The organism is Listeria immobilis (assembly GCF_014322765.1).
Classification (GTDB): Bacteria; Bacillota; Bacilli; order Lactobacillales; family Listeriaceae; genus Listeria; species Listeria immobilis.
Genome location: NZ_JAASTZ010000001.1, coordinates 115,343 through 173,013, shown reverse-complemented (window position 1 = coordinate 173,013; position 57,671 = coordinate 115,343). Strand labels below are relative to the sequence as shown.

Below are 57,671 nucleotides of genomic sequence, written 5' to 3'. Positions count from 1 at the left end.
TTTTCCTAGTAATAGGAAAAATCCCCTCCGTAATTAACGAAGAGGATTTCTTTCTAAAATAAAGTTTTTACAAAAAAATTAATCATAAAACTCATTTCCTAATAATATATAAACTTGCTTTTTCAACTAATTAATAACTTTTCAAAAAAGCTATCTATTAAAAAAAAACAGATAGCTTCGTTCTTTAACTTTCTTCAATTGGCTGATGTACTTCTTCTTTTACTTTTTTGGGAGCGTTTTTCTTATATGCTAGGAAATAAAACAAACTAACAAATATTGCTCCACCAACTACATTTCCTAAATAAACTGGGATTACGTTCCAAATGAAATCTGCCCATGAATAGTACCCTGCAAAAATTGCGGCTGGGATAATAAACATATTGGCAACAACGTGTTGAAATCCAATAGCAACAAAAGCCATCACTGGGAACCAAATCCCGAGAATTTTTCCAGCGAAATCTTTAGCTGCATAACATAACCATACAGCTATACCAACAAACCAGTTACAGCCTATTCCTGATACAAATGCTACCCAAAATGGGTCATTAACTTTAGCTCCAGCAGTCGCTATTGTTTTTGGTAAAAAGTCTCCTTCTGTTAGTCCAACAAAATGTCCAAAGAAATAAGCCACAAAGAAGGCTCCTACTAAGTTCATTGCTGATACAATTGCCCAGTTTCTAAGTAATTGTTGAAAAGATATTTTTTTGTCATACCATGCAATCGCTACCGCCATCATATTTCCGGTAATTAGCTCTCCTCCACCGAGTAAGATGCATACTAACCCTACTGGAAAAAGGCTTGCTCCTATTAGCGTAGCAAAACTTCCCCATTCGTGAGGCATCGTTCCAACTGCACGTATGTATAATAAGTAACCGAGTGAGATAAATGCACCGCCCAAAAATCCGAGTAAAACAAGCGTTAATGTACTAGAATTCGCTTTTTGGGTTCCTTTCTCAATAGTAATCTCTGTTACTTCCTGCGGGCTATAATATCCCACATGAATCCCTTCTTTCTTGTTAAAATAATCACAAAATAGCGTTATTATTATAGCACAATCAAAAAAAGCTTGCTAGTATAAAAAAGCCCAGAACAAATGTCCTAGGCATCATTTTGCGTATCAAGCTCTTTTATTACAGGGATTCTAATTTCAATATTGGTGATTTGTCCCACCTCTTTAGAATAGACTTCTAATTTGAAAGGTAGTGGATCAAAAATCGGATTATTTGCTGTGATATAAGGTTTATATTTTTTCTCTTTAATCGCATTAGCAATTTGTTGATAGCTTTCGTTTAAATCTGTTTCTGGAATGTGTTCGGCAACAAAGTAAGTATGCGCTGGAACTTCAATCCACTCTAACGGATCTTTTAATTCAGTGTATTTTTGCTCTACAGGAAGAACAGCATAGTGCGTTAAGCCATCTTCTATATTATGCACTGAAATCCCGTAAACTATTTTTTGCTCGGAGAAATCATCTAACTCCTCAGCTAAATGGAGCATTTGTCGAAATGCTAATTTTACTTCTGCTCGAAAAGCTTCCGTTTCCAGCCCTTGACGAACAAGTGCTATACCGGTAAATCCTTCCCATTCTTCTAGTCGTTTTGATTTAATCGCCATGATTATCTACTCCTTTTTTAAAAGAATATGACGCCAGAAGATGTTTGTTTTTTTAAATATAACATATAGTAAATACCCCAATCTGCTTAACTTAAAACAACAGACTGATTAAAACTATAGCTACGATAATAAAAAGGAAAGATAACCAAGCAACTGGACGAGCTGCATTTATGGTCCAACCAATACCAAAGCGTTTTTCAACAAATAAGGCTGGATCGTTGCGATTGAAATAAAAAACGCCTGCTTTCCAGAATGAGTCATCATCACGAATTGGCTTATTCACTCCGTCTGGTTCAGTTGAAAATTTCAATCTACTGCCGCCTTGCCCAACTTTAACAGCAAGCAAAATCACTCCTAAAATAATAACTATGAGCGAAATAATCATCGTAGTAATCATCATTTCAATTGGTAAAGACAATAAAAAGACGAGTTGGATCACAAGGAAATCAATAATTAAAATTGTGCACATAATTAACATAAACTTACTAGATATTTGTCTAAAAAGCATATTTCTTTTTAAAGAGTCTGCTGGATTTTCATTTTCAACGATTTGCTTGCTTCTCGCAATAACAAAATTGATAAATAGAAATACAGCAATCATCACTAATTGTAGCATTGGGAAAAATAAGACACTTCTCGGCGACTTCTCTGTTGTACTCGTTATATTTCCTTGTAAATCCATATGTGTTGGAAACTCCATAGGTGCTTGCGGATAAAATACGACTGTAATAGCTAGTGTAATAATAAAAATAAGCAGTGGCACAATGAACCAAGTATAGGAGATTACCATTTTCCTGCGATGGAAACTCGTATCTACTGTTACGATAGAATTTGTCGAGATTTCTCCAGACATGATTTTTTCTCGTTTCCATTGGAGCGTCGTTTTATGGAACCGATAGTAAATAATAAATGATACAATCAGTTGTAAAAACATGGACCCAATAAAAATTGCAGCTTGGGCAGCTTCATTCATATGAAATCCTTGCAATAGAGCAATTCCGATGATAGCTACAAAGCTTGTCCATAAAGAAACTTGCCCGACATATTGTTTTTTTAGTTGTTTTAAGTCAGCTTTTCGATTTGACCGTTCTCCTACATTGACACCAAAACATTCTGATTTTCGAATTATATATGGTGTAATTGCTTGTAATGAAATGATAGTTATACTAACAAAAATATATATGATAATTTCCATTTTTAGTTCAATCCTTTCAAGTCCTCAAAAATCGCCTTACTTATTTTTATCCATTCTTCTTCTGTTACACTTCTAACAACCGATTCTGCAATAAGTGGCTTTAATTTACTTTGTAGCTTAGCTAAAAATTGCTCATCCGCCTTCTGGACACCATCTGGATGGATAACTACCCCTTTTTGCCGATGAATTTGAATAAACCCGCCTTGTTTTAATATTTGATAAGCTTTATTTACTGTATGAAAATTAATACCAATATCCGCGCCGAGGCTTCTTACTGATGGAAGTTTATCCCCTGGCAAAAGTTCTCGCTTGGCCATTCCTTCAATAATTTGGTCACATATTTGGGTATAAATTGGCTCATCTGATTGAAGATCCACTGCAAGTAACATAGAAACACCTCTCTCTAAACTGTTATATATATTGTATAACAAATATAACTACTAGTCAATCATAGTAAATTCAGTGGCTATTTAAAGCAGATAATGGTACTATAAAAAATAACAAAAAGGTTTTAGAAAGAAGGGAAAAATTTGAAGTTTTCACGTTTTAGGGATAGTAAACTGTTCTTTTGGACAATTGAGATTTTAGCTGTTGTCGCAGTTGTATTTATCCTGCTCCAAATGAAATACATATTTTCACCAATAGGCATTATCGTCTCTACTTTATTTATGCCAATTTTAGTTGCAGGCTTTCTGTTCTATTTATTTAACCCATTAGTACTATTTCTAGAAAAAAGAAAAGTACCTCGAATTCTTAGTGTTATTATTATTTTCATTGCATTTATTACACTTGTCGTTCTTGCGGTTATGCAACTTGGACCAACACTTGCTAATCAAGTAACCGAGCTTGCTAAAGCAATTCCTGCATATTGGCAAGATTTTGAAAAATGGTTGCAGAGTGTTTCAAATAATCCATCCATCCAGGGAATTGACTTAAAAGCTGAATTAGATAAATTAAATATCTCCCTGCCGAAAATTATGTCAGCTGTAGTAGATGGTGTAGCTTCTAGCTTTGGTGCCATTATTTCATTCGTCTCTAGTTTTGTAATGATTCTTGTTACCGTACCGTTTATCGTATTTTACATGTTTAAAGATGGTCATAAGTTTGTAGAGTCTTCTGGTAATTTCTTCCCAGCGGCAATTCGTGAGGAAGCTAAACAAATCATTAAAGAAATGAACAAAACTATTTCAACTTATATTAGTTCCCAAGCAATTGACTGTTTAGTAGTTGGTTTGTTTACGTTTGTTGGTTATTTAATTATCGGACAGCCTTATGCATTATTATTTGGTTTAATTGCCGGTGCAACAAACATTATCCCTTATCTCGGACCTTTTATTGGAGCAGCTCCTGCAGTCATCGTGGCGCTTTTCACTTCGCCACTTCAAGCATTACTTGTTATTGTTGTTGTAACGATTGTGCAACAACTTGATTCTAATTTACTCTCTCCTTATATTGTGGGTAAATCATTATCCATTCATCCATTAACCATTATTATCATTTTAATCGTAGCTGGTAATTTGGCTGGTATTTTTGGAATGATTTTAGGTGTACCAGTATATGCAGTTGTTAAAACTGTTATCCTCAATGTTAACCGTTTAATTAAATTAAGGCGAGACGAACTGGCCTTAGAAAATAATCCACCTGATCCACCTGCACCAAAAGCATAAAAATAGCGCTTTAGGATTAATTCCTAAAGCGCTATTTTTATGCTTTCGTAAAATGAGAAGTATCATTTAATCGTTCTAATTTAAATAAACCATTTTCATATGCTAGCACCGTTACACTTGCATTATCCAGTATTACTGCCTCATCAAGCGACGGTTCAAGTTCATGAACAATATTACGAATAGTATTACCATGTGCAACAATTAGAACATTTCCACCTGTTTCGCGGTGACGATTAATCACATGTAAAAATCCTTGTTCCACACGCGTCCAAAAAGTCATAAAGTCTTCTGCATCACCTGTTGGATCAGCTGCTTTTGTCCCATTCATTGTTTCGCGAACATCTGCTTTTTGAAATAGTTCTTCTTGGCTTGCATACCCCATATGTTTCGCAATTTCATTCCATGCAACATCGCCTTTTTCGCCTTCATAAGACCCAAAGAAAGTTTCTCGAAATTCACTTAGCGGTTCTAATGTTAGACCAAACGCATGCTTGTTTTCTTTTAAAAGGTAGCCGGCTGTAGCTATTGTTCGGTGTAAATCACTGGAATAAGCGGCTACAAATTCTGTTTCAGCAAGTCCACGACCACTTTCCTTCACCACTTCAATTCCTTCTGGTGTAAGTGGTGTATCGGCCCAGCCTTGCATCCGTAAGTTTTTATTTAAAAAAGTTTGTCCATGTCTTACAAAATAAAGTGATAATTTTTTCCCCATTTAAGTAATCCTCCTCCATAAGCTATTTCTTATTTCATTGTAACAAATTCTTCTGATCCGGTTGGGTGAATAGCGACCGTATTATCGAAATCTGCTTTGGTTGCTCCCATATTAATTGCAACAGCAAAGCCTTGAATCATTTCGTCCACGCCATATCCAATACCATGTAAACCGATTATCCGTTCTGTTTTTCCCTCACAAATTAATTTCATTCGACAAGGTTCACGGTGATCTGTTATCGCTGTATACATAGAAGTAAATTTAGATGTATATACTTTGATATTTTCTTTGCCATACTTACTGATGGCTTCTGGTTCAGTTAAACCTACTGTACCTATTGCTGGATGGCTAAATACGACTGTTGGAATATTTTCATAGGAAAGATGCGCATTTTCTTTATTGTTAAAAAGCCGTTCTGATAGACGTCTACCAGCTGCAATTGCAACAGGGGTTAATTCATATTGACCAGTAACATCACCAACTGCATAAATACCAGGAACATTCGTGTTTTGAAATTTATCTACAGCTATATGTCCACTTTTTAGCAGTTCTACACCAGCTTTTTCAATTTGTAAACCATGTATTACAGGTTTTCGTCCAATTGCCCAAATAAGTACATCGACTGTTTCTGTTCGTCCGTCTTCTAAAAATAAAGTCTTCGTTCCATCCGCGTTTTCTTCAACTTTTTGAGGAGTAGCGTGTTTATGTAATGTCATTTCTGATTCTTCGATTATCTCTGTTAATGTATCTGTTAAAATAGGATCAAACTTTCTAAGTGGTGCATGTTTACGTACAAATAAATGCGTTTCTGATCCAAGTTGTTGTAAAACGCCAGCAAGCTCAACTGCGATATAACCAGCACCAACAATCGCTACTTTTTTTGGTAGTTGTTTTAGGGCGAAAAAGCCATCTGAAGTAATTCCATATTCAGCGCCTGGAATAGAAGGAAATACTGGTTCTCCTCCAGTTGCAATTAAAATATGATCTGCGGTAATTATTTCTCCATTAACTTTTAATGTATTTTTATCTACAAACTCTGCGTAACCTTTGATCCAATCAACTTTATTATTATCTAAACCATTCTTATAAGAGCCACGAATTCGCTCAATATATGCGGCACGATTTTCCACTAATTTTTGGAAGTTAAAAGTTGCATCTACTTTGTAACCATAAGCATCTGCATATAAATCCATTGCTTCTTTTATTTGCGCACCATACCACATTACTTTTTTAGGAACACAGCCTACATTTACACATGTTCCTCCTAAAAATTTCGGTTCAATTAATGCACATTTTGCTCCATGCATCGCAGCTCGGTTAATGGAAGCAATTCCGCCACTTCCCCCACCGATTGCAATATAATCATAATGACTTTCCATACGAATCTCTCCTAACTTTTCTTCATTTCTATAAATACGCCTCGCCTCGCATTATTGTGAGAACCCGCGGATTTGGTAAATAACGTTTGATTTCTTGGAGTTTAGTAAACGTATCATTGTCACCAAGATGCTCAGCAATACCCATGGCAACAGCACTACTTCTACTTACTCCAGCATGACAATGGACAATGATTTGAGTGAAATCTGGATGTGCGTCAATAAACTTATAAATCATTTCCCGATGCGCTTCATTAAAGAGTTTCATCTCTGCTTCTTCTTTCTCACTTAATCCCCAGTAATCATCTTGTTCGTTTATATCGTTAAAGTGAACTGGCAAAATAGCTTCGAAAAGTGATTCATTTTTTAATGGCTGATAGGTTGCGCCGACATCCGCAATACGAATAAGCAATGTGTGCTCGTTTCGTGGTTTAAAAGTAACCGCTACTACTTCTGGCACAGCAACTATTCGTAAATCAAATGGATCAAAGTCAATTTGGCGCCTTGCTTTATTAATATAATTCGCCATCCTGCACGTCCCCTTTTTTCGGTTCACCAAGATTTTTTCTACAATTCATTTCCTCTCTATTCTAACATGCTTATGTTTTTTTACATAAGGAAGCTGTTTCAAACGCAAAAAATAACCAAAAAAATATTTGGTTACTTTTTCCCTTGTCTAAAATGTTCTTTGGTCTTATAACCTTGACTTAATATATCTACCATTTCCAGTCGCCTTTTTTCTTGTGTAGCTGCTTGTTTGGCAGAATAAATATACCTCGCCCAGACTCGTTGATAACCAGTCGCTAAATTACTATAAAAAGTTGCTAAATCTCCTTTATCCGCTAAAAAAGCTACCACTTGCGGAACATAATCGGCATATTCATCGGCGGAAGGATTATTTTTCTTAACACCTTTTATTTTTAACTTTGTTGCCTCTTTCATTCCAACAACTGTATAAGTTTCATCAAGCGCGACCATTCGAGCAAATTTCAAGTTACTTTGTCCAATGTATCCTTCCTCGTCTGTTTTAAGCGCTGGCATCAGCTCATCACGGTGAACATATGTATCCCATTTTTTATTTCCTTTTTTAGGATAGGCAATAAACACATACCCATCCGCTAAAAGTTGATTATCTGTAATCACTTGGTTAATAAATACAACTAATTCATCTAACGTTTTTACAAATTTAAAAATTAAATCATATTGCTTATTAGCCAATTGTTTGTCATAACTTGGTAAATGCTGAAAATAGTCCATATCCGTTGGTGCATCCAGAATCACTGCTTCTTTAAATTTTGTTAGTCGGAGTTTCTCTACTATTGTCTTTTCTTCCATTTCAAGCCACCTCGTTTGCTAGTTTGCTTTCAGTATAAATGCTTCTCTTGAAGTAAGCAAGCCACACTAGATACAAAAAAAAGACTGAGCTTTTTTTGCTCAGTCCTTTCAGAGATTATTTAAAGACAACTATTTCGTTAATTTCAATGGATGGATCCAAACTTTTAGCAACTGGGCAAGCATCTTTCACTAAATGAACGGCTTTTGCTGCCTTTGCTTCATTGTTTTTATCTACTAAGTCAACAGTAAAAGTAACATTTATTTTTGTTATAACATGCACAGCACTTTCTTGATCTTGCTCATATTCTGTATGAAGGCTAAGATCATTTACCTCTATTCGTTTCTTTTCTAGCAAAGTTTGATATACATAGCCACTACAAGCTGCAACTGCCGCAACGGTTATTTGAACTGGCGAAAAACCCTCTTCTTTAATTAAAGGCCAATTGCCATTTGGATGCACGAGTTCTAATACTTTTCCGTTTTTCACTAAATCCATTGTTTATTCCTCCAATTTATATCTTACAATTCTTATCCGATTAATAAGATTATAGCTCAAATAAAAATAGTTGTCCAATTTTGACTATAAAAAAGAATCCAAGTTAAACTTGAATTCTTTTAAGAGCGGTCCCGACGGGATTTGAACCCGCGATCTCCTGCGTGACAGGCAGGCATGTTAACCCCTACACCACGGAACCATATGTATATAAAATGAATAAAAAGTGACCCGTACGGGAATCGAACCCGTGTTACCGCCGTGAAAGGGCGGTGTCTTAACCGCTTGACCAACGGGCCAGAGAAAAATTAAAAAATGAATATATATTCAATAAAAATTCATTTCTCTTACACCAGCTTTTTTATTATAACATAATTTGAGACACTGTCAACGCATTTCCTTAATTTTATTTCATATTTTTAAATTTATTTGCAGAGGATTTTTTATACATTTTTCCTATAAAAATAAAGTCAGAGGAGCGTATTCTCTCTGACTTTATTTTACTTTTCGCGATGATCAACCATAATAAAACTTCTTGTATCATAGCGATGTCTAGATCTTGAATATTCAACAGGTCTTCCATCTTTTAAATAAACGACTTGTTCCACCTCAAGCACTGGATCATGTTCTCCGCAAGCCAAATATTCTTTATCATACTTAGACGGCTTATCCGCATTAATTTTTCGAAATGCGCCGCTAAGAACAAGCTTAAGTGACTCTTGTAAATACGCATAAATTGAATGATGTAAAATTTCTTTTGTTAAACCTGGGACAAGATCTGCGGGCATAGTCGTATGTTCTAATACATAAGGTTTTCCATCCAAAAGGCGTAAACGAATCAATTTATAAACAGGCTGATCCGCTTTAATTAAAAGTTGTTCTTGCGTTTTTTCATCAGGGAAGGTGATGTCGAATGCAATAATTTTACTTGTAATGCGATTATCACCCATCATTTTGGTAAGTCCATCATACTCTCGTAAACTAGCATCTTGTTTGTTCGCAAGCGCATTTTTCATAACAAAAGTTCCCGCTCCTCGTTGCCTGTAAACGAGACCTTCGAGCGCTAACACATCAAATGCTTTTTTTATTGTCATTCTACTACAATCATACGTTTCACATAAACTAACTTGATCAGGAAGAATAGATTCCGGTGGATAAGTACCGTCGTTTATTTTATCGCGAATATCAGCTGCTATCATTTCATACTTAACCAATTCGACCGCTCCTTCATTCGAAATTAAAAATGTCTAGCCATGTCAAATCAAATTATAGCATATCGAATAACAAAACATAACTTATTTTTCAACTGCTTCTGATTCTCTTGCAATATTAGCACGATCAATCAGTTTTAAGAATGGGTACCAAATGACTAAGACAATAAAGAAATCTACTACTTGAAGTGCACCTCCTAGCCATGAGTTAGTTGCAAGAATACCATTAATTACAATTGGTACAGTCCAAGGAACAGCAACCCCTGTTGGAGTTGGAACAATCCCAGCAGCCATTACAAAATAATTCAGTGCTGTTACGATAAGTGGTGCAATAATCCATGGAATTAATATTGTCGCATTTAATACAATCGGCATCCCAAAAAGTACCGGTTCATTTACGTTAAAAAGTCCTGGTCCAAGTGCTAATCGACCAATTTCTTTACTTTGCTTACTTTTCATTAGAAATGCTAGCGCAATTACAACTGCTAGAGTCATCCCAGAGCCACCCATACCTACCGTAAATACTTCCATAAATGGTTTGGTAACTATGTGCGGTAATGGTAACCCAGCCTTATATGCATCTAAGTTTTCCAGCATTAAAGTATTCCAAATTGGATCCATCACCGAGTTGACAATAATTTGCCCGTGTAGCCCGAAAAACCACAATACTTGAATAAAAAATAGCGCAATTAAAGTTGGAACAATTCCAGAACCTAGCCCTACTAATGGCTTTTGAATAACTGTATAAACAACATCATGTAAGTTTGTATTAAAGAAGAATTGTACAATAACATTAATTATTAAAAAGATACTTAATGTTAAAATTGCCGGAATTAGTGCTGCAAATGATTTAGCTACTGCTGGTGGAACTCCTGCTGGCATTTTAATTGTCCAATCGCGTTGAACAAAAAAACGATATAATTCTGCAGCAATAAAACCGCTAATCATCCCGATAAACATTCCTTTTGCTCCGAGGCGATCAAGTGAAAGAGCTCCAGTAATAAGTTCTCCATCTGGACTATTAAAGAAAAATGGCGTTAAAATCAAGAAACTAGCAAGGGCAACAGCACCCCCGTAAATCGCTTCCACTTTATAATATTTAGACAAAGAATACCCGATTCCAAAAACAACAAAAACAGTCATAATACTCATCGTGGCGCTTTGTGCATTTCCAAGGTATAACTGCAATACCGCTTTTGTCTCATCGCTCCAAAATGGTAAATTCATTAAAACAACAGCAATCGAACCAAACATAGTTAGTGGGAATGCCAACATAAATGCATCTCGTAATGTTGTTAAATACCTATTCTCTCCCAGTTTTGCAGCAAAAGGCATTAATTTCTCCCCAAGTAACTCCATAAACTTATTCAATTTACTTCCCCCAAACATGATATATTTCTAAAAAGAAAACGTTTTCTATTTATTATTATACTCATTTTAAATTAAATGTCTAGTCTTTTATATATAAATGACCAAACAAAAAGCTTCCTCCCTTTAAGGAGAAAGCTTTTTTACTATTTTTTCTTTTTTTTTGCTAACTTTTCTGCTGCTTTTTGTTTGTTCTCAGCTAGTCGAAAAGTAACCATTTTTGTTATTAAATCGTATGGAACTGGTTGATTAATCGGAAATTGAACGGCTCCTTTAGAATGTTTATATTCACTTATTTCAGACTCAAAAGCAACAATACCACTGGGCGCTGGATAAAAACCAAAATGATTTTTTGCAACCGCAAAATGAACAAGATTTCCTTCAAAATAGAACGTTGGCATCTGATAACTAATTTTTTCGGTTGCCTCAGGAGCGACGGCTTGGATAGTTTCTCTAATTCGCTGTAGAGTTGCTTGTGTTTCTGGCGGCATCCCTTCGATATATTCATCAATCGTTGAAAATGCTAATTTATTATCCATATCTATTCCTTTCTTGAAACCTTTTTATTATTATAACAACTTTATTTATGAAACCCAACTTTAAATAAAAATGGATCTCTACTAATAATATTTTCCAAATAAAAAAACACCTTAAAACTATAGCTATGCCATCTAGTTTTAAGATATCTTTTAAAAAAATACCTATAATATTGACTTTGTGTATATTTAGGTTAACTATATCATGTTATTTTAAGAAGGATTTGTGGCAATCCAAGTCCAATCGTTCTCTATATAAATTGTACCCCAGTCACAAAGAGCTTTTAATATTGGCGTTAAACTCCGCCCAAAATCTGTCAAAGCGTATTCTGTCTTTGGAGGAACGACCGGATATACCTTCCGACTAATTAACCCATCTCTTTCAAGTTCTCGTAATTGCTGTGTAAGCATTTTAGGAGTAGCTTTTGAAACAAGTTTTTGTAATTCATTAAAACGTAAAGTATAGTTTGTTAAGTAATGAAGAATAATAGCTTTAAATTTCCACCAATGAAAGAAATAGGTGCTTCAACCGGGCAATTAAAATTTTTTTCTCGATTCATAATTTTCTCCTTACTATCATTTTAGGTAGTACCTTACAAAAAAGTGCATTTTTGTGCAAATGAAAATAACTGTTAAAATGATAACATCAGTTGATGCAACAAGCAAGTAAGCCGGCAAACAACATCACATTAAAAATCGGAGGCTATTAGCAAATGGCAAAAATATTATATATCGCAGCAAATGTAAAAACCGTCAATGATTCATTTAGTTTATCTGTTGGACAAGAATTCATTCAAGAATATAAAAGATTAAATCCCAATGACGAAATTGAAGAGCTAGACTTATTTAAAACAGAAATTCCTTTTCTGGATCAAGCAATTTTAGGGAGCGTTTTTGGAACAGTCAAATACGATGAACTTTATGAAGAACATCAACGAAAAGTTCAATTGATGACGGCAAACTTGGATCAATTTATCCATGCAGACAAATATGTTTTTGCAACTCCTCTTTGGAATCTTGGTGTCCCTCCAGTGCTTAAGGCTTATTTTGACAATATTTCTATCGCAGGAAAAACATTTAAATTTACAAAAGAGGGGCCACAAGGACTTTTATTAGAAAAAAAGCATTATGCATTCAATCTTCGGGAGGAAATTATCATACCGGTATATCGCAAGGCGAAGAGCACGGCTTTTCTTATATTAAAACAATATTAGCCTTCTTTGGTGTAAAGGATGTTCAAGCTATTTTTATTGAAGGTGTTACGAAATCGTCAAATGACACTAATAAAATAAAGAAAAATGCTATCAAGGAAGCGAAAATTATTGCAAGTAATTTTTAATTTTTCATAGAGAAACTTGCCTCCTCCCATTCGCTTGGAAAGCTTAACCAATTCCTAACGCTACTGTAAAGTTTGCATAGTTGCTACAATCAGGCATAATTTTAATTTAAGTGTGCCAAATTTATTTTGCATGAACAGCAAATCCTTTTAGAAAAAAATTGCATTGAAATTCCTTATAATTTCGGGCAATCATAAAACCAGTTAATTGGGCAAATTGAAAAGTAAGAGAGATTCGTTTTTTAGTTCCATATAAAAAAGCCAGTAATTCTAGATTACTGACTTTTGTTTCAACGGAGAAGGAGGGATTTGAACCCTCGCGCCGCGCGAGCGACCTACACCCTTAGCAGGGGCGCCTCTTCAGCCACTTGAGTACTTCCCCAAACTCCACAGGCAGGACTCGAACCTGCGACCGATCGGTTAACAGCCGATTGCTCTACCAACTGAGCTACTGTGGAATTATCTGACTTCCATAAGTATACGCAGAAAACGCTTAAAAAGCAAGACTTTTAAGCATTTTCTGTATAAATTTTTTGGGAGCCAGTTTCTCTTAATCTACCTTGGCAAGCCCCACAGCGATAACGATTTACATTAAAACGTCGTTGTCTTAAAAAGGATTTCTTGCAATGCTCGCATGTATATTCATGCATAGTTATTTCTCGTGGTATTGTTGCACAAAATCGTGGTGCACCTACTTTTTTTAGTAATTCCCGGAAATCCTTATCTCGATGTTGGTACCCTTTTTTCTCTAGGTGTAGATGATAATGACATAATTCATGTTTCATAATATCTATAAAATATGCTAATCCAAAATTTTCAAGATATTTGGGATTCATTTCGATATTGTGGCTTTGAAGTAAATATCTACCTCCAGTTGTGCGCAGTCTATTATTAAAGCTTGCCTGGTGGCGAAATTCTTTGTGGAAAAATTGCAGCGACACTTCTTCCATGTGTTGCTGCAATTCTGCTTGTTTCATTATTTAACACTTCCGTTTGGATTCCGCATTGTTAGTGCAATACGATTTTTCTTCATATCTACTTCATCCACCCAAACAGTGACAACATCTCCAACTGAAACAATGTCCATTGGATTTTTAACAAAGGAATTGCTAAGTTTTGAAATATGCACAAGTCCATCTTGTTTGACACCAATATCAACGAAGGCTCCAAAATCAACCACATTACGAACAGTACCTTGTAATTCCATTCCTTGTTTTAAATCTTCCATCGAAATAACATCTTGTTTTAAAAGTGGTGCCGGAAGCTCATCACGAAGATCGCGTCCTGGTGCAATTAAATTATCAATAATATCACGCATCGTTTCCTTACCAATTGCTAGTTTCTCTGCTTCTTCCGGTACACTTAAAGCTTGAAGCGCCTCTTTTAACTCTGCGCTACCAATATCTTTTAAATTAAAACCAGCAGCTTTAACGATTTGTTCTGCTGCTTTATAGCTTTCCGGGTGAATTGCAGTACGATCAAGCGGATTTTCACCTTCTAAAATTCGTAAAAAACCAATACTTTGTTCATATGATTTTGCTCCAAGACGAGGTACTTTTTTCAACTCTTTTCGAGATGTAAAAGAGCCATTTTCTTCCCGGAATTTGCGAATATTATTGGCTACCGTTTTATTTAATCCAGCAACATATTGTAGAAGTGAAGCAGAGGCAGTATTTACATTTACGCCTACTTGGTTAACCGCTGTTTCTACAACAAATGTGAGTGTTTCATTTAAGCGTTTTTGGGCCACATCATGTTGATATTGACCTACACCAACAGATTTAGGGTCGATTTTCACAAGTTCAGCAAGTGGATCTTGTAAACGTCTACCAATAGAAACAGCGCTACGTTCTTCTACCTGATAATCCGGAAATTCTTCACGTGCTGTTTCACTTGCCGAATAAACACTTGCTCCTGCTTCATTAACGATACAATAATAAGCATTTGAATGAGACTCACGGATTACTTCGACGATAAACTGCTCTGTTTCACGAGAAGCAGTACCATTTCCAATAGCAATAACTTCTACTTGATAGGTGGACAAAATTTCTGCAATTTTTTGCTTAGCTTCTGGTCGGCGCGCTTTAGCTGTATGTGGATAAACCACACCGATTTCTAACACTTTTCCAGTTTTATCTAGTACAGAAAATTTACAACCAGTTCGAAAAGCTGGATCGACTCCAAGAATTATTTTTCCTTTTAGAGGTGGTTGTAAGAGTAATTTACGCAAATTCTCCGAAAAAATATGAATTGCTTGTTCTTCTGCTTTTTCTGTTAGTTCTCCGCGAATTTCGCGCTCGATTGCTGGACCTATAAAACGTTTATACGCATCTAAAATTGCTTCTTCTACGTATGGGCGTGTATTGGAATTTCGGTTCTGAATCACTTTTTCAAATAAATAAGCAAAGATTTTAGTCGTATCTACTTGTACTTGTACACGTAAAATATCTTCTTTTTCTCCACGGTTAAATGCTAAAACGCGGTGACTTGCTACTTTGCCAATCATTTCATTGAATTCATAATACATTTCATAAACGCCTTTTTCATCGGCTTCAATATTTTTCCCTCTTGCTTCTACCATTCCAAATTTACGTGTAAAATTACGAATCCATTCACGGAAAGTTGGTTCATCACTGATTTGTTCTGCGATAATTTCATGCGCGCCAAGTAAGGCTGCTTCAGCTGACTCAACTTCTTTTTCTTCGGAAATATAGTTCGCCGCTTCTGCTAATGGATCAGCGTTAGTTGGAAAACTCATCAACCAGTTCGCTAAAGGCTCTAAACCTTTTTCTTTGGCGATAGTTGCTTTCGTACGTTTTTTCTGTTTATATGGGCGATATAAGTCTTCTAACGCTTGGTGTTTTTCGGCTTTAATAATGGCATTTCTAAGTTCATCAGTTAATTTTCCTTGCTCATCAATCAAACGAATTATTTCTTCTTTACGATTTTCTAATTTGGTAACATATTCAAATGTTTCTTCAATATCACGAATTTCAACTTCATCCAAGCTACCAGTCATTTCTTTTCGGTAACGAGCAATAAATGGAACAGTATTGCCTTCTTCCATTAATTTTATGACTGCATTAATTTGATTTGGTTTATACTGTAGTGATTTATGTACTAATTTTATTATTTTATCTTGCATTTGTTCCATAACTTGGTTGCCTCCAATATTCATTATTTATTAAGTGTACCATAACTAGGATTCAACTGACAAAAGCTATCTATTCTCTTGATTTAAAGCAATTTCGGCATAATGAATGTTTATAAAAAGATATGCGCTTCATCAATTTGATTATATTGTCCGCTATTTCCAAGCCTCTCTTTGGCTTTTTCATTTAGTCCAGTAATGAAAATTTGTTCGCAGTGCTTGAGAAATCCTGTTTTAATTTGGTGAAAATAATCTATTCAAACCCACCAAAAATTGACACAATCATATCGGCTAGCATGTCTTTTCTATATCTTGCCCCTATATCATCTTTCAAACTACTCCATAAAACTTTTTTAATTTACGCTCTCCTCCTTACATATATATTTTAATCCGCGCAAAAAACGCAAAGCAACTTTGCTCTGCGAATATAAAACGACATTTTCCACATAATTAGATTTTAAAAATTGCTGGTTTTTGTAAGATAATATTATTATTGTCTTTTTCTCATCCTTAAAAACAAAAAACATCTTTCAAGCCTTTTCAAGCTCAAAAGATGTTTTTCTTAATCTGGAAACTGACCTAACAAAAAAGTAACATCATCGGAAGGTATATCTAAAATAGCTTGCTCGATTAGATGTCCTAGTTTTGTCACACACATTTGAGACTCGAGATTATTTCTAACCCGAGAAAGAACAAGCCCATCTGAATGAAGAATAAACTTACTTCCAGGTTTATATTTATAAGTCTGCAAGCGGTACTTCTGCTTTCTTCCTGATAAAAAACCAGATCCCGAAAGCGGAAAAACAAGCTTATCCTCTGAACCAATCATATAAAACCGAATATTTCCCATACCAGTATAATAAATAGTTTTAGTTAAGTAGTCTGCTTTGATAATCGCAATAGCAGCACCACGAAGCCCTGAGACTGCCTGATTAGCCTTTTCAAGCATCAAAGTCAAGTCAATATGGATATCTTCTTTTATAGCATCAATAGTGGCTCTCGCCGCTCTATTAGCTTCTATCCCACTACCAAGACCATCAGAGAGCACATAAAGAAATCCAGTTTCGTCTTCATGGGTAAAATAAACATCCCCGCAATATTGTTGTAAGGCTTTAGAACGTTGAAATGCAAATAAATTATTTGATTCAACTGTGTTGTGCATTTACTCCACTTCCTCATTTTGCAAAGCCTCTCGAAGTTTTTTTATCGCTTGACGCTGAATTCTAGAGACATGCATTTGTGATATATCAAGTAGCTCACCAGTTTCTTTTTGACTGCGATTTTCAATAAAAGTATATTGCAATATTTTTTGTTCTCGCTCATCTAAAACAGGGAGAACTTTCTCTAAAAGCATGCGTTGATTCACACGTTCAAAACCATCATCAGTACCACCAACAACATCTAGCAATGTAATTGTACTTCCATCCGAATCTGCTTCTATCGAATGATCCACAGAAAGCGCTTGATAACTTTTGCCCATCTCCATTGCCTCTAAGACTTCTTCTTCAGTCACACCGATAAAATCAGCAATATCACTGATCTGAGGTGAATTTTGGAGTTCTCGTGTTAACTCTTCGACGGCATTCTTAATTTTGGGTCCAAGTTCTTTGATACGACGCGGTACGTGCACACTCCATGTTTTATCACGTAAAAAGCGTTTAATTTCACCCACAATTGTAGGCACAGCAAATGCTTCAAAACTTTTTCCAAATGTTGCATCATAGCGTCTAATCGCACCGAGTAAACCAATATTTCCAACTTGAACTAAATCTTCGTGAAAAGACTTACCTTGAGAATATTTTCGTGCAATAGATTCTACTAGATTTTTATAATGTACTACTAAATTATATTGAGCATCTTGATCACCGTTTTCTTGATAGGCGGCAATCCAAATATACACTTTTTCTTTTGCTTCTTTATCAGGTTGAGATACTTTTGGCATTCTCCTCCACCTGCTTTTCATTAATATATTTGGTCATAACGACAGAAACCCCTTCATCATAATAAAGTTTCACATCGTCCATTAATGTTTCAATTAAAAATAAGCCTAACCCGCCAATGCGCAACATTTCCGCATCTTCCCCTACATCATAGGGACCAATTTCTTGTTTACGACTTTCTAAATCAAAGCTGGTTCCACTATCGGAAACTCGAACTTCGAGTCTATCTTCATATACAAGATATTCTACTGTGACTTCACCGTCTTCTTGTTCTTTAAATGCATGTTTCACAGAATTAGTAATCGCTTCACTAACAGCTATTTTCAAATCTTCAATTGCTTCATAGGAAAATCCTGCACGGCTTGCTATACCTGATAATGAAAGCCTCCCTAAGCTGACATATTCAGGCTTGGCAGGAAGTTGTAATGTAATTTTGTCATGTGTTGTTGCCATTCATTTCACCCTCTACATTTTTGATTTCAATGATATCTGACAATCCTGTAATTTCAAATAATCGGAAAAGCCGGTCGCTTAAACCAAACAAGACAAGTTCACTTTGACGTTGGCGTAAGTTTTTAAATGCTCCTACAAAAACACCTAAACCAGTGCTATCCATGTAGCTTACTTCTGTTAAATCCACGCGTAAAACGATTCCTTCTTGTACTTGATAAATTTCTAGTGCTTCTTTAATTTTTGGAGCTGTATATGCATCAATTTCTCCAGCAACAAATATATCTACGTGTTTAGCATCTCGTTCTTTTACTTCTATGTTAATATTCATCACTTCACCCCATCATAATTTTAAGTATCTTTGCAGTTTACCCTTACAAATAAAAACAAAACATTGAAAAAATAAAAACGTCTCTGCGTATGAACGATTACTCACATTAATGTGGACAAACGAGAAATGAGATACGTTTTACTTTATTTCTCTGTTCGTTTAATGCAAATAAGTGTAAAGTCATCATGTAGTTCAAAGTTTTGCAGTTTGACTAAATGGTCGTAAATTGCTCGTACCATTTTTTTAGCAGGTAAACTAATATAGGTTGCTATTATTTCTGTTAATTCTTCACGTTCAATAAAACCATTCGCAGTTCTTGTTTCAGTTACACCATCAGACATAATAAAAATGGCATCACCCACTTCAATCTTTTTATCAAATTGACGGTAAATAGTATTTTTATCTACGCCTAGTGGTAACCCTTTGGCATAAAGATCAGAAAATATACCTTCTTGATGCTGATAATATAAGCCAAGTTCATGACCAGCAGAACCGTATTCAAATAAATGTGTATCTTCATGATAAAGGCCATAAAACATCGTAATAAACATGTTATCATCAATATTTTCTTCTGCTACTTGATTTAGTGTTTCCAGTACAATAGATGGTTTTCTATCATCGCCAGTCATTCCTGCCAAAGCGTATTTAATCATGGAGATACTAAAGGCAGCTGGAATACCTTTGCCAATAACATCTGCAAGTGCGATGCCAATTTTATTATCGCCTTCTTCTGTAAAACTATAATAATCTCCACTCATTTGTCTGGCTGCAATACTAATCACACCAAAATCAAGTTCAGCTTGTTCAGGTACTTCTGTCTTCATTAAAGTTTTTTGCATATCTTCTGCTTGAGCAATTTCACTACGTAATTCTTTTTGTTCTGTTCGCAGGCTCAGATGTTCCATATATGCCAAACCATAGCCAACCATAATTTCTAACAATATATCAAATGATAAACGCACAAATTCTGGTAGCTCTTCACCATATTGTTCCAATACCGAGCGATGCAAATGAATAATTTCTTCTGGTGAAACACGTTCTTCCATTGCCACTCGGGACAATTTTTCACAAGTATAAAGTACTTCTTCATCTTGATGTTCTAAATATTGAATAAGAATATCTCGGTATTTTCCCTCAAAAGCTTTTTCCATTTTTTCTAGCTCTCCTTACCGAACCCATTTCGTCGTTGTAATTACCGTTCCTTTAGATTCTCCTTCAATACTGGTTTCAATATCAAAACTATCCATTAAACGCTTCACTCCTGGAAGTCCTGCACCAAGTCCACCTGATGTTGTGTAGCCATCTTGCATTACTTTTCTAAGGTCAACAATTCCTGGACCATTATCTTTGGCAACAATAATCATACCTTGTTTACCTGATTCGCTAACCTTTTCGATACAGATTTCTCCTTTTCCAGCATAAAGGAAAATATTTCTTGCTAGTTCACTGATGGCTGTCGTAATCCTAGCTTGGTCAACTGTTCCAAAGCCAATTTCTTTGGATATTTTTCTTCCTAGTTGCCTTGCAGCCACAATGTCCCATTCATTAATTATCTTCACACAGGATTGGAATGTCATATTCATTCCCCCAATTCCTGTTTAAGTTTTTCCAGACCACTTTCAAGATCCATCGCCGAAAGTACTCCACTAAAAGTAATTCCGAGTTCAATTAATGTAATCGCAACTGCTGGCTGTATCCCAGTTACAACCACTTTTGCACCCATAAGTTTAGACATACTTACTACATCTCCAAGAATTTTTGCAATAAACGAATCAATAAAATCGATCGAAGTGATATCAATAACTACTCCTCTGGCCGACGTTTCATGGATTTTTGCTAGTAAATCTTCTTGGAATTCTACCGCAGTATGATCATCTAGTTCACTTTGGATAGAAATTAATAAACATTCACCTAATTTTAAGATTGGTATCCCCACAGTATTCACCCCTCTTTTTCTACTATCTCTCTGTTCGTCAAGGCAAGCGCTCGCTCCATGCCTTTTTTCATTGTGTTGGTCGTAATTATTTGATCTAATTCAATTCCTAAGTTAACGATAGTCTGCGCTATTTCTGGTCTAATACCTACAAGCATTGCCTGGCAGCCGACAAGTCTAACTGCTTCCGAAGCCTGAATGATATGATGCGCAACCATCGTGTCCACTACTGGAACTCCCGTAATATCAATCAATACCACTTCTGACCGATTTTTTACAACGCCTATTAGTAAGTTTTCGATGATTAACTTAGCTCTTTCTGTGTCAATCGTTCCAATTAGAGGCATTACAGAAATTTTTTCAAATATTGGCAAAAGTGGTGCCGATAATTCCTGTAACGCACTTTTTTGGATAGAAACTGTTTTTTCCCACGTATCCGCGTAGGCAGTAACCACTTTGTTATACATGGAGGAAAGCCATGTTTCAAAGCGATAATAGGCGTCATCTTCTGGTTTTTCTTCTCTTTTTAAAAATAAATCCTCATCTCTCATAGCTGCATATACTAAAAGCCCGAAAACACGAAGGCCTGTGGTGACAAAATGGATTGGCCAACCTAGATGTACTACTTTCTCTGCAAAATCATCTAATTTTTCATTAAACTTAGAACCATTTTCTGTTATATTCGAAACAATCAAATTAACAAATTCCTTGCTTGTTTCTTCATACATTGGTTCATTTGCGATGTTGTTAATTAATTGGTCCGATTGTTTCTCCATTTCATTCATCCAATTATTTAATAAGTCTGCTTTATTGGCACGGATGAAGTTTGCAAAATCTTTATACATTGGATATTTTCCAACCTTTCTCCCCTTTAAAATCTCTCTTTTTTTCTGCGATTTGATCAACTACTTTTCAAAAAAAGACATTAGAAACAACTTTAGTGTGGAATTAATCATCCGCATTGATTGTAGGTTTCTGATGTCTTTCAAGTTAACAAAGTAATTCATTATGTATTTGGTATTCTTCTACGTCGGACTTTTTTTCCTGTATTCATCATTCTATGTTATGTTTTTTAGGGTTTGTTTAGAATTCTACTACTCCAAGACTGACTTCTAGCGCCTGATTTACCTTGGCCATTAGTTCCTCGTCCAAATGCGTAATCTTATCTGTCAGGCGTTGTTTGTCAATTGTTCTAATTTGTTCTAAAAGAATGACAGAATCTCTTTCAAAGCCATCTTTACGAGTAGCTTCCACATGTGTTGGCAACTTCGCTTTTTGTATCTTTGCGGTTATCGCTGCGACAATCACTGTTGGACTGAATCTATTACCAATATCATTTTGAATGATGAGAACAGGCCTTATTCCCCCTTGCTCGCTTCCGACCACGGGGGAAAGGTCCGCGTAGTATACGTCACCACGCTTCACCATTAGCCATTAACCTCCTAAAATACTAATATTCCTGTCTTCTGCTTCTGCTTCGACATGGGTACACTCGCATGCGATAGCAAAATTAATAGTTGCCATTTCCGCATAGCCGCGTTCCATCTCGTCTCTTAATTCACGTGCCCTTTTCTCTTGCAAAAATTGTTGCGTTGCTTCCATTATAACTTCACTCCGCCCCATTTTTTCTTTTTCTACAACTACGTCGAGTTCCTGTACCATTTCCTGTGTCAGTTCTACGGATATTATCGTCCGCTTTTCTTTCTCTAACACCTGTCACACCCCCAAAGCCTCGTACCTGTAAGTAACAACTATATCGTACCATTATCAAGCCATGAAGAAAAGAGTTATTTAGTATTTACTTATTAAGATTATCGTATATCGACCTAACTACCTTACTTAAGCCCTAGATATAGCAATAAAGTTTTATATGTTAGATTATAAACTTTTCCCTAAAAAAAAGCACGAATAACACCTTCTAATTGATGTATTTTCTAGGGATTCGCTCTGTTAACATACAAGTAACTTCATAATTAATTGTGTCTAAATATTCAGCTGCATCATCGGCTGTAACTGTTTTTTCTTGATCAGTACCAATTATCGTTACTTTTGTACCAGTTTGAAATTTATATGGTAGTTTTATAATTATTTGATCCATACACACACGACCTATTATAGGAACTTTTTTTCCTGCTAACAGTACTTGAAATCCACTATAATGGCGAATAAGCCCATCTGCATACCCAATTGGTAGTGTTGCCACCCATTCTTTTTCAGTTGCGGTATAGGTTGCCCCGTAACTCACGCTATCACCAGGAGAAAGTTCTTTCACATGTACTATCTCAGTATATAGTGCGAGTGCTGGTTTTAATTTAAAAGGTAAACTTGTTTTCACTTCAATGGATGGTGTTAAACCATACATGGAAATGCCAAAACGTATTGCATCAAATCCTACCTGAGATTGCAATAAAGAAGCCGCTGAATTTGCCGTATGGACATATGTTGGTCGCGCTTTTAAACCGCTTAATATAGAATGAAATTTTGCTAATTGTTGTTCAAAATAACTAGTTTCTAATTGATCCGCTGTAGCAAAATGAGTATATACTCCTTCTAAAATCAAGTTCGTATTCTGAGTGATTTCCGCTTCCATTCGTGCAGCTTCTTCCGCCTCTCGAATACCCAAACGCCCCATTCCACTATCTATTTTCAAATGAACTTTTAGTGGCAGTTCGGGATCCACACCTGCTAACCAGTCTTCTCTAAAAATCGTTAATGAAATATCATTGCGTGCTGCTAGATTTACATCTTCTTTTCTTGTCGCACCTAGGACTAAAATAAAATCATCTTTAAACCCTGCTTCTCTTAACGCAAGTGCCTCATCCAAAATAGCTACACAAAAACCTTTTGCCCCTGCTTCTTTAGCTGTTTTTGCCACTTCGATAATTCCATGACCATAGGCGTTTGCTTTAACAACTGCCCAGACTGCTACGTTTTCTGGAAGTCTTTTTTGTTCATTTTGAATATTTTCGCGTATTGCTGCACAATCGACTTCAATCCATGTTGGACGATGCCAGCCTGTTACCATAATCTACACATTCCTTTCTATACTTCAATAATTACTTGGGCCGCAGCTGATCTCGCAGTATGGGTAATGCTCACAAACACAGTTTCACCTGAATGGGTTGGCATTGTCACATGAGGTCTGCCATCTTCTACTTGCAAAATTTCCACATCTGTAAAGCTTAAATGTTTTCCGAAACCTGTTCCGTTCGCCTTAGCGTATGCCTCTTTGGCAGCAAATCGACCTGCTAAAAATTCAATTTTACGACTACTTTCATATTTTTCAAATTGACTAATTTCTTTTTTTGTTAAAATCCGTTCAATAAAACGAGGATTTTTTTCTAAAACTTGTTTGACGCGTGCTAAATCAATCATATCTAGCCCAATCCCTTTAATCATCTTACACCTCTCTCAAAAAATCTGTTAGGTTGTTTGCAGCAGTTCTTGCACCAGCAATACAATCAGGAATGCCTACACCCTGATAACTCATTCCCGCAAAATAAATTCCAGGATAATCTGTTGTTATATTTTCTTTTAGTTGTTTTAATCGCTGCTGATGCGTTACTAGGTACTGTGGCATCGCTGACTTCATTCGGCTCACCTCATAAAAAAGCGGGGCAGACTGAATATCCATCATTTCTGCATAATCTTTTAAAACTGCCGAAACAATTGCTTCGTCACTTGCTTCTTCCAACCAAGATTCTCCTGCTTTACCAACAAAACCTCGCAGTAACATTTTATTTTCAGGGACCATGTGTGGCCATTTTTTTTGCACCCATGTACAAGCAGTGGTCTTATATGGCGCTGTTCTGGCAACTAAATACCCCGTTCCATCTGGCAAAATCGGCACATCACTTTCATCGTATGCCAACGAAACAGTAGCAAGAGTTGTAAGTGGCTGATTCGCAAAAGGACTAGTTGTTGTTTCTGCTAATAAATCAATTAAAGTGTCATGAGTAGCAGCGATAATTATGCCATCTGCTGTCATTTTATCGCCATCTTCAAAAGTAATTTCATAGGAACTACCCTTTTTCAATATTTGTGTTGCTTGTTTTTTTGTGTGCAAATTTTTCTTTGGCAGCGCTTGTTCAAGGGCTTTTGGCAACATAGCTAATCCACCTGAAAGTGTTCTAAATGCGCCAATCGTTGCTTTAGTTCCAGTCGTGTTCAGCTGTCCCTTCTGCAAACCATCCATTAAACTACCATGCTTTGCAACCGCTTCTTCAAATTGTGGAAAAGTAGCACGTAAGCTCATTTTATAAATATCACCTGCATAAATTCCAGATAAAAGTGGCTCTATAAGCGTTTTTACTAATTCTTTTCCAAATCGCACTTCAAAAAAATCACCAATCGATTGGTCCGCTTTGGTTGTATTTGCAGGGATGGTTGGCTCTTGTAAGGCTCGAGCTTTCCCTACTTCAGAAATAAGTGTACTTGCAAGTAGTGCTTGTTTATTCGTTGGAATGCCCATCACAGAGCCTTCTGGAATTGGATGAAGTGCATTTTGATGGTAAATGTAAGAACGACCAGTCGCATTCGCAATTAATTGGTTATCTAATCCTAGTTCACTAACCAATTCAACACCAGCTGGCTTTCTTGCTAAAAACGAATCTGGTCCTTTTTCGATTAAAAAGCCATCTCGTTTTACTGTTTCAAATTTCCCGCCTAACTCCTCTTCTTTTTCTACTAATTCCCATGTATAATTCGGATGTGTTTTTTGTAGTTCATAAGCTGCTGCAAGCCCCGATAAGCCGCCTCCGATAATTACAATATGTTTCACTACGTAACCAATCCTCTCTCTACTAAACTTGCTTTATTCTCTCTATTTTACCGCAATTACGACAAAAATAATAGAACATCCTTTGGCAAAAAGAAGCTACTTTTCATCAAAGGATGTTCTTATTATTATTTATTAATGGTCTTTGCGGGACTATACCAGTTGTATACCTTGATTGCTTGTTCCTTATTTAAATAACGAACATAGGCTTCCGCACTTGCACTTCCTGATTTTAGCCAAACATTTAAGTGGCGTGTGCTTCCTTTTTCCATCCAAATACTCTGTCTTATGCTTAAGCCTTGAATTCGCTCTTTTCGCATCACATAGGTTAATTTGGAAATAACTGGGCGCGCTTGAACAATTAAAGTGTGTTTATCTGAAGCGACACCTGTTGCACGGTAACTTGCGATTGCTTTCATTCCTGCTAAAATCGGCAATAGCACACTAATAAGTCCGAGCGGGAAAAATAAAATGCTCGCAATGATTGCTGGAATGACTGTCCAAACCAAGTAAATCTGCAAAAACCGACGCAAACTTGCTTTTGGAGCACGTTCCATTTTTTCCGTATCAAATAAATAATTTGGTAGCATTTCGCTTAAAGTTTGGAATGCTAGATCTTTTTTCATGATTGGTAAAAGTAAAATATCGCCTGATTTCTTTTCATCTCCTGAATTTCCGGCAGTAACCACTTTCACAGCTACTAATCCGAGCATTTGACGAAGTGGTGACTCTACAATGATAATTCCCTGGATACGGGCAAGTGAGATGGTTGTATGATTTCTTTCTAAAAGTCCTTTTTCGACAACTAGTGAATCGGAAAATTTCATAAGTTTGAATTGGAAATATTTGAAAAGTGTCATAACGATTGATATTCCCCATAGAATTAGTAAAATCACAACAATTAAAATAATCATTACAATAATACCCATTTTCCAAAGCTCTTCTGCTTGTGATTCCATCCAGTCAGTGGGAATGACTTCGCGAAATTGTTGCATAAAGGCAAGCACAATTAATAGTGTTCCAAATACCCCACCAGAAGTTACTGCCATTAAGATTAATTGTTTAGTTTCAAGCATTACGGTTTTTTCTGGAGCTTCTGTTATTTTTTCGGTAGCCTGTTCTTCTTCCACAATAGCTTCTTTTATTGCTTGTTTTTTGCCATCTCTTAGTGTATTTAATTCCTCTACTACGCTCACTGGAACAGCTACTAAATCGGCTTCTGCTTTTCCATTTCCGCCTGCAGTCTCAATTAGAATTTGACACACATTAAATGGAATAAAGAAAAACCATTGTTTCTTTTGTACGGTTTGGATGCGTTCGTAAGGGATATATGTATTCTTCCTAAAGATCAAACCATACTTAATCCGAATGCCTTGGTCTTCTAAAGTATATTTGTAGGTAATATATTTCAACACAGCTGGTGTTAAAATAAGCAAAACTACCAGGATGGTAATAAAATAAATCGCCCAGCTTGGTAAATATCCAGTACTTTCAATCCCTCTAAAAATAGAAAATAATGCAACTACAATGGGAACGATATTTCTCCTGATATTTGTAATCATTTCTTTAATTAATGCTATTGGATGAAGGCGCCTTTCTTCAAACATCTTCTTTCGCCACCTTCACAAGTTCCAAGATATGATGTCTTAGTTCATCTGATTCTGCTTCATTTACCGCTTCTATCACATGCGTTTTTGCCGCTGTCGTGATCGATAGTGAAACAAGCTTTTGTCTTCTAAGTAGTGGTCCTTGTCCTGTTTCTACATGTTGAATACGTACCATCGGAATTAATACTCGACTTCGAAAAATGATACCATGTTGAATTTCCATTTCATCTGGTTTAATTTGATAACTCCACCTCGCAAAACGAAACGGAATAATAAACCCATAAACCAAAATTGCATACAACAAAGTAAAACCAAATCCAATCATGCTCCACCATAGTGAAATATCTGTATAATAAAAAATCACAGCTGCTACAGCCGAACAAAGCAGAAAGGAAAAGACAGCAATTCCCTCTGTTTGCCGCCAGACAGTTTTAATTTTTTCCGGTAGTTTTTTTTCTAAATTTTCAAGTTCCATTGCTCTACTCCTTTTTTCTTTTTATCTTACGTTAATAATCAATAAATGGGAAGGACTTCCTTAAAATTAAATAAATATTTTTTTATGAGCATTATTCATACTTTATTCACATTTATTTTTTATACTATAGTTAAGGGGGGAAAATAATGAAGAAAAAGATGCAATTAATACTTATAGTAATGCTTCTGTCTGTAACGCTTAGCTGGCTCCCAAAAATAGCCCAAGCGCATACAGAATCCACTACAGTAACACACACATCACAAACTTCCAGTGAATTAATGGAATTATTTCTAACTTATTCTATCCAAAACCCCTATTTCGAAGTTACTAAAAACCGTGTTGAATTTATGTTTGAAACAGAAGAAAGGGCGATTATTACTATCACAACTAATAACTACACAAAAAAATTACTGATCCTACTAAATACCATCAATTCGTGATAGCAAATTTAGAACCTGGAAATAATTTAATTACAATCACTGCAAAAACGGCTGACCAAAATACCCATAGTAAGACAATCACGATTAACCTACCGGAAAAACCAGAAAAAGATTCCAAAAAAATCCATCATAAATCTAACAATGAAAACTTTACACATCGAAAAAAAGGCTATCTTTTATAATAATGAAAAAGGCGACGCTCATGTAACTAGCGCCGCCATTTTTTTAATTTTTACGTAGAAATAAAATACCAAAGAAAACGGAGCCTAAACCAGTTAGAAGTGTTAGTAAAGTACTAGTATCTCCTGTATGTGGTAATGTCTCCGTTGTCTTAACTTCACTATTAATTTTCGTTACATTGGTTACTTTTGGAGTAATTGGTGTAGTAATACTCGTTAGTAATGATTTCTCAATCGTTAATTGCAATTTTTGATTTACTTGTAAATTATCGGAAGAAAGATTATTCCAGTCTTTGATTTCCGCAACGGTTACTTCAAATTTTTTAGCAACTCCTGGTAAAGTATCTCCACTTTTGACTTTATAAATGACTTTTATTTTACCATTTTCTTCTGAATTTTTTACTATCTCTAATGGACCAAAGTCTGTTTCGACTACACGTTCAATTGGTTGTTTTTCAGCTGGAATAAATGGAGATTCTTCTTTTACAGGTGGTTGTGGTGGCGGCGGTGTTCCTACTCCTTGTCCACCGCTTCCATAATCAATCACACTGGCATTTCTGGAAACTGCTTCTAAATTATCTCCTGCGAGGGTTGCTTTATTAGTATAACTCTTTTGTTTGTTGGTTATTTTACTATCATACGTAATGACCACCGATTGATTGGCGAGCGTTCCAATAGTTAAGCGGAAATTCCGATTACTATCTAGTGAAATTTCTTGCTGAGTTGTTGAAATCACCTTTTTATTTGCATCCCGATATTTTACGGTCGCTTTACCAAGCAAATTTTGTCCAGTGCCAAGTGTATCTGTATAAATTGCATTATCCACTTGTAAAAGGGCATTGTTTAAAGTAACAGTCCAGTGCAAAATACTAGTATCTTTGTCGTCCATCCGGCCTTGTTTAAAAACAACTGTTGGAGAGCCTGTTCCACCACCAGTAGTTACTTTACCAATATAAGTATCCCAAAGTTGTGTAGTATTATTTACTGGAAATAAAATTTGGTTAACTTGATCTGTTTGAATTTTTTGGTTATTAAATGTAGCATTGTAAAATAGGCTGCCACTTAAATCTGTATGTGTATTAACATAATCTGTAAAAGTTAACGTTATTGTTCCTGTAGTCGGTTCCACTTTTGCATTGGCTATCGTATTTCCTTCTGCGTCATTCACTGGAAAACCACCAAAATTAATTAATTTTAGCTGTGCTGGAATAGTGAGCGTCATTGTTTCACCACTCACAACTGGCTGCGTAATAACAAAATCATAGGCAACTCTTACTCTACTATTCTCTTTGAAATTGGTTGTATCTTCCCCGTTTTGATTTTGCAGTGCAACTTTAGTAAAAAAACTACTCCCATAATCAGTTTCCGCTTCAGCTTTTGGTACAAAAAATATCGTAGCTAATAAAAAAATAAGTGCAAAAATCAACCACTTCTTTTTCATTTGTTTCATTCCCCCTTAAAACATCTATCATTACAGTTCCCAAATCAGACTGCTTGTAAACTTAACCACTTTCAAAACATAAAAAAAACGCCAGAAATAATCTTCTGACGTCTGCTTTTATAAATTTAATAAATAGTTGTGTAAGGGTACAATAGATATGTTACACTCTTAAACACAAAAAAAGACATTCCCATGTATAATTAAGCTACCAAACACAATCAACAGGAGGAATGTCTCTATGCCAAGTAAAACAGAAGAAATGCGAGTTCGGGAAAAAATGTGTATCTATACCCAAAAATATAGCGTCACCAAAGCAGCAAGAAGATATCAAACCAACCGCCAGTTTATTTACCGACAATTAGCTAAATACGACGGAACAAAACAAAGCTTAGCTTTCCAATCACGAAAACCTCACCATCATCCCAATCAACATCAAGAAAAGGAACTAATACTCCTTCGGAAAATGTATCGTCGCTTTGGCTTCGAAGGCCACGCGGAAGTATACGCGCAAACTGTAAAACGTGGTTATGAGCGAAGCTTTGGCGGAATGAAACGAGTCATTCGCCACCTGACCAAGCCAACTCCTCCCAAAAAGAGAACCTGGAAATGAAATGACCAAGGACCTAAACAAACCAAATCTTTTCCAGGAGAGCTAGTACAAGTTGATATTAAATATGTCCCTAAAGAGTGTATCCTCTGGAAAAACCATCAAAAAAGTTATTACCAGATTACCGCCATTGACACATTCAGTTCCAAGCGGATTTTACAAATTGTAGATGAAAAATCCATGACGAATACCGTACGCTTTATCCAAACATTAGAAGAAAAAATAGCCTGCAAAATTCACGCTATCCAAATGGATAATGGGGCTGAATTCACCAAAGTAACGCCTGGTGCTACAGGGCTTACCAGCTTTGAACAAGTCCTTTTTGATAAAGGGATAACGTATCTAAAAACTAGACCTTATTCTCCTTGGCAAAATGGTATAGTAGAACGTTCGCACCGAATTGATGGAGAACGCTTTTACCATAGACAAAAATTCCGTTCACTCGAAGAACTCATTCGGAAAAATCAACGTTACCAAAATCGATACAACAATATTGCGAAGCAAAAACATCATTTTCAATCACCTAATCAAGTAATGAAAGCCTATTTCCAGCAACTTCATTCAAATATGGTCAGCTAATCATCCATCGAAATCTCTTTTTGTAACATATGTTTGTGTTTTCTAGATTTATTTCCCACTTTTCTCCTCCTTAAAATTGCAAAATCTTTTGATCTGATATAAGTATCTTATATGCAGTATAAAATAACAAGAAGGTACTTTAAAGTTATATAGATACTAAAAAGTACCTATAAGGAGAAGCATTATGACAAAAGTATACAATATCGGCGTCGAAGCTACCTTAGAAGTCATTGGCGGTAAGTGGAAACCTATCATCCTTTGCCATTTACGAGAAGGAAAAAAACGAACTAGTGAATTAAAACGTCTAATTCCAAACATCACGCAAAAAATGCTCACACAACAGTTGCGTGAGCTTGAAAAATCAGGAGTTATTATTCGAAAAGTCTATGAACAAATCCCACCAAAAGTCGATTATTCTTTAAGTGAATACGGAGAATCTCTATCAGATATTTTAAATAAACTTTGCTTATGGGGTGAAAATCATGTCGATTTATTGCTAACACAAAAGGAAGATATTGTGCTGCTTAAACGTGATTCTTGACTAAAAACAGTAGTTCCTTTAGATTGGACCACTCCCTGTCAAGCAGCCGCAAGAAATACAATACAGCTTAAGCCCCTAACTTCAAGGAACTTTTATGCAGTTTTTTCTCTGATTTCTATTGGAGTTAGACCATTAAATTTAGGGGCACATCGTTATATTGATAAAAATTACAACCTTTCAATCTAGATTATTTCTGTATCTCGCGCAATAATTCCATTGCCTAAAATAGTCTTCAGCGACTCTCTCATAATACTTTTTCCCAATTAACATCGTTTCCATGGCCAAAACCCCCAAAACCAAAAAGAGCGTATGTTCTTATTTGCAATATATCTTTTTTATCATTTTTTAGATAAGAATGTTAAATTATTACTATTTGTTAACATATTATCGTAGAAAATTAGGAAAAATGTCTTTTCGCTATTCCTGTTTGTTTTTTCAATAGTTTAGTTCTTTTACTATCTTTGTAGATATATAAATCATCCCTATACTGCCATTTATTAGCATATTGCTTTATTGTAATATAAGCTTTTTTCCCTTTAAATTCATGGACTAATCCATAAGCAGAAAATGCTGCTGCATACTTAACGATAGGTACAAATCCTAATGCAATTAACACCATACCTCCAGTGAGTTTATTGACATTATTCATAACCGAAGTTATTTTTCTAGTTGCTACAAGTTTCATTGAACTGCTAGATGATGCTTTTAACAAATTTGGGCTTGTCTTAGCTTCTTCTGCAACAGTAACTGTTCCAATTTTTTCATCGTCTGCTACGATATCTGTAACAATAGTGTCATCCTTTTTTTCTGTTTAAATTCAACTTCTGTAACTTGTCCATCTTCTTCAATGACTTCAGCTGTTTTATTTTTTGGATTAATTTCATATTCAATATTTTTTTTAGTTTTTTTATCTTTAACTACAAATGATTTCGTATCATTTTGTGTAACTACTACTTCAGAGTCTGTATATATAACTTTATTATCACTTTCCGTGCTTGCTTCAGCTGCCATCGGTAAACTGGTTGCTGTTAAAATTGTAGCTACAATAATTCCCGTAAAAAGTTTATTCATTTTTTCCTCCATTATGTTCGTTTTTTGTCATGCTCGTAAATACAATAGCGACTATAACCAAACAAAAAACACTAACCATCCATCCCACACTCGAAATGATGTTGAGAGCAAATAATGTACTTGCTATTATTACTAAAAGAATAAAAATAGCATAAAAAATTCCTTTTTTCATCCTTTTCCTCCTTCCTAGTAGTCTTGCTTAATCGTAACACGATAAGTTAATGTATAACCAAAAATGTAATGAAATGTCCGATTCTTGTCATGAACGACTGTTTTTTTTCTGAAATCATCATTTTTTCAACACGTTTTGACTATTTTGCAAAAAAATAATTTATGAAATGGTCACATTTTGTGTATATATGCATTTTTTATACAATGACTTATACATATGTCACAAAATATTCATATACGGGTCACGAAATGATAGTGCTTCTATTAAAAAATCATTTATTATACCTTTTTCACTGTATATTATTGAATAATTATTCGCTCAAAAACTACAAATCTTCTATTTCACATCCCTATTATCCATTTATTAATATTACTTATAAAACTTCATTATAATTAGAATTACACGAAAAAACACTCTATCATTGGGTATCGGAGTATGAAAATCAGGGGAATCGAGTCTTTCCTGGAAACGACAGTAGAGAATTTGCTTCATTTATATAGCTGCTTTTCTCTTGTCATTCCATTCTTCCACAATGTTTCTTTTTGTTTCAGCTCTATATTAAACCTCCACTTTTAAAAGGCCTTTATTCAAAACTAGCTTTATTGATTGTCAGATAAAAACACTCCTCATAAAGTAAAGTAACTAGAATTTTTGTTTTACTAGTGTCTACTTTATAGGGAGTGTATTAGATTAAGAAAATGGCTGTTTTATTATCGATTGCCTTTACTCATTACTCCAGCCTCTATAATTCTACTGTCTAAAAACCAGTAGTCATGGTAATCACCGCCGATTGCTGTAAACGGAACTGGTGTGAGGCCTTTTTCTGCCACTTTTTTAAGCAGGTAATTACGAAAAATCCAGCCATCATTTAAAGAGTTTTGTTTTAAGTTTAAGATACGCTCGATTTTTGCTTCACTAGTGTTTAGGTCCGCAGCAATTTCTGCAATTGTTAAATTAGTTAAAGCAAGATTGTCAGCCAGTTCTTGTTTAGTTGCTATCTTCTGATCTTTAGTTTATGACATATAAATTCCACCTTTTATAAATGTAATAGTTTTTCAGCATTTTTATAGGCAATTTTTGCTTTGTTTGCATCACTTAAATCCAAACTGTCTAAAAAAGTTCCTGCATTTTCAGGTTTCACAAAAGGATAGTCTAGTGCGTAAATAATATGCTCTTCATCTAGTTCATTTAATAAAAATTTCCATTCATTTTTGTATAACAAACCGCTTGGAGTTACATAGATATTGGTACGATAATAATCAGAAATCTTCCGGTCCAGTTTTGCCCAGTGTGATATCGTATCATCCATTCGCTCTAAAAACATCGGTACCATTTCGCCCAAATGTCCTGTGATGATTTTTAAATTAGGAAGCTTATCGAAAATCCCCGAAACAATCATCCGCACAACTTGAATTCCGACATCCATATGCCACCCAAAACCTGCTGAAGAGAATATTCCAGTAACGACATCTGACCAAGCATCACTTGTAAAATATTGTTCGGCTACATTTGCTGGAATAAAAGATGGATGAAAATAAATCGGTACATCTAATTTTTCAGCCATTTCAAAAATCGGAAAGAAAAAAGCATCGTCTAAATATTTATTATTGTAAGTTCCTTTGACAAGTGCTCCTTTAAATCCTAACTCTTCCACTGCTCTTTTCAGTTCATTTGCAGCTTCTACTGGTGAACCAACTGGTAAAACCGCAAATCCGGCAAACCGGTCAGGATTTTCACTTATAACCTTAGCTAGTTCATTGTTAGCTTGTTTAGCTAGTGGTACAGCATCTTTCGGGTCCAAATTTTGTGGCGAAGTATTACCATAAGAAAGTACTTGCATGTCAATACCGTGTTTATCCATAAATTTTAGCCGTTCTTTTGTATCTTGCATTTCCGCTTGCGTCGGGAGTTCTTTCTGCATATATTCAAACATTTCTTCGCTTACTTGTCCGCTAATTAAATTTCCTGTCACCTTGTTAATTTCGTTCGTGATAACTTCTGATTCAAAATGTTCTTCAATTGTAATGATTTTCATGTTATCCCTCCTTAACTAAATAATACCCCTATGAGGGTTGCTTAAATAGTGTTATTTCGATACAATAATGGGAAATATGTATCATAAACTGGAGGTGGCATTGATAAATAAACGAATAAAAGTACATCAACCACTAAATATTGATTTGCGAGCCCAAAAAACACAAACGAAATTTTATACAGTTATCGAGAATTATTATCTGACTGGGCGTTCATTTGAATCTATCTCTATAAAAGAGTTGTGTGCCAAAGCCGATGTGTCACGAGCAACTTTTTACCGTCACCACGAAGAAATAATTCAGATTATCGAGGTGCAACTACTACGAAATATGCAGCAATTCTCAAAAAAACTCGATCAAATCACGTTAAGCCGTCAAAATATCCAACAATTAATTATCTCGCTACTTCAAGAAAAACAACAGCTATTTCAAATTATCGCTTGGAGCAAGGCTGAATCGATTTTTTTAGATGTAATCGCTGGAGAAATCCTCAGAATTTGTTTATTAAAGGAAATTACTTTTTCAGACAATCATTTTGTTCCCAATTATTTGGCGAGGATGATTTTAAATCTAGGTTTAGAAATTAGCCCCCAACAACGCAAATATACAAATCAGCAATTGTATGAATTAATTTCAGAAACTATTCATTTTTTGGCAAAATAAAAGAGCCTAAGTTGACCTTAGACTCGCTGTTTTCTAATCAATCATTTTTTTGAAATTCAATCGTTTATTTAAAAGATACATAAGCGGAATACCAATACCCATGACAATAAATTCACTTAAAGCGGTTGTTGCCCATGTAAGGAAGAATGGTAAATCAAAGACGATTACTAATTCCCATGCAATAATTGCCATTGTTACTGAGAAAAGTATCATGTTAATAATCATTCGTGGGATAATTCCTTTGACATATTTAGAAATTCCAATCATTAGTAACAGGGAAATAGCTGATTGCGCTACACCAAATACTAAATCAATCCAACCTAAGCCAGAAAAGAATAAGTTGGTAATAAACACGCCAACAATAATTCCCCAAAAATACTTTTTATTAAAAACAATCAGATGGTTAAAAATTTCTGGCAAACGAAACTGTAGTGCCATAAAACCAATTGGTGCAACAACCATACCGAGCACTACATAAAGTGCAGCAATAATGGCATTCACCGTTAATATTTTCATTTTCATTATTATTCCTCCTAGTTTTTTTACGTGGGATGGTATGAATGAACCACGTGTGACAGTAAAATTTGCCAACATGCTATTTTCTCATAAATGAGTTGTAATGTAAATGGCTGGATGAGTATTATAAAAACTATCTAACATCAATAATAACGAAGAAAAATTTGTCTTACATTATTTGTGGATATTCCAAATAAGTCATATGGACGGCAATAATCAAAAAACCGGACTATCGAATAAATCGACAGCCCGGTTTTGATTTTATTTAGATTTTTGAGTGTAGTTGCCTTTGTTTCCGCCACCGCTACGTTGTTCGCCATTTCCACGACGATCACGATTGCCAGAGCCAGAACCACCGCCACTACGACGACCTTTACCGCTGTTGTTACGATCACGGTAGCTTCCGCCTTTACCGCTTCCACCGCGATAGCCGCCACCTTTGCCGCCTTTGCCATTTTTACCTTTGTAGCCACCGCCACCACGAGATGGTAATGGACGTTCTTCGGTAATATGAACTGGTGTTTTATCTGGTTCTTTCGCTAACATTTTAAGCATTGCTGCTGCGATGTCTGTTGCATCATATTTTTCTAATAATTCATTTGCAAACGTTTTATAATCAGCAAGATTTTCTTCCGTAATTGCTTCTTGAATTTTTTCTGTTGCTACTCGTAATTGACCTGCAAAAGCTTCATCCCAAGTAGGAGCTTGGAGTGGTTGCATACGTTTTTTCGTAGTTTCTTCTACGATACGCAGGTAACCCATTTCACGAGGTTGTACAAATGTAATTGCCATACCTTCTTTACCAGCACGACCAGTACGACCAATACGGTGAACATAGCTTTCTGGATCTTGAGGAATGTCATAGTTATATACGTGAGTTACGCCGGAAATATCAAGTCCACGTGCTGCTACATCTGTTGCAACTAGAACATCAATTTTTCCTTCTTTAAATTTACGTAATACACTCATACGTTTTGCTTGTGTTAAGTCGCCGTGGATTCCCTCAGCTACATAACCACGCATATCAAGCGCACGAGATAATTCATCTACACGACGTTTTGTACGGCCAAAAACAATTGCAAGTTCTGGTGCTTGTACGTCTAATAAACGAGATAATACGTCAAATTTTTCTTTTTCATGCACTTTTACGAAGAATTGCTCAATTAATAGTGCAGTCATTTCTTTTGCTTTAATGCGAATAAGTTCTGGGCTGTGCATGAAACGTTCACCAATACGGCGAATTGGATCAGGCATTGTTGCAGAAAATAGTAATGTTTGACGTTCTGCTGGTACTTCTTTTAAAATAGTTTCAATATCATCAATGAAGCCCATGTTTAGCATTTCGTCTGCTTCATCTAGTACAAGTGTTTCCACGTTGTCTAGTTTCAGTGTGCGACGGTTAATATGATCCAAAATACGTCCTGGCGTACCAACTACGATTTGCGGATTTTTCTTAAGTGAACGGATTTGACGGCTAATATCACTACCACCGTAAACCGCTAGCACACGTACATGTTTATCATAGCTAAGTTTATAAAGCTCTTCTGAAACTTGGATTGCCAGTTCCCGTGTTGGAGCGATAATTAAAGCTTGTACGCTATTACTTTTTTGATCAATTTTGTGGATCATTGGTAGACCAAAAGCGGCTGTTTTACCAGTACCTGTTTGTGCTTGTCCGATTAAGTCTTTACCTGCTAGTCCTAGTGGAATTGTTTTTTCTTGGATTGGCGTTGCTTCTTCAAACCCCATCCGATTTACTGATTTTACAATTTTTTCGTCCAGTCCGAACTCCGAAAATTTTGTCAATGTCATTTCTCCTTTACCTGTTTAAAGTTTGGTAGGAGAGCTACTTTTATAATTCATCACAATACGCTTATTACGATTGTTTGTCTGTTCATTTGCAGTTGTTTTTATGAAAACTGCTATCTTTCATTTTCATTTTTCTGCAATAGAAAAGCCTGGGCGCACCAAGCAAAATGATTCACGGCATCAGAAATTTTCTCTGCCACTATAGCAGTTCTAACGCATCAAATAAAAAAGCCCTCATTAATCACTAGGCTAAATAAAACCTAATAAACTTCCATCTATCATCATAACATACTAACTATTTCTTTTCAATGTTAAAAGCTTATCTTTGCCCTGTATTATCGAATAAAAAACTATTTTCTTTTTCAAATGTACGTTTATCGGTGAATTTTCGTTTTTTTGGCTGCTTTTTTGGTTGGAAATAGCCGGAAATCAAGTAAATATGATTTCCAGCTATTCATTAATTCCATAAAGCCAACACTGCTTTTTTTAAATTATTCATTGTTTCTAAAGCAAGTGCTTCTGTTTCCCCAATGCTTTGAAAATAAATCTTACATTTTGGTTCTGTTCCTGATGGACGAATTGCAAACCAGGAATTGTTTTTTAAATAGAATTTTAAAACATTTTCTTTTGGCAAATGAATCGGCGTTACTTCATTGTTTATAAGATTAACTCGTTTGCTTAATTGGAAATCTTCCACCTGACTTATTTCCGGAATAAACAATGGATGCTTACGTAACGTTTCCATTACTTGGTTCATTTTAGCTTGACCAGTATCGTTTTCCAGTGTAATTGTATGCAGTAATTCTTTATGATAGCCATATTTTTCATATAAACTTGTTAATTTTCTAAGTAATGTACTACCTTGTTTTTTATTATACAGTGCCATTTCTGCAACAAGTAACGCTGCTTGAATCGCATCTTTATCGCGAACAAATGGGGCAATTAAATAACCATAACTTTCTTCATAGCCAAAAATAAATGGTATGTCTTCCTGTTCCAACTCTGCTATTTTTTCGCCAATAAATTTAAAGCCTGTTAGCGTTTGGATGTGGCGGATGCCGTGACTAGATGCAATTTCCCCACCCAAATCACCAGTGACAATCGTATTAATCATAGTATCTTCTGATGTAATGTTCGGTTTTGCCGCTAAAATATAATCAAGAAGCAATGCCCCTAATTGATTTCCAGTTAAAATTTGGTAATCACCGCTTTTAGTTAAAACAGCCACTCCAAGCCGGTCAGCATCCGGATCTGTTGCTAGGATAATATCTGCTTTGCTGTTCTTTGCTAATTTTTTAGCAAGTTCAAAACTATTTGGTTCTTCTGGGTTTGGTGAAATTACAGTAGAAAAGTTTCCATCTGGCTCCCTTTGTTCTGGAACAATCGAAACATGGTCCAATCCATTTTCAATCAAACCCCGCATAACAAGTTCTCTCCCAGCACCATGAAGCGGTGTATAACAAATGTTTAATTCCTTGCCATGAGTCACTAATAAATCGCGACGAAAAACAACGGAGGTTAGGGCATTTAAATAAGAATCATCCATTTCTTTTCCAAATGATGTTACGAATAAATTGGGGAGTTCGCGAATCGGAATAGTAAACATATTTTTAATTTTTTTTAGAAATCCAGCTATTTCTTGTGCAGTGCCTAATGTTATTTGACAGCCATTTTTATCATAGACTTTAAACCCATTATAAATGGAGGGATTGTGGCTTGCGGTAATGACCACTCCTGCAAAAGCTTTTTTCTCACGCACACAAAATGATAATGCTGGTGTGGGGCGAATCGCATCCGAAAGATAAACACAAATATCCATAGCGGAAAGCACTTTTGCGGTTTCCATTGCAAAAAGTTGCGAATTATTTCTAGAGTCAAATGCGATTGCAACACCCATTTTCGCTCCTTTATTAACTACCACATATTCACCAAGAGCTCTTGCTACCCTTCTAATCGTATAAATATTTATTCGTTTGGAACCAATCCCCATCTTGCCACGCATACCACCAGTTCCAAACGATAAGTAACCATCAAATCGCTCCCATTCGGTTTCTACTTGCTTTAATTCGGCTTTCCATTCATCTGATAAATCCGCATTATGCCAATCTTTCAAATAGTTTTGCCAAGTCATTTATTTTCCACTTCTAACTGATGTAAAATATCACTTATTTTCAAATCACACCCTGCCATGGATGTATCAGCTACTCCATAATACATATGCAGTATATCGCCTTCTTGTATTGCGCCACAAGCAAACACAACATCTCCAAAAAAACCATTTTTTTCATATTCTGCTTCTGGTTCAAGAATTGGTGTTGCCGTTCGTTTTAGCACAATCGTTGGATCATCTAAATCAAGCAGTGCTGCTCCCATAACATAACGATTTTCTTCTGTTGCTCCGTGATATAAAATTAGCCAACCTTCTTCTGTTTTAATAGGTACACAGCCGCCACCAACACGACCACTATCATATTCTCCCGGTCGAATACCAAGTAAATGACGGTGATCGCCAAAACTACGTAAATCAGGCGATGAAGCAATCCAAATATCTAAATTACCAATACTTTTTAAACTTGGGCGATGAAGTGCATAATATTTCCCATTTATCTTTTCTGGAAAAATAAGCACATCTTTATTTTCAGGTGCAAAAATATTTCCTTGATATGTTAAATTTTCAAAGTCTTTTGTTGTAATAAGTGCATCTGCTACACCAAACTCAGATACTGCGCTGAAATTCACGTGATATGTATCACCTATTTGTGTCACACGCGCATCTTCAATTCCGAATGTTTGATATTCATTAAATGGATATAAAAATGGTTTTTCATCTAATGTAAAATGATGCCCATCTTTACTACGTGCAATTCGAATATAAGAAAGCGAAGTCAAATAAGAAAAGCCATCTAATTTTGCTTTATGACGAATCATTCGCGGATCTTCAAAGTCATAATTTTCATCGTCTAAACGAAATGATTCCAACTCTAATTTTTGTTCTTTTACATTATAAACAGGTGCAAGTACTACTTCTGGATCTTCACTAACTGGTTTTTCGGCAACACGAAGCAGTAAAAGCACTTCGTCGTTGTATTTAGCAACTCCTCCATTAAACGCGCCGATTACTTCAAATCCTTTATGAATAGGCTTTACGTCTAGTGGTGTAATTAATGGGTTTTCTTCATAACGATAAATATTCATTTGTCTACAAAACTCCTACTATTAGTTATTTTTAAATGGATCTGGAATGATGATTTTTTGTGCATCTGCATCGCCTATCCCTGCATAAAGTTCTGCATAACCATCTGATTTTCTAATTAAGCCTCCACTAAACACAACGTCCGCTAAATCAGGTCTTTTCGGCTCACTTGGTGCAAAATCCGCTCGTTCCGCAATAATTTTTTCTTGTTCGATTTCTGTAAAGTCTTCATTTAATTGAAAGCTAAGGGAATAATAATGACGATCACCCGCCTCATCAAAACAGGCAATATGTCCAAGAACGCCCACTTTACCATTTTCAAGTAAATGAATCTCGTTCCCGCCACCCCATTCTTCTCCAGCAAAATTCCGTCTTAAAAGAGGTGCTGTGGCAATTTTTTCATTGGTTAATTCAGACAGATTGTTAATGACTGTTGCGCCAATTTTCCCACGTCCACCTTTATCGCCTTGTGGTCTAGTTAAAACCAGAATTCGCCGATCAGCTAGTTCTTTGATTCGTAAATCTTTCATACCAACCGGACCAGAAAGAATTTTTTCAACTTTATTTAGTGACTCTACCCGGTACAAATTGGTTCGCCAGTCTAATTTGGTTGAATCTGTTTCTTTTGGAAATACTTCGACGCCTCCTAGTATTAATTCTCCCTGTACAAAAGTAATAAATGGATCTTGTAACGCTAAAACAGCTGTATTTTCTACTAGTCGAAAATGATTATCTACTGTTTTTTCAAAAAAACGGATTTCTGCTAATTCACTATCACGTCGCTCTACTCGACCTGCGATATATACTTTCCCTAACCAATTAAATGGCGCTGTAATGTTGTAAACGTCTTTATCTAATACGCCCTCCAACGAAAGTGATATACCACCTGATACATTTTGTTCACGATATTCTTTTAATAATGTTTGAATTTGTTTCATTTTAACCCTCCACTCTAAGCGCAATTCCAGCATATGGTCCCATCTTAATTTTTGTTTCAGAAATATTTGCTTCACCAAAAACAAGGGTTGCTTTTTCTTCCAGTGAAAAGTCCACAAAACCCTCTCCAAAATGAAGTAAAAACAGAAATTCACCACGCCTATAACTTAGTAACTCACCAGCTAATTTTAAAGATGTATATTCCTCTTTTTTAAAGTCCGTTGTTTTTCGAAAAGCCAATAATGCTTGATAAAATGTCCACATTGATCTAGCTTCCTTCTCCGGTAAGCTCGCTGATTTAATCCAAGGTTCACCATCCGAAAATGCTTTCTTATCAGGAAATACCATCGGCCCTCGTGCTTTATCTCGTGTTTTTTGAATGGCGATTTCTAAGGCACATTCTGGGTTCAAATCCCCCTCCAGCGCTTGATAATATGCAGAAATCCCTTGAATATCACGCATCTCTTCCACTGATGTAAAAGTAAGGTCTGGCATTCCCATTTCTTCACCATAATAAATGAACGGTACACCTTTTGCTGTTAACATTAAGAAGGCCAAAAGTTTCGTTTTTAATAAATCCCCATCAGCAAGTCGTGTTGTAAATCTACTCATATCATGACTTCCGAAAAAAAGAGTTGGCCATTGTCCGTCTGATAACGCCATTTCCATTGCATTTAATGTAGAAAAGATCGATGCAGCATCCACTTTTTCCACACTACCAAAATTAAAATTAAAAGTAACGTCTAACATTTTTTTCGAACTATAGCTAGCGATTTCAGTTAAATCATCCGAGCTAATTTCCCCTACTAGAAAAGCATCTTGGTCTTTTTTACAAAACCTAGAAATTTGTTCTAAAACATCTTTTAATCCTGATTGATTGCGGTCATATAGATGTTTCATTTCACCATTTTCTACCGGGTTATCAGGAAATTCCAAAACCAAAGTCAAATTATTAATAACATCCAATCTAAATCCAGCGACTCCTTCATTTAGCCAAAAAGCTAACACATTTTCCATTTCTTTTTGAACTAACGGATTGGCCCAATTTAAATCTGCCTGCTCTTTCGCAAAACTATGATAATAATATTCCTTTGTTTCTTCGTCAAATTCCCAAGCTGTTCCTCCAAAAAAAGATTCCCAATTATTCGGCTTCTCACGCCAAATATAATAATCCCGCTTAGAATTAGTTTTACTACGACGTGATTCTCGAAACCAAGCATGTTCGGTGGAGGAATGATTTAAAACTAAATCAATAATGACTTTAATATCGCGTTTAGCAGCTTCCCTCATAAACTCACGAAAATCGGCCATATTACCATAATCAGGATTAATTTCGCAGTAATCCGAAACATCGTAGCCATTATCAACTTGCGGCGAAGGATAAAACGGTGTTAACCATATACCGTCTATCCCCAATTCCGCTAAATAATCAAGCCGATTTGTCAGTCCTTTAAAGTCACCTAAGCCATCACCATTACTATCCTGAAAAGATTTCATATAAATTTCATAAAAAACGCTGCCTCGCCAAAACTCCAAGCCAAGTCACTCCTTCTATTTCAAAGTAAATTGCATTCCTTCTTGGAATTTCTTCGAGAAGAATAGGAAAAGAATAATCAAAGGAAGCGTTAGTAGTACAGAAGCCGCATACATTGGACCTGGATAAGTAGCATATGGTCCGAACATTTGTGAAATCAATACATTTAATGTCACTGTGCTATCGCTTTTCGTTACTAACATATCCCAAAGTAAATTGGTCCATCTGTCCGTAAACAAGAACAAAAAGATAACGGTTGTAATTGATTTTGACATTGGTAAAACGACACGAAATAAAATCTTTAAATCACTCGCCCCATCCAGTTTTGCTGCTTCAATTAATGTATCTGGAATAGCTTTAAAAAAGTTAGTATACATAAATACTGCCCATAAACTAAGCATTGTCGGAATAATCATCCCGGCATACGTATCTAACAGCCCCATGTCCGTAATCATTAAGAACTGCGGAATAAGCAAAATAATTGCTGGAAAAAACATCTGAAATAAAATGGCATTATTAACTAGTTTTTTTCCTTTAAAATCTACTTTTGCCAGTGCATAACCAACCATTAATCCAAATAACAACATAAGCCCAGTGGCAATTGTTGATACGATAATTGTATTGATAAACGCATGAATCCATGGTGCTGGGGCTGCTACAACTGAATTACCAAATAACCAATCCCATGAACGCATTGTAAATTCAGTGGGAATTAGTTTTTTGTCCACTTGATCCCAAGCTGCAAATGAGTTCAACACAAGATAAATAAATGGATAAATCATGACTAACATTAGTAAAGTTGTTAAGATATAACGAACAATTTTACCTGCTTTACTATTATGTCCAACCATTTCGTTGACCCCATTTCTCAAGCATTTTCTTAATAACACCAATCGATGCAAATGTTACAGTTGCAGCTATAAGTGAAATAGCCGATGCATAACCTGAATTTAAATTAACAAATGCTTGGTTAAAAATTTCCATTTGCCATGTATTGGTAGCAAAGTTTGGCCCACCACCAGTTAATTGATACACCTCAGTGAAAATACCAAAACTAACACCTACCGCAAGTACAATGACAGTAAATAAAGCAGGATAAAGCATTGGTACAGTAACTTTCCAAAAAGTTCTAAATCGACCAGAACCATCCATTGCTGCCGCCTCATAAATTTCATGGTTTATACTCGCTAGCCCAGAAATTAAAATAAGTGCATAATACCCAGACATTTTCCAAGCAATCATAAGTGAAATAATCACTAGCGCAGACATTGGCGTTCCCAACCAATCAATATCCCAGCCAAATTGATTACGCAAAAAGACATTTAATGCACTATTATATGAAAGTAGTCCTTGTACAATTAAAGAAGTTACAACACCCGACGATAAATACGGCAGAAAGAAAGCAACTAAATAAAGCCCTTTGAATTTCGGAAGCCCATTAACTAAAACAGCGACTACCATTGAAATAATCAAAGCCATTGGTACAAAAACAATTAAAAACTTATATGTCACAAAAAAGGCTGCTTGAACTGCTGGGCTTGTAAATGCTTTGATAAAATTATCCAAACCAACAAAATTGATTTCCGGACTCATCATGTTCCAATCCGTCACGGATAACCAAATCGACCAAACTAAAGGTACTAAGAAAAATATCGCTGTGAATATGAGATACGGGCTGGTAAATGACCAGCCCAATTTGTTATTTCGCCGCTTCATTCTTGAAGCACCCCGTCCTCAGCTTTCTTCATATCTGACCAAGCTTTTGCTGGTTTTTTCTCGCCACGAACAATTGGGTTCCATGCTTGTTCACCAATTATTTGTTGAATATCATTATATTTCGCATCATCCATCGCTGGAATGCTATATGGTACATTGGCTGCATAAACTTCTAATTCTGGATTCTCTTTAAAGAATGCTGTAAATGCATCATTTTTAGTCGCATCATCACGAGCTGGAATTAAATTGGTTGTTTCCAAGAATTTCAAATCATTTTCATCATCACTATATACAAATTTCAAGAAATCCATCGCTGCTTCTTTTTCTTTATCTGTTGCTTGTGCATACATGACAACGCCTTTAGAATCAGCGTATGTAGAAATGTTTTCTTCATCAGCCATGTTATCTGGTACTAAAGGAGCGCTTATTGTGTAGTTCTCATTGTATTTCAACTCTGGGAATTTTTCGTCCCAATTTGGGAAAGTCCATGGGCCATTGTCTGCCATAATACTTGTACCTGTTTCAAATGGATCTGTTGCTTTACTAGAAAGAAGTAATTTGTTTTTTTGTAATTCTGACATAAAAGTAAGCAGTTCTGTTCCAGCTTTATCATCTGCAACTAATTTTCCATCTTCTACAAATGCATTCCCTTTAGATGCTGCATCATATAGTGGGAAGAAATCGAACCAACGCATCCAAGCGGTTGGATCGGATAAATCACCTTTTGCCCAAAGAACTTTATCTGGATATTTTGCTTTTAGTTTCTTACCAACCTCAAGCGCTTCACTATATGTTTTTGGTGCAGCATTATAACCAAGTTCTTTAAGGGTATCTAAACGCCAAACAAATAGTATTGGATTAGAATAAATTGGTAGCACATACTGGTTGCCATCAGAGAATTCCCAAGACTTCATTGTTTCTGTCATATTCCGTTCATCTACTACCTTATCTAGGCCTTTAACATCATTTAAAGGAACGATTGCCTTGCTATCAGCTAATTGCGCTGCGAAACTACGATTGATATTTTCAGACATTGTTGGTGCCGTTTTAGAGGCAATAGCTGATTGAATAGTTGCTTCAGAAGATGGACTTTCTTTCATTTGGCTAACTTCAATAGTTACATCTGGATTTTCTTTTTCGTAAGCTTTAGCCATTTCATCCCAATATTTTACTTGTGTTGGATTTGGAGCAGCCCAAAATGTTACTTTTGTTTTTCCACTATCATCACTACTTTTACCATCCGCACCGCCACAAGCTGTTAGCAAGGAACCAACAACTGCAATACTAAGAGCTGCATAAGCAATTTTTCTAATCTTCATATCAATAATCCTCCTAATTCCACTTTTTTGTAATTGTAAGCGCTTGATTACAATTACATTATCACATTACATTTTAGTAATGTCAATAATTACTTTTAACAATCCTTTCTACACAAACATTCAAACGACAAATAGAACACTACACAACAAAATTATTTATAACATTACTTTTTAATTATAAAATTTTTGCTATTTTGTGAATTAACTTCTATAATAGAATAAAATAGGAAACATGGAGGGGGAAAAAATGAAGAAAGTGACAATGCAAGATATTGCTGACAGGTTGAATATAACAAAAAATTCCGTGTCACAAGCTCTAGGAAATAAAAATGGTGTCAGCGAACAAACCAAATTAGCTGTTTTTAAAATGGCTGATGAACTTGGTTATAAATATAAAAAAGAAATAGCTAGAGAAGTCGTAAAAGAAAAATTCGCATTACTTGCAACCTCATTCGCGCTATCACAGCGAAGTTTTTTTGGAGAGATTATTGATAATATGAAACAAAGCATTATCGCCAGGCAAGGAGAGCTTGTTATCTTTACCGTAACAGACGAGGAAGCTAGCCTAAAACAACTTCCTGAACAATTGACCAATCAGAACTGGACTGGGATTTTCTTGCTGTCGCATATTAGCACAGACTATAGCAAACAAGTTATCGAGCTCGGGATGCCTGTGGTACTTATTGATCACCATGATCCTCATTTAAAAGCCGATGCTGTTATTAGCCAAAACAAAGATGGCGCCTTTACAGCAGTGGAGTATCTAATTCAAAACAACCATCAAAAAATTGGATTTTTAGGAGATATTACTTTTTCTCCAAGTTATGAAGAACGATTGGAAGGTTATAAAAAAGCACTAACGCACTATCAAATTCCGTTTAATAAAAAATATGCTATCACTCGTATTAAAGAAGAGCAGATGAGTCTCTATAAAACATTGGATGAACTGGATGAACTGCCAACAGCCTGGTTTTGTGTCAACTCAGGGCTAGGATTTATTTTAAATACTTATTTACAATCAAAAGGCTATACCATTCCGAAAGACTTATCGATTATTTGTTTTGACAATACGGAGTTTACTGTACTAAGCAAGCCACCACTCACAACTATGTGCACTAATTTAGCATTTATGGGTGAAAAAGCAGTAGAATTAATGTATAACCGTATAAGAAAACCAGAAGAAGGCTATGTTCATCTGGCTCTGGCGACGAATTTAATTGTACGAGACTCTGTTAATACAAATAAAAAAACGATTCAGCAACGATAAGCTGAATCGTTTTATTAATTTGTTTTTAATACGGCAAAGTCTTTTTGTAAAAATCTCCATACAGCTTCAAAAAGTTGCTCCGCTTGCTTATCCTGACAAATAACGTGATCTGCCCCTTCCAAAATGAAAAGTTCTTTTGGTCCTGGAATGCTTTCCATTAAGAAGTTAACACTTTTTTCGGCAGGAACAACCGAATCATTACTACCTTGCGCAATAAAAGTTGGAATTTCAATATGTTCAAAAACAGGTTTTGCTAAAGCTACCATTTTTTGAAATTGAAGCGCGGAAGCCCACGGAGTCTCTGTCATTTTCTTTTGATAGCGTTTGAACATCGGACTATTTTTTAATGTGACTTCTTTTGCTTCTGCTAATACTTGTTTGGAATTCCCAATAATTTGCGGCCATTCCATCGCATTTACTGCAGTACTAAGTAACACTAGTTTTTTCACTTCCGGGTAGTGCCTCGCAAGCCATCCAGCAAGCAAACCACCCATTGAAAAACCAATAATATATACTTCTTCGTCTTCTTTTAAAAGTTGACTTAAAATACTGTCTACAAAAACAAGCCAATCTTTATATGTCACATTTTTTAAGTGGCGCAGGTGATCATGGCCTGGCAAAGTGGGCGTAAGTATATCCCAATCTGTGTGCTCCCGCAAATAATCAGCGAGTGGCTTCACCTCTTTTGGCGAACCTGTAAAACCATGAATACATAGACAAGCAACCATTATGCCTTTCCTCCTGTTCAAATTATTACCTGTGCATTGACCATATTGGTATGTCCAAATTTATTCGTCACTTAATAATAAGATTTTCTACTACATCTTTCAAGCCCATTCCATAAGAACCTTTGACCAGTATCCATTCATTTCCGCTTATATCATGAAGAAGTGCTGTTTCAAGCGATTCTTTCGTGTCAAAATGTTGAACTTTTTCCTGACCAATTTTTGTTTTTGCCACAGATTCAAAAGCTTTCATTGCATCTCCTAATAAAAATATCTTCTCAATCGTTCCGTTTTCAAGCACTTCCGCAGACTCTTGGTGCAGTTGCTCAGATAATTCACCTAATTCTAGCATATCCGCAAGAACTAAATACTTTGGCTTTCCTTTTGAATCCATATGCATAAATGTTTTTAAAACCGTTTTAAGTGCTGTTGGACTAGAATTATACGCATCGTTTAAAATTCTTGCGCCATTTTTTGCTGTTAACCATTCTAAGCGGCTTTTTGAGCGTTCCATATTCTTTAAAGCTGTTTGAATCTTCTTGCCTTCTATCCCAATTTCTCTTGCTGCGAGCATTGCTGCCATAGTATTAAATACGTTATGCTCCCCGATAATCGGAACAAATATCTCTAAATCAGGTTCCCAATTGGTTATAAATGCTGTTCCTTCTGTTTCCGCACGAATTTCTAACGGATAAATTTCAGCATCATTCGATTTACCGAAAGTTAACTGTCTAAAGTCACCTTCAATATGGCTTAATAGCAAGGTTTCTTCATATGGATAAATTAAAATTCCACTCGGATTAAGTCCAGCAGTTATTTCTAATTTGGCTTTTGCAATTTCTAAACGTGAACCTAGATATTCAATATGCGCTTCTCCAATATTGGTAATAATGGCAATATCTGGTTTGGCAATTTTGGATAATACTTCAATTTCATGACGGTGGTTCATACCCATTTCAAGCACAGCCACTTCTGTATCTTCTGGCATAGTTAAAATCGTATATGGCAATCCGATATGATTATTGAAATTCCCGCCAGTATAATGAACTTTATACGTAGTCTCTACCATCGCAGCCATAATATCTTTTGTCGTTGTTTTCCCGTTACTTCCAGTGATAGCAATAACTTTCGGCTTTACTTCTTGTATATACTTCATCGCTAACTCTTGAAGTGCAAGTAAAGTATCCTCCACTAAAATAACTGGAAAATCAGTCGGCGGATTAGGAATATCTTTCTGCCAAAAACTTGCGACAGCACCCATTTCTCGCGCTTGCCCTACAAACTCGTGCCCATCACGCAAATTACCTACGAAAGGGACAAATAAATCGCCTGGCTTTATTTGCCTTGTGTCAAAGCAAACACCAGTAATAACGACATCGCGAAATGCATCTGTATGAATAGAATTATCTAACATTGCTACTACTTCGCCTACTGTTTTTTTCAAATTCAATCGCTCGCTTCCATAAAAAAGCAGCTTCCTTAGATGAAAACTGCCTTCTGCTTATTTTAGTCTTCTAATTTATATTTAAGTGCATTTTTTGCTGCATGGCGTTCTTTTGCTAAATCTACTAATCGTTCAATTAACGCTGGATAAGGCAAGCCTGTTTCCTGCCATAGAAGTGGGTACATGCTATAAGGCGTAAAACCGGGCATTGTATTCACTTCATTTAAAAACAATTGGTTGTCGTCAGTTAAAAAGAAATCTGCTCGAACAAGTCCACTTGCATCTAGTCCTAAGAACGCTTGAATAGCATATTCTTTCATTTGTTCCAATATTTCAGGATCTACCTCAGTCGGAATAATTAATGTTGTATTGTTATCTTGATATTTCGCTTTATAGTCATAAAACTTCGCTACCGCACCTTCTGGCAATATCTCGCCCGGCACAGAACAAACCGGCGTATCATTTCCAAGAACACCCATTTCAATTTCGCGTGCAATGACACCCTGTTCTACAACAACACGACGATCATATAAAAATGCTTCAGTCATCGCTTCAGTTAATTCTTGTTTATTGGTCGCCTTGCTAATACCAACACTTGAACCAAGGTTTGCTGGTTTAACAAAAACTGGATATTCAAGTACTTCTTCCATTTCACTAACCATTTCATCTTTAAAGTTATTCCAATCAATCTGTCGAACAGCCACTGCGGGAACTTGAGGGATTGCCGCATCAGCAAAGATTTTTTTCATAACAATTTTATCCATTGCTGCGGATGAAGCAAGCACGCCATTCCCAACATAAGGAATATTTAAAACTTCAAATAGCCCTTGCACCGTACCATCTTCCCCGTTTGGTCCATGCAATAAAGGAAATACTACAGTTTCTTGACCATCTGCTTGTAAAACAGCTGGACTAATAAGTTTTCCCGCTGATTTTTCCGTTTCTGTTAAAGCTAATTCCATCTTATCTGCTACATCAAAACGCAATTGCTCTACAAAATCTAATTTTCCATCTAGAAGCGGGCCTTGTACCCATTCTCCTTCATTTGTAATATATATTGGTTGTGCTTCAAATTTGTTTAAATCCAGTGCATTAATTACAGAAAATGCTGTTTGTAAAGAAACCTCATGTTCTGCAGATTTTCCGCCGTATAGTAAAATTAACTTGGTTTTCATAATACCCCTCCGTCATTATTCGCTTTATCTATTTTACCATGTTTTAGCAAGATGAAAAGGCATAACTAAAAAATAGGTTGAAAAAATCTTCTTTTTTAAGTAAGACAAATGTTCTCTTACTCGAAAAAGGACTTTTTCAACCTACCTTATTAAACGCCAGATGTTAATTTTAAGCCAACGACACCAGTGATAATCATTGTAATAAATAATATTTTGCCAACACTTTTACGTTCCTTAAACACCAGCATTCCTAAAACAACACTTCCGACAGCGCCAATTCCTGTCCAAATAGCATAACCTGTCCCAATGGGAATTGTTTTAAGCGCTAATGATAATAGGAAGAAGCTGCCTGACATAAAGATAACCGTTAAAATGGCATAACCAATTCGTTTAAAACCTTCTGATAGCTTTAACATAACCACAAATACCATTTCACATAATCCTGCAATAAATAAGAATAACCAATCCATTTTTATCTACCATCCTTTTCCGGCTCGCTACCATCGACTAATTTTAAGCCAATAATTCCTACCAATAAAACAATGAGCGATACAATTTTCCAAAAAGAAACACCTTCTGAAAGAAACACCATTCCGACAATTGCGGTCCCAGCTGCTCCAATCCCTGTAAAAATAGCATATGCCGTACCAATTGGAATATGTCTCATCGCAATTGAAAACAACCAAAAACTAACTATTAAAAAGGCTACAGTTAAAAGACTCCACCCAAGCATAGTAAAACCGTGTGATTCTTTTAGTCCAAAAGCCCAAACTATCTCTGACAATCCTGCTAAAATCAAATAAAACCAAGCCAATGTTATTACCTCCAATTTATTTAAGCAAACCTTCGAGAACTTCCCAAGCGGATTCTCGGCGAAGCTCAAATTCCGTTTCATCATAAATCCCATGCTCTACACTAAGCCCATCTAGGAGTGCATAAAACACATGCATCCATCTCACTAAAGTAGCTTCTGTTGCAATTTGTTTTAATGTTTCTCTTAAAATATCGTTCGTTAATTGTTCGTAAGTCTTTGTCTCTTCTTTTAATTCTTTAAAAAGTGACTTTGGTGGATAAAAAACAGCTCGTTGAAAAAATTTCTTCTCATCTGGATTACTCGAAAAATCTGTTGCAACAAAAAATATTTTCCGAAGTTTCTCTACTCCAAACAATTCTTCATTTAGTGCCACTTGTTGAAGTTCTTTTAGCTCTGTTTGGATGCTATCTTGATATACTTCTAAAAAAAGTGCCTCTTTTGACGAAAAATGAGCATATAAAGATGGCGTCTTAATCCCTACTGCTTTTGCTATTTCGGAAAGAGCAGTACCATCATAGCCTTTCTCGGCAAAAAGGGCTAATGCGGTCTCTTTTACTAATTTTTTTGTCATTAGATCCCCTCCTAACTAACGTTCATTAGTTATATAATAGCAAATAAAAAACCAAACGTGAAGGAAAAAGTTTGATTTTTTATAATTCGATATAATTCCATTCATTTTGTTTTAAATCATATACTAGTTTTGCTACTTCTTTTTCGTAATGTATAATTGCACTGTTTTCAAGTTCTGTCATTTCTTCTTTTAATCCTATGCCAATTGGAACTTCAATTTGCGTGCGTGTTTTAATAATGTTTTCAAAAGCAATACAGGCACCATCACGGAAATATTCCGCCATTTTTTTCAATAATTCAACTGGTGGTTCTGCAATATATTTTTTCTTTCCAAACGATAAAAATGATTTTTCATTTACGAGTTCTGTTGTTTTTCGAGCTATAACAAAACTAAGTAACATATAAAAATGGTTTAAATTGCGATAATAGACTTTATTATAACGTCCATCCTCTTTCGTTAAGTAAACAAAATTATTTTGCAACTTATAGTAAAACGGAGACCGCAAATGACGCCCTGTATGTGCTAAATATAGCATTTCCGCTACTTCTTGAGGGGTTAATTGATTCAAAAGTTCTACATCTTCAAAATCAATCCAACAAAGCGGACTAAAATTTTCTTTGGATATATTTGCTAAATCATTTGGTTCCAAATAGTAAAAAGCTGTATGGGCATTATATGATGCATCTTCTATTTTGTGTTTAATTAGCAAAATATTTTCGGGCGGCTGGCCGACTCCATTTAAGAAATCGCAAAAAGAAATACCACTTGTTGCTACATTATTAATAACATGATCAATATGAACATAAAATGATTGTTGATTTATCGCTTCTTTTTTCATGTATTTGCCTCACTCTAATTCTATTTTCTATTAATAGGTAAAAGCCTTCCTAATCCATCATACAACATTTCTAGCTAAAAAGGATAACAGAAACATCAAAACTAAGTGACTAATTGATGACAAATAAAAAAAGTGAAGATAATTTATATGAAAATCAAGCCTCCTTGTGTCTTTTTGGATACATAGGACGATTTAAATACATATAAAAAAGCTTTCACTTTTCCTTTTACTGCAATCGAAGTGTCATGTTAGGAAGCGCTTTGCTACTAACAGATTGCCAAATATCTTTTCGTGATTTTGTTTTTTCGACTACAATGCCTTTTTCTTTAAGCTGACGGATTACTTGATTCAAATCTTTTTGATTACTATCCAAACTCATCACTCCATCTTCAAAAATTTGTTTTTCATTCTCTTTTTAGTTTTTCTCTCTATCTTTACTTTAACATATTCTCTTTCCTAAGAATACCCTATTTCTTCATAAACTAACCTATTTACACGATTTTTTTCAAGAAAGCGTTTGAAAACCGAATTTTATAGCTTGTTTCTTCATTAATATAAAGAAACAAGCTACATTTATTGTCATTTATTTTGCTTTAGGGCTCCTTTTCAGTAAAACAATTCCTGAAATTATAAGTAAAGTGCCCGCAAAAAGAAAAATTGGTGTATTGGATTTCGTATCACCTGTTTTTGGCAAGTTCGTATTTTTTGGCGTTTCAGCTTTCACGTGCACGCTGATTTCTGTTGATTTTGACGGATCTGTTGCCTTCGTTGGGTTTGTCGGATCCACTGGATTAACAGCTGCTTCTTTTTTGTATATATAAGTAACGGTTGTGCTTTCGTTTCAAATACACCAGTTACATTAGTAGGCGTCTTGGTTAATTTGTAGCCACTCACTTTTTTGGCAATTGTTTGATAAGGCTCGTCTACTTTTCCAGTTAAAGTTTCGCTTGCCGCAACTTTTGCTCCATTTTCATCCACATAGTTCACTGTGACAGGAGCAGCATCTGCAGCTGGTTCGTTCACGGTAATTGGTTGAATAATTCGACCATCAAAATGTAGCATTTCACTCGTGAAGTTCATAGAAACACCAGGCGCTAGGATATCTTTTTCGCCTGTTTTATAATCATATAATTTGTAATCAACAATGCAACCTTCTGTTATGTTCGACATGACAATTTTATCTCCCTCCAGCACCATACTCGGATTGGTTGGGAATGTGTAGTCAATTCCAGAATCATCAGGCTGAATTGGTTTATCAATTGTTAAACTATCGCCTGAAGTAACTTCCTTCTCTGATAAAACGATTAATTGGTCTGTTGCATAAGTACTTGTATAAATAGGGTGATTCTTCAGCGGTGATAAATCAGCAATATTATTAACATTTAAATTAAGATAATTTAGCTTACTTAACCCAGCAATTGCTGCGACGTTATTCATGTTGGAATTGGTAAGGCTGATATAAGTTAAATTTCCGAGCTGGCTTAAAAACGCATAACTAGGATCGGTGGAATAAACTAAATCAAAAGTTAACATAGTCAAATTAGGGTTATTGGCTACAAAAGAAAAATCAAATTTTGCTCTTGGTTCAGCTGTAAATACCTCATCATCAACCACATCCGGACCGTTTGCAGACCAATTAAAGCTCGTTAAATTTCGAAGTGGTTCTAGTCCAGAAGTGGTTTCAAAACTACTTGAATTAACGCTTAAAGTAGTAAGTGCACTCATTTGACCTATATAAGCTACATCAGTATCTGGGGCTGTGATTCCGACAATCTGAAGTGTCGAAACATTTTTTAAATATTGCAAACCATTTAATGTAGTATAGCTTTTGTTTGTTAAATTTAATATCCCTGTAGCATTATTTAAATCGGCTTCGGTTGGCTGATAATCGCTTGGTTTCTCAAGCAATGCGTTAATGTCTGCTCTTAAATTATCATCGGGGACTAAAGAAGTGGCATCACTGTCTCCTGCAAGCAATACTGGTTCCGTTGATTCTTCTTTATTTTCAGTAGAAGGAGCATCAACATTGGTTTCTTTCCCACTAGTATTTTGTTGTTCTGCCTTATCCGTTTCTTCTGCCAAACTACTAAAAGGTTCGATGCTGAGAATTAATACGCATGTAATTACAACTAATTTTAGTATTTTCCATTCTCCTTGTAATATGTACTCTGTTTTTTGTCAAAAGTGGCAGTTGCTTTTATTTCAACAGCTAGAGAAGTAGTCCTAACTGATTCTGAAAAACGAATTTTGCGAACGTTTGAACAAATAGTTTTTCACATTTTCGCAAAAAAAATTCTGATGTAGTTGCTTCTTTTAGCTGGTGTTCTCACCGCAAGGCTAGGTTTAGTATTCCTTCAAGCTTTGTAGTTTCATTTATAACTTTAAAAGAAGAGCTGAGATTTTTCAGCCCTTCTTTTGAAAATTAGATGTTCACTTTCTTCTTAGTAAAATAACTCCCGACACAAGGAACAAACTTCCCAGCGTTAAGCCCATGGAATGATTTGTTGTACCACCGGTGTGAGGCAAGTTAGCTTTTTCTGTTGCTTTAACTACACCTGGATCAGAAGTAGGATTAAGTGGATTCGTTGGATCTGTTGGGTCTACTGGGTCTACTGGGTCTACTGGGTCTACTGGGTCTACTGGGTCTACTGGGTCAATGTTGGTTTCTTTTTCATACTCATATGTGACTGTTTTCGCATCCACTCCAAAAACTCCAGATGCGTTTGTCGGTGTATTAGTTAGTTTATAACCGTCTATCGTTTTTGCACTTGTTTGATAAGCAATGCCAATTTTCCCAATTAATGTATCTGAAGGCGCTATATTTTGACCATTTTCATCTACATAGTTCACCGTAACTGGTGCCCCGTCATTTAGCGTATAAACATAAGTTACTGTTTGAGGCTCTGATGTGAAAGTACCGGTTTGATTCGCAGGCGTTTCTTTCAGTTGGTAGTTTTCGATTGTTTTTGCTGTGGTGGTATAAGTTTCATCAACTTTACCGTTTAAAACAGTATCATCTGCTAGCTTTGTTCCACTTTCATCTACATATTTCACAGTAACTGGTGCTGCATCCACTGCTGGAGCTTGTACATTTATTGGTTGGATGATCTGTCCACTAAATTGACCAGCTGTAAATTCAGTACTCTTAAAGTTCATCTTAACGCCTGGAGTAGAAATATCATTTTTCCCAGTTTCGTAATTATATAATCGATAGTTCACAATACAATCATTAGTAATATTCGACATGACAATTGTATCTCCAGAAATCGTAGTAACTGGATTCGAAGGAAGCGTATATTCCATTGCTGATGAATCAGGTTTAATCGGTTTATCAATGGTTAAACTATCACCTGCGTATACGTCTTTTCCAGGTAATACAACTACTTGGTCACTTGCACTGATATTATTATAAACAGGGTGATCTTTTAGTGGAGATATATCACCAATATAATTTGCACTTACATTAAGATAAGTTAATTTATCTGCCCCTGCAAGTGATGAAACATCATTCATGTTAGAAATAGTGATGTTTAGGTGCTCTAAATCTGGTAAGTCACTTAAGAAGCTATATTTTGGATCAACGGAATATACTCCCTCAATCTCTAAATATTTCAATGCTGTGTTATTTGGTACAAATGAAAAATCATAGGCTGTTCTTGGATCAAAATTATCACCTATTTCATTACCTGAACCTGAACCTGCTTGACCGTTATTGGTCCATTGGAAATTCCTTAAGCTAGTAAGTGCTTCAAGTCCTGCAGTCGTTTTAAAGCTACTAGTATTGATTTGTAAATATGCTAAGCTACTCATTTGAGCAATATAAGATAAATCCCCATCTGGTGCAGTAATTCCCACAGCTTGTAGTGCAATGACATTTTTTAAATACTGTAAACCATCAAGGGTTGTATAAGTTGTATTTCTTAAATTTAGGCTTCCGCTTATACTTCTCAGATCAGCTTCCGTTGGCAAATAATCGGTTGGTTTTTCCAGTTCCGTATTAATGGTCGCTCTTAAATTAGCATCTGGAATTAAATTGGTCTCACTAGCATCACCAGCCATTAATATTGGTTCGGGGGGTTCTTTTGTGCCACTTTCTGTTTTACTTGTAGTTTCTTTAGCTTTGTCTTCCGTTGCAGTTGACTCGTCTTTTATTTCTGTTTGATTATCTGGAGTAGTCGTTTCCAAATTATCCCCTTTTAAAGCTGTAGTTTCTTGTTCTATATCAGTAGCATCCGTTTCTTTTGCAAAAGTGCTGAACGGAACTGCACTGACAATCACAACACAAATAATGACTAAAAGCTTAAATATTTTCTTCATGTTCCAATCTCCTTGTAGTATAAAATAGGTTGCTTCAATAATTGCATCATCCGATACAAAAATATTATAAACGTCCCCCAAGTAAAATGAATCATTCCATAAAGAAAAAAAATTATATTGTGTCAAAAACGTGAAAGTATATTTATAGCGAATATATAAAATTATAAATCGTTGGTACTGAGCCATTCCAAACTTTTATTTTTGTCTAAAAATAGACTTTTTTTCTAAAAAAGCAGCTTGAATCTTATTTTTTTTAGTCATTAT

At 35.6% G+C, this 57,671-nt stretch carries 59 protein-coding genes, 4 tRNA genes and 5 pseudogenes; 8 read left to right on the top strand and 60 right to left on the bottom strand.

All coding sequences use genetic code 11. The annotated features are described in order from the left end of the window. Positions 1 to 184: 184 nt before the first annotated feature. The 4 genes from HCJ50_RS00855 to HCJ50_RS00840 form a co-directional block, all read right to left on the bottom strand. Positions 185 to 997 carry a formate/nitrite transporter family protein gene (locus HCJ50_RS00855; protein ID WP_185346509.1) on the bottom strand — a complete coding sequence of 271 codons (813 nt, stop codon included), beginning with the start codon at positions 995 to 997 and terminating at the stop codon, positions 185 to 187. 101 nt (positions 998 to 1,098) lie between these two features. Then, positions 1,099 to 1,614 (bottom strand): effector binding domain-containing protein, encoded by a 516-nt coding sequence (locus tag HCJ50_RS00850; RefSeq protein WP_185346511.1) that lies wholly within the window; start codon positions 1,612 to 1,614, stop codon positions 1,099 to 1,101. 91 nt (positions 1,615 to 1,705) lie between these two features. Further along, a complete protein-coding gene (locus HCJ50_RS00845) occupies positions 1,706 to 2,809 on the bottom strand; it encodes a DUF1648 domain-containing protein (protein ID WP_185346513.1) in 1,104 nt (367 codons plus the stop codon). 2 nt (positions 2,810 to 2,811) lie between these two features. Then, the gene (locus HCJ50_RS00840) at positions 2,812 to 3,198 is read right to left on the bottom strand and encodes a GntR family transcriptional regulator (RefSeq protein WP_185346515.1); all 387 of its coding nucleotides are present in this window, start codon (positions 3,196 to 3,198) and stop codon (positions 2,812 to 2,814) included. Positions 3,199 to 3,339: 141 nt separating this feature from the next. Between HCJ50_RS00840 and HCJ50_RS00835 the strand changes: the two genes are divergently transcribed. Then, a complete protein-coding gene (locus HCJ50_RS00835; protein ID WP_185346517.1) occupies positions 3,340 to 4,476 on the top strand; it encodes an AI-2E family transporter in 1,137 nt (378 codons plus the stop codon). Positions 4,477 to 4,513: 37 nt separating this feature from the next. On the opposite strand, the gene HCJ50_RS00830 is transcribed toward HCJ50_RS00835, so the two are convergent. The 11 genes and pseudogenes from HCJ50_RS00830 to HCJ50_RS00780 all read right to left on the bottom strand — a co-directional run bounded on the left by HCJ50_RS00830 (position 4,514) and on the right by HCJ50_RS00780 (position 12,067). Further along, entirely contained in the window at positions 4,514 to 5,188 is a 675-nt protein-coding gene (locus tag HCJ50_RS00830) for a histidine phosphatase family protein (RefSeq protein ID WP_185346519.1), read from the bottom strand. Between the two features lie 29 nt (positions 5,189 to 5,217). Further along, positions 5,218 to 6,567 (bottom strand): glutathione-disulfide reductase, encoded by a 1,350-nt coding sequence (gorA, locus tag HCJ50_RS00825; RefSeq protein ID WP_185346521.1) that lies wholly within the window; start codon positions 6,565 to 6,567, stop codon positions 5,218 to 5,220. A 28-nt stretch (positions 6,568 to 6,595) separates the two neighbouring features. Beyond that, complete coding sequence (locus HCJ50_RS00820) at positions 6,596 to 7,093, bottom strand: tyrosine phosphatase family protein (RefSeq protein ID WP_185346523.1); 498 nt, start codon at positions 7,091 to 7,093, stop codon at positions 6,596 to 6,598. 131 nt (positions 7,094 to 7,224) lie between these two features. Further along, on the bottom strand, positions 7,225 to 7,899 hold the full coding sequence (locus HCJ50_RS00815; RefSeq protein ID WP_185346525.1) for a YdeI/OmpD-associated family protein: 675 nt from the start codon (positions 7,897 to 7,899) through the stop codon (positions 7,225 to 7,227). A 115-nt stretch (positions 7,900 to 8,014) separates the two neighbouring features. After that, entirely contained in the window at positions 8,015 to 8,395 is a 381-nt protein-coding gene (locus HCJ50_RS00810) for an OsmC family protein (protein WP_185346527.1), read from the bottom strand. Between the two features lie 126 nt (positions 8,396 to 8,521). Further along, positions 8,522 to 8,594 (bottom strand) — tRNA-Asp (locus HCJ50_RS00805). A 25-nt stretch (positions 8,595 to 8,619) separates the two neighbouring features. After that, a tRNA-Glu gene (locus HCJ50_RS00800) sits at positions 8,620 to 8,691 on the bottom strand. A 201-nt stretch (positions 8,692 to 8,892) separates the two neighbouring features. After that, positions 8,893 to 9,606, bottom strand: a complete 714-nt coding sequence (locus tag HCJ50_RS00795; protein WP_185346529.1) for a GntR family transcriptional regulator — start codon at positions 9,604 to 9,606, stop codon at positions 8,893 to 8,895. 81 nt (positions 9,607 to 9,687) lie between these two features. Next, a complete protein-coding gene (celB, locus tag HCJ50_RS00790; RefSeq protein WP_185346531.1) occupies positions 9,688 to 10,974 on the bottom strand; it encodes a PTS cellobiose transporter subunit IIC in 1,287 nt (428 codons plus the stop codon). Positions 10,975 to 11,117: 143 nt separating this feature from the next. Further along, positions 11,118 to 11,510, bottom strand: a complete 393-nt coding sequence (locus HCJ50_RS00785; protein WP_185346533.1) for an iron chaperone — start codon at positions 11,508 to 11,510, stop codon at positions 11,118 to 11,120. A gap of 210 nt (positions 11,511 to 11,720) precedes the next feature. Further along, positions 11,721 to 12,067: pseudogene (locus HCJ50_RS00780) on the bottom strand (winged helix-turn-helix transcriptional regulator). 153 nt (positions 12,068 to 12,220) lie between these two features. On the opposite strand from HCJ50_RS00780, the pseudogene HCJ50_RS00775 reads away from it, so the two are divergent. Continuing rightward, a pseudogene (locus HCJ50_RS00775) lies at positions 12,221 to 12,846 on the top strand (FMN-dependent NADH-azoreductase). Between the two features lie 291 nt (positions 12,847 to 13,137). Here the strand turns inward: HCJ50_RS00775 and HCJ50_RS00770 are convergent. From HCJ50_RS00770 to HCJ50_RS00680, 19 genes are all read right to left on the bottom strand, one after another. Continuing rightward, positions 13,138 to 13,225, bottom strand: a tRNA-Ser gene (locus HCJ50_RS00770). Positions 13,226 to 13,228: 3 nt separating this feature from the next. Next, positions 13,229 to 13,301: transfer RNA gene (locus tag HCJ50_RS00765), tRNA-Asn, on the bottom strand. Between the two features lie 51 nt (positions 13,302 to 13,352). Further along, positions 13,353 to 13,820, bottom strand: a complete 468-nt coding sequence (locus HCJ50_RS00760; protein ID WP_185348437.1) for a SprT family protein — start codon at positions 13,818 to 13,820, stop codon at positions 13,353 to 13,355. Continuing rightward, positions 13,820 to 15,997, bottom strand: a complete 2,178-nt coding sequence (locus tag HCJ50_RS00755) for a Tex family protein (protein WP_185348439.1) — start codon at positions 15,995 to 15,997, stop codon at positions 13,820 to 13,822. The genes HCJ50_RS00760 and HCJ50_RS00755 overlap by 1 nt, the downstream gene beginning before the upstream one ends. A gap of 559 nt (positions 15,998 to 16,556) precedes the next feature. After that, complete coding sequence (locus tag HCJ50_RS00750; protein WP_185348441.1) at positions 16,557 to 17,156, bottom strand: PP2C family serine/threonine-protein phosphatase; 600 nt, start codon at positions 17,154 to 17,156, stop codon at positions 16,557 to 16,559. Next, positions 17,157 to 17,936, bottom strand: a complete 780-nt coding sequence (sigB, locus tag HCJ50_RS00745; protein WP_185348443.1) for an RNA polymerase sigma factor SigB — start codon at positions 17,934 to 17,936, stop codon at positions 17,157 to 17,159. Then, complete coding sequence (rsbW, locus tag HCJ50_RS00740) at positions 17,914 to 18,387, bottom strand: anti-sigma B factor RsbW (protein ID WP_185348445.1); 474 nt, start codon at positions 18,385 to 18,387, stop codon at positions 17,914 to 17,916. Before rsbW ends, sigB begins: the two co-directional genes overlap by 23 nt. Further along, complete coding sequence (locus HCJ50_RS00735) at positions 18,371 to 18,715, bottom strand: STAS domain-containing protein (protein WP_185348447.1); 345 nt, start codon at positions 18,713 to 18,715, stop codon at positions 18,371 to 18,373. Before HCJ50_RS00735 ends, rsbW begins: the two co-directional genes overlap by 17 nt. Before the next feature lie 143 nt (positions 18,716 to 18,858). After that, positions 18,859 to 19,866 carry a PP2C family protein-serine/threonine phosphatase gene (locus HCJ50_RS00730; RefSeq protein WP_185348449.1) on the bottom strand — a complete coding sequence of 336 codons (1,008 nt, stop codon included), beginning with the start codon at positions 19,864 to 19,866 and terminating at the stop codon, positions 18,859 to 18,861. A gap of 15 nt (positions 19,867 to 19,881) precedes the next feature. Next, positions 19,882 to 20,292 carry an anti-sigma regulatory factor gene (locus tag HCJ50_RS00725; RefSeq protein ID WP_185348451.1) on the bottom strand — a complete coding sequence of 137 codons (411 nt, stop codon included), beginning with the start codon at positions 20,290 to 20,292 and terminating at the stop codon, positions 19,882 to 19,884. A 2-nt stretch (positions 20,293 to 20,294) separates the two neighbouring features. Next, a complete protein-coding gene (locus HCJ50_RS00720) occupies positions 20,295 to 20,651 on the bottom strand; it encodes an STAS domain-containing protein (RefSeq protein WP_003721457.1) in 357 nt (118 codons plus the stop codon). A gap of 5 nt (positions 20,652 to 20,656) precedes the next feature. Continuing rightward, on the bottom strand, positions 20,657 to 21,493 hold the full coding sequence (locus tag HCJ50_RS00715) for an RsbT co-antagonist protein RsbRA (RefSeq protein ID WP_185348453.1): 837 nt from the start codon (positions 21,491 to 21,493) through the stop codon (positions 20,657 to 20,659). A 238-nt stretch (positions 21,494 to 21,731) separates the two neighbouring features. Continuing rightward, positions 21,732 to 22,076: a type II toxin-antitoxin system PemK/MazF family toxin gene (locus HCJ50_RS00710; RefSeq protein WP_003761304.1), complete on the bottom strand. Its 345-nt coding sequence runs from the start codon at positions 22,074 to 22,076 to the stop codon at positions 21,732 to 21,734. A 6-nt stretch (positions 22,077 to 22,082) separates the two neighbouring features. Continuing rightward, on the bottom strand, positions 22,083 to 22,361 hold the full coding sequence (locus HCJ50_RS00705) for a CopG family ribbon-helix-helix protein (protein ID WP_003766128.1): 279 nt from the start codon (positions 22,359 to 22,361) through the stop codon (positions 22,083 to 22,085). A gap of 205 nt (positions 22,362 to 22,566) precedes the next feature. Further along, positions 22,567 to 23,673, bottom strand: a complete 1,107-nt coding sequence (alr, locus tag HCJ50_RS00700) for an alanine racemase (protein ID WP_185348455.1) — start codon at positions 23,671 to 23,673, stop codon at positions 22,567 to 22,569. A 17-nt stretch (positions 23,674 to 23,690) separates the two neighbouring features. Continuing rightward, positions 23,691 to 24,047, bottom strand: a complete 357-nt coding sequence (gene acpS / locus HCJ50_RS00695) for a holo-ACP synthase (RefSeq protein WP_185348457.1) — start codon at positions 24,045 to 24,047, stop codon at positions 23,691 to 23,693. 1 nt (position 24,048) lies between these two features. Further along, positions 24,049 to 25,428, bottom strand: coding sequence for a protoporphyrinogen oxidase (gene hemG, locus HCJ50_RS00690; RefSeq protein WP_185348459.1), 1,380 nt, complete (start codon positions 25,426 to 25,428; stop codon positions 24,049 to 24,051). Positions 25,429 to 25,553: 125 nt separating this feature from the next. Then, positions 25,554 to 27,032, bottom strand: coding sequence for a PH domain-containing protein (locus tag HCJ50_RS00685; RefSeq protein ID WP_185348468.1), 1,479 nt, complete (start codon positions 27,030 to 27,032; stop codon positions 25,554 to 25,556). Continuing rightward, a complete protein-coding gene (locus tag HCJ50_RS00680) occupies positions 27,025 to 27,507 on the bottom strand; it encodes a PH domain-containing protein (protein WP_185348474.1) in 483 nt (160 codons plus the stop codon). The genes HCJ50_RS00685 and HCJ50_RS00680 overlap by 8 nt, the downstream gene beginning before the upstream one ends. A 146-nt stretch (positions 27,508 to 27,653) precedes the next feature. On the opposite strand from HCJ50_RS00680, the pseudogene HCJ50_RS00675 reads away from it, so the two are divergent. Next, positions 27,654 to 28,129: pseudogene (locus tag HCJ50_RS00675) on the top strand (hypothetical protein). Positions 28,130 to 28,172: 43 nt separating this feature from the next. Here HCJ50_RS00675 and HCJ50_RS00670 read toward each other — a convergent pair. Next, positions 28,173 to 29,567: a collagen binding domain-containing protein gene (locus tag HCJ50_RS00670; RefSeq protein WP_185348476.1), complete on the bottom strand. Its 1,395-nt coding sequence runs from the start codon at positions 29,565 to 29,567 to the stop codon at positions 28,173 to 28,175. Between the two features lie 238 nt (positions 29,568 to 29,805). On the opposite strand from HCJ50_RS00670, the gene HCJ50_RS15630 reads away from it, so the two are divergent. From HCJ50_RS15630 to HCJ50_RS00660, 3 genes and pseudogenes are all read left to right on the top strand, one after another. Further along, a complete protein-coding gene (locus HCJ50_RS15630; protein ID WP_221636602.1) occupies positions 29,806 to 30,177 on the top strand; it encodes a hypothetical protein in 372 nt (123 codons plus the stop codon). 45 nt (positions 30,178 to 30,222) lie between these two features. After that, positions 30,223 to 30,753: pseudogene (locus tag HCJ50_RS15625) on the top strand (integrase core domain-containing protein); the annotation flags it as partial. A gap of 184 nt (positions 30,754 to 30,937) precedes the next feature. Further along, positions 30,938 to 31,294, top strand: coding sequence for a winged helix-turn-helix transcriptional regulator (locus tag HCJ50_RS00660; protein WP_185348478.1), 357 nt, complete (start codon positions 30,938 to 30,940; stop codon positions 31,292 to 31,294). Between the two features lie 397 nt (positions 31,295 to 31,691). Here the strand turns inward: HCJ50_RS00660 and HCJ50_RS00655 are convergent, their stop codons facing one another. The 5 genes and pseudogenes from HCJ50_RS00655 to HCJ50_RS00635 all read right to left on the bottom strand — a co-directional run bounded on the left by HCJ50_RS00655 (position 31,692) and on the right by HCJ50_RS00635 (position 34,572). Beyond that, positions 31,692 to 31,979: a hypothetical protein gene (locus HCJ50_RS00655; protein WP_185348481.1), complete on the bottom strand. Its 288-nt coding sequence runs from the start codon at positions 31,977 to 31,979 to the stop codon at positions 31,692 to 31,694. 86 nt (positions 31,980 to 32,065) lie between these two features. Beyond that, positions 32,066 to 32,365: a hypothetical protein gene (locus tag HCJ50_RS00650; protein WP_185348482.1), complete on the bottom strand. Its 300-nt coding sequence runs from the start codon at positions 32,363 to 32,365 to the stop codon at positions 32,066 to 32,068. Then, a complete protein-coding gene (locus tag HCJ50_RS00645) occupies positions 32,358 to 32,537 on the bottom strand; it encodes a hypothetical protein (protein ID WP_111142905.1) in 180 nt (59 codons plus the stop codon). The genes HCJ50_RS00650 and HCJ50_RS00645 overlap by 8 nt, the downstream gene beginning before the upstream one ends. 710 nt (positions 32,538 to 33,247) lie before the next feature. Beyond that, positions 33,248 to 33,550, bottom strand: a pseudogene (locus HCJ50_RS00640) (DUF2316 family protein); the annotation flags it as partial. A 23-nt stretch (positions 33,551 to 33,573) separates the two neighbouring features. Continuing rightward, positions 33,574 to 34,572, bottom strand: a complete 999-nt coding sequence (locus HCJ50_RS00635) for an amidohydrolase family protein (protein ID WP_185348486.1) — start codon at positions 34,570 to 34,572, stop codon at positions 33,574 to 33,576. 103 nt (positions 34,573 to 34,675) lie between these two features. Here HCJ50_RS00635 and HCJ50_RS00630 point away from each other — a divergent pair, with 103 nt between their 5' ends. Continuing rightward, positions 34,676 to 35,233: a TetR/AcrR family transcriptional regulator gene (locus HCJ50_RS00630; protein ID WP_311769585.1), complete on the top strand. Its 558-nt coding sequence runs from the start codon at positions 34,676 to 34,678 to the stop codon at positions 35,231 to 35,233. A 33-nt stretch (positions 35,234 to 35,266) separates the two neighbouring features. On the opposite strand, the gene HCJ50_RS00625 is transcribed toward HCJ50_RS00630, so the two are convergent. The 9 genes from HCJ50_RS00625 to HCJ50_RS00585 form a co-directional block, all read right to left on the bottom strand. Next, complete coding sequence (locus HCJ50_RS00625) at positions 35,267 to 35,755, bottom strand: QueT transporter family protein (protein WP_185348490.1); 489 nt, start codon at positions 35,753 to 35,755, stop codon at positions 35,267 to 35,269. Between the two features lie 255 nt (positions 35,756 to 36,010). Further along, the gene (cshA, locus tag HCJ50_RS00620; protein ID WP_185348500.1) at positions 36,011 to 37,555 is read right to left on the bottom strand and encodes a degradosome RNA helicase CshA; all 1,545 of its coding nucleotides are present in this window, start codon (positions 37,553 to 37,555) and stop codon (positions 36,011 to 36,013) included. A 460-nt stretch (positions 37,556 to 38,015) separates the two neighbouring features. Next, complete coding sequence (locus HCJ50_RS00615) at positions 38,016 to 39,689, bottom strand: phospho-sugar mutase (RefSeq protein ID WP_185348502.1); 1,674 nt, start codon at positions 39,687 to 39,689, stop codon at positions 38,016 to 38,018. After that, positions 39,686 to 40,753, bottom strand: a complete 1,068-nt coding sequence (locus tag HCJ50_RS00610) for a BtaManbiosPhlase (protein ID WP_185348504.1) — start codon at positions 40,751 to 40,753, stop codon at positions 39,686 to 39,688. Before HCJ50_RS00610 ends, HCJ50_RS00615 begins: the two co-directional genes overlap by 4 nt. 21 nt (positions 40,754 to 40,774) lie before the next feature. After that, the gene (locus tag HCJ50_RS00605) at positions 40,775 to 41,689 is read right to left on the bottom strand and encodes a DUF1861 family protein (protein ID WP_185348506.1); all 915 of its coding nucleotides are present in this window, start codon (positions 41,687 to 41,689) and stop codon (positions 40,775 to 40,777) included. Position 41,690: 1 nt separating this feature from the next. Beyond that, positions 41,691 to 43,223, bottom strand: coding sequence for an alpha-glucosidase (locus tag HCJ50_RS00600; RefSeq protein WP_185348508.1), 1,533 nt, complete (start codon positions 43,221 to 43,223; stop codon positions 41,691 to 41,693). Positions 43,224 to 43,238: 15 nt separating this feature from the next. Continuing rightward, on the bottom strand, positions 43,239 to 44,072 hold the full coding sequence (locus HCJ50_RS00595; protein ID WP_185348510.1) for a carbohydrate ABC transporter permease: 834 nt from the start codon (positions 44,070 to 44,072) through the stop codon (positions 43,239 to 43,241). Further along, entirely contained in the window at positions 44,059 to 44,937 is an 879-nt protein-coding gene (locus tag HCJ50_RS00590) for a carbohydrate ABC transporter permease (RefSeq protein ID WP_185348512.1), read from the bottom strand. Before HCJ50_RS00590 ends, HCJ50_RS00595 begins: the two co-directional genes overlap by 14 nt. Further along, complete coding sequence (locus tag HCJ50_RS00585) at positions 44,934 to 46,256, bottom strand: ABC transporter substrate-binding protein (protein WP_185348514.1); 1,323 nt, start codon at positions 46,254 to 46,256, stop codon at positions 44,934 to 44,936. Before HCJ50_RS00585 ends, HCJ50_RS00590 begins: the two co-directional genes overlap by 4 nt. 247 nt (positions 46,257 to 46,503) lie before the next feature. On the opposite strand from HCJ50_RS00585, the gene HCJ50_RS00580 reads away from it, so the two are divergent. Next, positions 46,504 to 47,523 (top strand): substrate-binding domain-containing protein, encoded by a 1,020-nt coding sequence (locus tag HCJ50_RS00580; protein ID WP_185348516.1) that lies wholly within the window; start codon positions 46,504 to 46,506, stop codon positions 47,521 to 47,523. Between the two features lie 14 nt (positions 47,524 to 47,537). Here HCJ50_RS00580 and HCJ50_RS00575 read toward each other — a convergent pair whose 3' ends face one another. The 11 genes from HCJ50_RS00575 to HCJ50_RS00525 form a co-directional block, all read right to left on the bottom strand. Next, positions 47,538 to 48,251 carry an alpha/beta hydrolase gene (locus tag HCJ50_RS00575; RefSeq protein WP_185348518.1) on the bottom strand — a complete coding sequence of 238 codons (714 nt, stop codon included), beginning with the start codon at positions 48,249 to 48,251 and terminating at the stop codon, positions 47,538 to 47,540. Positions 48,252 to 48,318: 67 nt separating this feature from the next. Then, positions 48,319 to 49,692 (bottom strand): UDP-N-acetylmuramoyl-tripeptide--D-alanyl-D-alanine ligase, encoded by a 1,374-nt coding sequence (locus HCJ50_RS00570; protein WP_185348519.1) that lies wholly within the window; start codon positions 49,690 to 49,692, stop codon positions 48,319 to 48,321. Between the two features lie 62 nt (positions 49,693 to 49,754). Further along, positions 49,755 to 50,867 carry a D-alanine--D-alanine ligase gene (locus HCJ50_RS00565; protein WP_185348520.1) on the bottom strand — a complete coding sequence of 371 codons (1,113 nt, stop codon included), beginning with the start codon at positions 50,865 to 50,867 and terminating at the stop codon, positions 49,755 to 49,757. Between the two features lie 149 nt (positions 50,868 to 51,016). Beyond that, on the bottom strand, positions 51,017 to 51,337 hold the full coding sequence (locus HCJ50_RS00560) for a DMT family transporter (protein WP_185348521.1): 321 nt from the start codon (positions 51,335 to 51,337) through the stop codon (positions 51,017 to 51,019). 2 nt (positions 51,338 to 51,339) lie between these two features. Continuing rightward, positions 51,340 to 51,681 (bottom strand): DMT family transporter, encoded by a 342-nt coding sequence (locus HCJ50_RS00555; protein WP_185348522.1) that lies wholly within the window; start codon positions 51,679 to 51,681, stop codon positions 51,340 to 51,342. A gap of 16 nt (positions 51,682 to 51,697) precedes the next feature. After that, entirely contained in the window at positions 51,698 to 52,252 is a 555-nt protein-coding gene (locus HCJ50_RS00550; protein WP_185348523.1) for a TetR/AcrR family transcriptional regulator, read from the bottom strand. A 79-nt stretch (positions 52,253 to 52,331) separates the two neighbouring features. Continuing rightward, positions 52,332 to 53,090, bottom strand: coding sequence for a hypothetical protein (locus HCJ50_RS00545; protein WP_185395441.1), 759 nt, complete (start codon positions 53,088 to 53,090; stop codon positions 52,332 to 52,334). A gap of 226 nt (positions 53,091 to 53,316) precedes the next feature. Next, on the bottom strand, positions 53,317 to 53,463 hold the full coding sequence (locus HCJ50_RS00540) for an Lmo0850 family protein (protein WP_185346944.1): 147 nt from the start codon (positions 53,461 to 53,463) through the stop codon (positions 53,317 to 53,319). A 210-nt stretch (positions 53,464 to 53,673) separates the two neighbouring features. Beyond that, positions 53,674 to 53,814 (bottom strand): LPXTG cell wall anchor domain-containing protein, encoded by a 141-nt coding sequence (locus HCJ50_RS16055; protein ID WP_232002135.1) that lies wholly within the window; start codon positions 53,812 to 53,814, stop codon positions 53,674 to 53,676. Next, positions 53,811 to 55,172, bottom strand: coding sequence for a MucBP domain-containing protein (locus HCJ50_RS15965; protein WP_311768991.1), 1,362 nt, complete (start codon positions 55,170 to 55,172; stop codon positions 53,811 to 53,813). The genes HCJ50_RS16055 and HCJ50_RS15965 overlap by 4 nt, the downstream gene beginning before the upstream one ends. 348 nt (positions 55,173 to 55,520) lie before the next feature. Next, on the bottom strand, positions 55,521 to 57,407 hold the full coding sequence (locus tag HCJ50_RS00525; protein WP_185346946.1) for a MucBP domain-containing protein: 1,887 nt from the start codon (positions 57,405 to 57,407) through the stop codon (positions 55,521 to 55,523). Between the last annotated feature and the right edge of the window lie 264 nt (positions 57,408 to 57,671).

What these genes read in the sequence shown, in the direction of transcription:
- rsbW (WP_185348445.1), bottom strand. Translation starts at nt 18,387, where the DNA reads ATGGCAACAACACATGACAAAATTACATTACAACTTCCTGCCAAGCCT.
- HCJ50_RS00810 (WP_185346527.1), bottom strand. Translation starts at nt 8,395, where the DNA reads ATGGATTTAGTGAAAAACGGAAAAGTATTAGAACTCGTGCATCCAAAT.
- sigB (WP_185348443.1), bottom strand. Translation starts at nt 17,936, where the DNA reads ATGCCAAAAGTATCTCAACCTGATAAAGAAGCAAAAGAAAAAGTGTAT.
- HCJ50_RS00830 (WP_185346519.1), bottom strand. Translation starts at nt 5,188, where the DNA reads ATGGGGAAAAAATTATCACTTTATTTTGTAAGACATGGACAAACTTTT.
- HCJ50_RS00580 (WP_185348516.1), top strand. Translation starts at nt 46,504, where the DNA reads ATGAAGAAAGTGACAATGCAAGATATTGCTGACAGGTTGAATATAACA.
- HCJ50_RS00610 (WP_185348504.1), bottom strand. Translation starts at nt 40,753, where the DNA reads ATGAATATTTATCGTTATGAAGAAAACCCATTAATTACACCACTAGAC.
- HCJ50_RS00730 (WP_185348449.1), bottom strand. Translation starts at nt 19,866, where the DNA reads ATGGAAAAAGCTTTTGAGGGAAAATACCGAGATATTCTTATTCAATAT.
- HCJ50_RS00760 (WP_185348437.1), bottom strand. Translation starts at nt 13,820, where the DNA reads ATGAAACAAGCAGAATTGCAGCAACACATGGAAGAAGTGTCGCTGCAA.
- HCJ50_RS00590 (WP_185348512.1), bottom strand. Translation starts at nt 44,937, where the DNA reads ATGAAGCGGCGAAATAACAAATTGGGCTGGTCATTTACCAGCCCGTAT.
- HCJ50_RS00845 (WP_185346513.1), bottom strand. Translation starts at nt 2,809, where the DNA reads ATGGAAATTATCATATATATTTTTGTTAGTATAACTATCATTTCATTA.
- HCJ50_RS00850 (WP_185346511.1), bottom strand. Translation starts at nt 1,614, where the DNA reads ATGGCGATTAAATCAAAACGACTAGAAGAATGGGAAGGATTTACCGGT.
- HCJ50_RS00840 (WP_185346515.1), bottom strand. Translation starts at nt 3,198, where the DNA reads ATGTTACTTGCAGTGGATCTTCAATCAGATGAGCCAATTTATACCCAA.
- HCJ50_RS00625 (WP_185348490.1), bottom strand. Translation starts at nt 35,755, where the DNA reads ATGAAAATGAAAATATTAACGGTGAATGCCATTATTGCTGCACTTTAT.
- HCJ50_RS00635 (WP_185348486.1), bottom strand. Translation starts at nt 34,572, where the DNA reads ATGAAAATCATTACAATTGAAGAACATTTTGAATCAGAAGTTATCACG.
- HCJ50_RS00565 (WP_185348520.1), bottom strand. Translation starts at nt 50,867, where the DNA reads ATGAAAACCAAGTTAATTTTACTATACGGCGGAAAATCTGCAGAACAT.
- HCJ50_RS00560 (WP_185348521.1), bottom strand. Translation starts at nt 51,337, where the DNA reads ATGGATTGGTTATTCTTATTTATTGCAGGATTATGTGAAATGGTATTT.
- HCJ50_RS00645 (WP_111142905.1), bottom strand. Translation starts at nt 32,537, where the DNA reads ATGAAAAAAGGAATTTTTTATGCTATTTTTATTCTTTTAGTAATAATA.
- HCJ50_RS00655 (WP_185348481.1), bottom strand. Translation starts at nt 31,979, where the DNA reads ATGAAACTTGTAGCAACTAGAAAAATAACTTCGGTTATGAATAATGTC.
- HCJ50_RS00585 (WP_185348514.1), bottom strand. Translation starts at nt 46,256, where the DNA reads ATGAAGATTAGAAAAATTGCTTATGCAGCTCTTAGTATTGCAGTTGTT.
- HCJ50_RS00575 (WP_185348518.1), bottom strand. Translation starts at nt 48,251, where the DNA reads ATGGTTGCTTGTCTATGTATTCATGGTTTTACAGGTTCGCCAAAAGAG.
- HCJ50_RS00735 (WP_185348447.1), bottom strand. Translation starts at nt 18,715, where the DNA reads ATGAATATTAACATAGAAGTAAAAGAACGAGATGCTAAACACGTAGAT.
- HCJ50_RS00715 (WP_185348453.1), bottom strand. Translation starts at nt 21,493, where the DNA reads ATGTATAAAGATTTTGCAAACTTCATCCGTGCCAATAAAGCAGACTTA.
- HCJ50_RS00820 (WP_185346523.1), bottom strand. Translation starts at nt 7,093, where the DNA reads ATGGCGAATTATATTAATAAAGCAAGGCGCCAAATTGACTTTGATCCA.
- HCJ50_RS00680 (WP_185348474.1), bottom strand. Translation starts at nt 27,507, where the DNA reads ATGGAACTTGAAAATTTAGAAAAAAAACTACCGGAAAAAATTAAAACT.
- acpS (WP_185348457.1), bottom strand. Translation starts at nt 24,047, where the DNA reads ATGATTAAAGGGATTGGGCTAGATATGATTGATTTAGCACGCGTCAAA.
- HCJ50_RS00685 (WP_185348468.1), bottom strand. Translation starts at nt 27,032, where the DNA reads ATGTTTGAAGAAAGGCGCCTTCATCCAATAGCATTAATTAAAGAAATG.
- HCJ50_RS00750 (WP_185348441.1), bottom strand. Translation starts at nt 17,156, where the DNA reads ATGCACAACACAGTTGAATCAAATAATTTATTTGCATTTCAACGTTCT.
- HCJ50_RS00550 (WP_185348523.1), bottom strand. Translation starts at nt 52,252, where the DNA reads ATGACAAAAAAATTAGTAAAAGAGACCGCATTAGCCCTTTTTGCCGAG.
- alr (WP_185348455.1), bottom strand. Translation starts at nt 23,673, where the DNA reads ATGGTAACAGGCTGGCATCGTCCAACATGGATTGAAGTCGATTGTGCA.
- HCJ50_RS00725 (WP_185348451.1), bottom strand. Translation starts at nt 20,292, where the DNA reads ATGACATTCCAATCCTGTGTGAAGATAATTAATGAATGGGACATTGTG.
- HCJ50_RS00525 (WP_185346946.1), bottom strand. Translation starts at nt 57,407, where the DNA reads ATGAAGAAAATATTTAAGCTTTTAGTCATTATTTGTGTTGTGATTGTC.
- HCJ50_RS00755 (WP_185348439.1), bottom strand. Translation starts at nt 15,997, where the DNA reads ATGGAACAAATGCAAGATAAAATAATAAAATTAGTACATAAATCACTA.
- HCJ50_RS00670 (WP_185348476.1), bottom strand. Translation starts at nt 29,567, where the DNA reads ATGAAAAAGAAGTGGTTGATTTTTGCACTTATTTTTTTATTAGCTACG.
- HCJ50_RS15630 (WP_221636602.1), top strand. Translation starts at nt 29,806, where the DNA reads ATGCCAAGTAAAACAGAAGAAATGCGAGTTCGGGAAAAAATGTGTATC.
- HCJ50_RS00615 (WP_185348502.1), bottom strand. Translation starts at nt 39,689, where the DNA reads ATGACTTGGCAAAACTATTTGAAAGATTGGCATAATGCGGATTTATCA.
- HCJ50_RS00605 (WP_185348506.1), bottom strand. Translation starts at nt 41,689, where the DNA reads ATGAAACAAATTCAAACATTATTAAAAGAATATCGTGAACAAAATGTA.
- HCJ50_RS00545 (WP_185395441.1), bottom strand. Translation starts at nt 53,090, where the DNA reads ATGAAAAAAGAAGCGATAAATCAACAATCATTTTATGTTCATATTGAT.
- HCJ50_RS00595 (WP_185348510.1), bottom strand. Translation starts at nt 44,072, where the DNA reads ATGGTTGGACATAATAGTAAAGCAGGTAAAATTGTTCGTTATATCTTA.
- gorA (WP_185346521.1), bottom strand. Translation starts at nt 6,567, where the DNA reads ATGGAAAGTCATTATGATTATATTGCAATCGGTGGGGGAAGTGGCGGA.
- HCJ50_RS00710 (WP_003761304.1), bottom strand. Translation starts at nt 22,076, where the DNA reads ATGGTGAAGCGTGGTGACGTATACTACGCGGACCTTTCCCCCGTGGTC.
- HCJ50_RS00785 (WP_185346533.1), bottom strand. Translation starts at nt 11,510, where the DNA reads ATGGATAATAAATTAGCATTTTCAACGATTGATGAATATATCGAAGGG.
- HCJ50_RS00815 (WP_185346525.1), bottom strand. Translation starts at nt 7,899, where the DNA reads ATGGAAGAAAAGACAATAGTAGAGAAACTCCGACTAACAAAATTTAAA.
- HCJ50_RS00650 (WP_185348482.1), bottom strand. Translation starts at nt 32,365, where the DNA reads ATGAATAAACTTTTTACGGGAATTATTGTAGCTACAATTTTAACAGCA.
- HCJ50_RS00660 (WP_185348478.1), top strand. Translation starts at nt 30,938, where the DNA reads ATGACAAAAGTATACAATATCGGCGTCGAAGCTACCTTAGAAGTCATT.